Here is a 57,032-nt window from a genome sequence, read left to right as displayed (position 1 = left end):
GTCAAGCAGACCACCGAAGTCGGCCTGGGCCAGTCCACCTGCATCGGCATCGGCGGTGACCCGATCAACGGCCTGAACTTCGTCGACTGCCTGAAGCTGTTCAACGAAGACCCGCAGACCGAAGGCATCATCATGGTGGGCGAAATCGGCGGTGACGCTGAAGAAGCCGGCGCCGAGTACATCAAGAACCACGTGAAGAAGCCGGTCGTCGGTTTCATCGCCGGTGCGTCGGCTCCGGCCGGCAAGCGCATGGGCCACGCCGGTGCGATCGCCTCGGGTGGCAAGGGCACGGCGGAAGGCAAGTTCGCCGCCATGGAAGCCGCTGGCGTCGTCACCGTGCGTTCGCCGGGCGACCTGGGCGCTGCCATCGCCAAGCTGGTGAAATAAGATCGACTGCCTCCGGCAGACGATTCTGTAGAGCCGGCCGCTGGCCGGCTGCTTGAAACAGAAAGGCCGCCTCCGGGCGGCCTTTCTGCGTCGGGTGTCCAGGCCATCCGGGCAACCCCATCCACCCATGGCGTGGATCTGCTGGGCAGGGTGCGTACACGGTGCGGCGCTACAATGGGCGCATTGCAACCACAGGCTGGATTCCCATGGCTTCGATCCGCATCGCGATGGCGCAGTTCGACTTCCCGGTCGGCGATGTCGCCGGCAACACCGAGCGCATCATCGAGATGATCGGCCAGGCGCGCGACGAGTACGGCGCCGAGCTGGTGATGTTCCCCGAGCTGGCCGTGAGCGGTTACCCGCCGGAGGACCTGCTGCTGCGCCCGGGCTTCCTGTACGAGTGCGAGCAGGCGATGGGGCGCATCGCCGCCGCCTGCCGCGGCATCACCGCCGTGGTCGGTTGGCCGCAGGCTGCCGGCGCGGTGGTCTACAACGCCGCCAGCGTGCTGCGCGATGGCCTGGTCGAGCAGACCTACCGCAAGCGCGAGCTGCCCAACTACGCGGTATTCGACGAGCGTCGCTACTTCGATGTGGACCCGGACGGCGGCAGCTGCGTGTTCGAGGTCAATGGCGTTCCGGTGGGACTGCTGATCTGCGAGGACCTGTGGTTCGCCGAACCGCTGGCCGATACCGTGCGCGCCGGTGCGCAGCTGGTGGTGGTACCCAACGCGTCGCCGTACGAGCGTGGCAAGCACGCCCAGCGCGACGCGGTGCTGGCCGCGCGCACCCGCGAGAGCGGGGCAGCGATCGCCTACCTCAACGTGGTGGGGGGGCAGGATGCGCTGGTGTTCGATGGCGCCTCGGTGGTGGCCGATGGCGACGGCACCGTGCACCCGGCGGCCGCTGCCTTCGTCGACCAGTGGCTGGTGGTGGACTACGACGGCCAGAGCCGCCGGTTCCTGCCGCACGTATGGATGGACGACGGCGACGAAAGCATGGACGCGCTGGCCTGGCGTGCGGTGACCCGCGGCATCCAGGACTACTGCCGCAAGAACGGCTTCAAGAAGGTGTGGCTGGGCCTGTCCGGCGGCATCGACTCGGCCCTGGTGCTGGCGCTGGCGGTGGACGCGATGGGCGCGGAGAACGTAACCGCCGTGCGCCTGCCGTCGCGCTATACCGCTGGCCTGTCCAACGACCTGGCCGCCGAGCAGTGCCAGGCGCTGGGGGTGAAGCTGGAAGCGGTGTCGATCGAGCCGGCATTCAAGGGCCTGATGGAATCGCTGGCGCCGATGTTCGACGGCACCACGCCGGACGTGACCGAGGAGAACCTGCAGTCGCGCAGCCGCGGCGTGATCCTGATGGCGCTGGCCAACAAGTTCGGCGGACTGCTGCTGACCACCGGCAACAAGAGCGAGTACGCGGTGGGCTACGCCACCATCTACGGCGACATGTGCGGGGGCTATGCGCCGCTGAAGGACCTGTACAAGACCGAAGTGTTCGGCCTGTCCAAGTGGCGCAATACCGTGGGTGGCGCGCCGGTGATCCCGCCGGCGGTGATCAGCCGCCCGCCGTCGGCCGAGCTGCGCGAGAACCAGCTGGACCAGGATTCGCTGCCGGCCTACGACGTGCTGGACGGCATCCTCTACCGCTACATCGACCAGGAGCAGTCGCGCGGGGAGATCGTGGCCGCCGGCTACGATGCGGCCGTGGTCGACCGCGTGCTGCGCCTGGTGCGCATCAGCGAGTGGAAGCGGCACCAGGCCGCACCAGGCCCGAAGGTATCGCGGCGTGCGTTCGGGCGCGAGCGTCGCTACCCGATCAGCAACGGCTACAAGGGCTGAGGCAGGGGCGCCGGGCGTGGCCCGGCCGATGGCTGGAGCCGGCCACTGGCCGGCTGTTGCATGACCCTCAGACAGGCCATCGGGTTGCCGGCCAGCGGCCGGCACTACCGCTACAAAAGAAGAGGGCCCCTTGCGGGGCCCTTTCTTATTTCTTTTCCAGTCGCGCGTTGCGCTGGCCGGTGCTGGCGGACTTCTCGCCGGCGAACGGGTTCAGCTTGCGGATCATCCACGGGTACTTCGGCCACTTGCCTTCCAGCCACGGGTGGTCCGGCTGGTTCAGCTGCAGGACGCGGCGGGCGTCGTCGGCCAAGGTCTTGTTGCCCAGGTGGGTGTAGGAGTCGGCCAGGACAGCGACGGCATCGTACTGGAACGCGCTCTGCGGGTAGGTTTCCAGCAGGTAGTTGGCGCGGCCGGCCGCCGAGACCCAGGCGCCGCGGCGCATGTAGTACAGGGCGTTGTCCAGCTCGTGCTGGGCAAACACGTCACGCAGTTCCAGCATGCGGCTGCGCGCATCGGCGGCGTAGCGGCTGTTCGGGTAGCGGTCGACCACGATGTTGAAGTCCGAATACGCCTGGTGCGGCGTGGACAGGTCGCGGCGGCTGGCGTCCAGCGACCATACGCGGCGCAGGAAAACCGTACTGCGGTTGGAGTTGGCAAGACCGCGCAGGTAGTACAGGTACGCGATGTTGCGGTGGGTCGGGTAGGTACGGATGAAGCGGTCGATGCTGGACACCGCATCGTCGTGCTTGCCGGCCTTGTACTGGGCGTAGGCGGTTTCGATCATCGCCTGCTCGGTATAGGGACCGTACGGATACTGGGCCACCAGGCGGCGGAAGCTGGTCTCAGCCCCGCTCCAGTTGCCACCCTGCATCAGCTTGTGGCTCTTCTCGTACAACTGTTCGACCGGCGTCCCTTCATCGGGGCGATCGCCCTTCTCGGCGCCACGGTGGCAGCCGGTGGCGGCGATGACCAGCACCAGCAGCAGGGCGGTGAGGCGGACGGGCGCAGAGAGCATGGCGGAGCGTCGGATCATGGGGTCGAGGCGGGACGCGGCTGGAATACGAAGGGTCGATGATAGCCTAGTGTCCTGTCCAGCGACTGAAACCGGCCGCCGGGACCCCAAAATTTCAAAGAATGCCCCCTGCCATGTCTGAACAACCCTCTGAATCGGCCCGCCAGGCCATCGTCCCCGACACCGCGGCCGGCCGTCGTTTCGACGCCGTCGTGGCCGAACTGTTCCCCGAATACTCGCGTTCGCGCCTGACCGAGTGGATCAAGGCGGGCGACGTCCTGCTGGATGGCGCCCAGGTGCGCCCGCGCGACCCGCTGCGCGGCGGCGAGGTGGTCACCCTCACGGTGGTGCTCGAGACCCAGACCGACGCCCAGCCGGAGGACATCCCGCTGGACGTGCTGTTCGAGGACGAGCACCTGCTGGTGATCAACAAGCCGGTCGGGCTGGTGGTCCACCCCGGCGCGGGCAACCACAGCGGCACCCTGGTCAATGCCCTGCTGTTCCGCGACCCGTCGGTGGCGGTGCTGCCGCGCGCCGGCATCGTGCACCGCCTGGACAAGGACACCAGCGGCGTGATGGTGGTGGCCAAGACCCTGGAGGCGCAGACCGCGCTGGTCGAGCAGCTGGCCGCACGCGACGTGCACCGCCAGTACCTGGCCATCGTGATGGGCGCACTGGTGGCCGGCGGTACTGCCGATGCGCCGATCGACCGCCACCCGCGCGACCGCCTGAAGATGGCCGTGCGCGAGGACGGCAAGGAAGCGATCACCCACTACCGCCTGCGCGAGCGCTTCCGTGCGCACACCGCGCTGGAGTGCCGCCTGGAAACCGGCCGTACCCACCAGATCCGCGTGCACATGGCGCATGTGCGCCACCCGATCATCGGTGATCCGCTGTACGGCGGCGCGCTGAAGCTGCCCAAGGGTGCCAGCGACGAGCTGGTGGCCGCGCTGCGCGGCTTCAAGCGCCAGGCCCTGCACGCCGAGACCCTGGAGTTCACCCATCCGATCACCGGCGAGCCGGTGCGCAACACCGCGCCGGTGCCGGAAGACATGCTGCACCTGATGAAGGTGCTGCGCGAAGACAGCGAAGCCTTCGCCGCACGCGAGCGGGACCGCTGGTGATGGCGGCCGCGCTGCCGTTGCTGCAGGCCGACTGGCCAGCGCCAGCAGGCGTCCATGCGCTGACCACGCGCCGGCATGGCGCGGGCATCTCGCCGGCGCCGTTCGCACAGTTCAACCTGGGCAACCGGCACGCGGCCGATGGCGATACCCCGGCCAATGTCGAGCACAACCGGCAGCTGCTGCAGCAGGGGTTGGCGCTGCCGTCCGCGCCGCATTGGCTGCGCCAGGTGCACAGCAGTACCGTGCTGCGCTTCAACGCACCACCGGTGCCGGGTGCCAGTGAGCCGGTGGCCGACGCGGCGGTGACCTCGGTGCCGGGCGTGGTGCTGGCGATCCTGACCGCCGACTGCCTGCCGGTGGTCTTCGCGGCCACCGACGGCAGCGAGATCGGCGCGGCCCATGCCGGTTGGCGGGGCCTGGCCGACGGCATGCTGGAGGCCACCGTGGCCGCCATGCGGACCCCGCCGACGCAGCTGCGGGCCTGGCTGGGCCCGGCCGCCGGGCCGGCAGACTACGAGATCGGCGAAGAGGTCTTCCACGCCTTTGTCGGGCATGACCCGGCTGCGGAGGCGGCTTTCGTGGCGACCCGGCCCGGGCACTGGAAGGTGGACCTGTTCGCCCTGGCCCGCCAGCGGCTGCAGGCCGCCGGCATGGACCCGGCGCAGGTGCATGGCGGCACGGTGTCGACCATGGCCGACCCGGACCTGTACTCGCACCGGCGCGACCGTCGCACCGGGCGCATGGCGACGCTGGCCTGGATCGCGCGCTGAGCACGCCGCTGTTCGCGCGCGTGTTGGGGCCGGCCTTCGCCACCCTGGCGGCGCCGGTGCAGGCGCTGCACGCCGCTGCGTTGCCGTGCCGCTACGTGGGGCAGTCGCGGATCGAGCGCGGACGGCACTGGCTGGTGCCGCTGCTGGCCGCCCTGGCGCAGTTGCCGAGGGAGGGCGAGGCGCTGCCGACCGAAGTGGCGTTCAGCGCACACGGGCAGGGCGAACGCTGGGCACGCCGGTTCGGCCGCTGGCCGATGGTGTCGCGGCTGTGGGCGCACGAAGGCCATCTGCGTGAGCAGCTGGGCGCGGTGCGTTTCGAGTTCGATTTGCAGGCCCGCGAGGGCGGTATCGATTGGTCGGTGCGCCGGGTGTGGGCGTTCGGGCTGCTGCCGCTGCCCAGGCGCTGGTTTGGCGGCGTGCGCTGCCGCGAAGCGGGACAGGGGCAGCGTTACACTTTCCGGGTTGATGTGACCTTGCCCTGGGCAGGAGCCCTGATCCGCTATGAAGGCTGGCTCGAACCGCAGTGAAGCCGGCGCCGCCGACGGCGCGGTGATCGTGTTCGACGGTGTCTGCGCGCTGTGCAACCGCTGGGTGCGCTTCCTGCTGCGTTTCGACCGCAAGGGGCGCTATCGCTTCGCGGCCATGCAGGGTGCCCAGGGCAGTGCGCTGCTGCGCGCGCATGGACTGGATCCGCAGGACCCACGGTCATTCCTGCTGCTGGATGCGCAGGGCGCATGGACCGACACCGACGCGATCCTGCGCGTGCTGGCCGGGTTGGGCGGCGCCTGGCGCCTGAGCGGTGTGCTGCGTGCGCTACCGCGAAGCTGGCGTGATGCGGCGTACGGGGTGCTGGCGCGCAATCGTTACCGCTGGTTCGGGCGCCACGACGCCTGCCTTCTGCCGCCGCCAGAACAGGCCGCGCGCTTCCTGGATTGAACAAAAAGGGGACGGAGGGAATTAAGTCGTTTATGCATAAACGACTTAATTCCCTCCGTCCCCTTTTTTCAGTCGAGCAGCTGATAGGCGATGCGACGGTTCTGCGCGCGTCCGATGTCGCTGCGATTGTCGGCGACCGGCCGGTCCTGGCCGTAGCCCACCGCGACCAGCGAGGTGGCGGGGACGCCCAGCGCCTGCAGCGCGTGTGATACCGCCTCGGCGCGCTGCTGGCTGAGCTGCAGGTTGGCTTGGGCGTGGCCGCGACCATCGGTGTGCGCGCCGATCTCAACACGCTTGCCGTCGGGCGCTCTGCGCAGCGCATCCGCGACGGCCTCCAGGGTCTGCCGCGAGTCGCCGGTCAACTCGGACGAACCAGCGTGGAACTTCAGCGTGGTCTGGTTCAGCGCTTCAATCCGCTGCGCGGCATCGGCGTGCGTCGGCAGCTGCGACAGCGCCGCCAGTCCCGGGCCCCACAGGCCGCTCATGTCCAGTGCCGGGAAGTCCTGGCGCAACCTGTGCGAGATGGCCAGCCGCTGCGCGTCCTCCATCAGCGATGTGTCGATGCGCAGCTGCGATCCGGCGAATTCCAGCCGCAGCCCGTCGCCCTGCAGCTGCGGAAGATCGGCAATCAGGCGATCCAGCCAGCGCGGCGCGCGTGCGCGTGGGTCCAGCGTTATCCCGCCCTGCACGTTCTGCCGGCCGTGTACCGCCAGCAGCGTGCTCCAGATACGGCGACGATCCCCCTCGGTGGGCAGGTTGCCGTGCACCTGCATCTGTGTGCCGTGTTGCTGCAGGGACAGGTAGGCGTCGTGTTCGAGTGGAATGTCCGGCACCGTCCACAGGGGCGTGCGGGCCTTCAGCTGCAGCCAGGTGGTGAGGCCAAGGACAACGACGATGGCCAGCAGCCACAACAGGCTGCGCACGGCCCTCCCATACATCGCGCGCGATGGCACCGTGCCGGTCATGCGCCGGGGCGATGGGCCCGCGATGCTGCGATGGACATGGGGGGAAGGTACCAGGCCGCCGGGCGCATCCATCAGCGTGACCACCCCGGGCAGAAGATGGCAGGCGACCACCCTGAAAGCACCGGGTGACATGCCACAGCGATGCGCGATCATGGCCAGCGTGTGTGCGCCCAGCGCGCGTTCGAGCTCACTGGCGACGATGGGCAGCCGCAACGCTGCCGGTTGCCGCCAGGAATGAAAACGGGAGGCCAGACCTGCCTGTTCAAACCGCTGCTGCAGACCGTCCAGGCCCCGGTGATGGGAGGTTATCCAGACGCTGATGACCTCCACCACCCAGCGGGCGCGATGGCCCAGCTCGAGGCGTGTTGCGGCATCTTCGATGAAACGGTCGTACGCAGACATGCAGTGACTCCCTGGAATGTGATGTGCGTCGCGCCGCGCAGCAGGCGCGACGGATTGCGATGGCTCCGGGGGCGCCACTCTGGGGAGCGCGCGTCAATGCATGGTGAAATGCTGGGGGTGATGCCTCTTTCGTTTCGGCGGGCCCTGCGGCAGGGCCCGCCGCTGGATGCGGCGAGGCCTAGTGCACAGCGGGATCTGCACGGTGGCCCCGGACCGCTGGCGCGCCGTGGGACGCCCTTCTCCTGGTCGCCGGAATGGTTTCAGGTGCACCTACTTTCGGGCTTAAAACGACAATCTGCGAGCGCTCTTGGCGCCCTTCTGTCGCTTAATGCTGGTCTGGTTGCGCAATCCCTCAGTTCTCCAGCGCGTCCAGGTAACTGCGCCGCCAGTGGTTGATGTCGTAGGTGCGCAGGTGGTCCATCATCGCGTGCCAACGCTCCTTGCGCCTGCGCAGCGACATCGTCGCAGCGGTGGCGATCGCATCGGCCACGCCGTCCAGGTCGTGTGGATTCACCAGCAGCGCCTGTTTCAGTTCATCGGCGGCACCGGCCAGCAGCGACAGCACCAGCACCCCGGGATCCTCCGGGTCCTGCGAGGCCACGTACTCCTTGGCCACCAGGTTCATGCCGTCGCGCAGCGGTGTCACCAGGCCCACCGCCGCCGCCCGGTAGAAGCCGGTGAGGGTGGCATGGGTGAAGTTCTGGTTGACGTAGCGCAGCGGTGTCCAGTCCGGCTCGGCGTGGCCGCCGTTGATGTGGCCGGCGATCTGTTCCAGCTGGCTGCGCAGTTGCCGGTACTCGGTCACGTCGCCACGCGAGACCGGGGCGATCTGCAGGTAGGTCAGCGAGCCGCGCTGGTCGGGATGACGCTCCAGGTAGCGCTCGAAGCCGAGGAAGCGTTCGGGCAGGCCCTTGGAATAGTCCAGGCGGTCGACACCGATCGCCAGCTGGCGGTCTCGCAGGCTGTTGCGCAGATTCTTCACTGCGGCCTTGGTGGCGGCGGTGCCGGCCTGGCGTGCGATCAGGTCGGTGTCGATGCCGATCGGGAAGGCGGCCGCGCGGAAACGGCGCCCACCGGGGGCTTCCAGTTCACCGTTGTCGAGCACGCGGCCACCGCCGAACAGGCGCAGGTAGGTCTGGAAGCGATCGGCATCGCGCTGGGTCTGGAAGCCGACCAGGTCGTAGGCATACAGCGCGGAGAACAGGCGCAGGTGATCGGGCATCGCCTGCAGCAGGTCGGCCGAGGGCATCGGGATGTGCAGGAAGAATCCGATGCGGCAGCCTATGCCGCGTTCGCGCAGCAACGCACCGAGCGGGATCAGGTGGTAGTCGTGGATCCAGACGATGTCGTCCTCGCGCAGCAGCGGGGCGAGCTTGTCGGCGAACAATGCGTTGACCTTGTGGTAGGTCTCGCGGGTGCCACGGTCGTAGTCGACCAGGTCCAGGCGGAAGTGCAGCAGCGGCCACAACGTGCGGTTGGCGAAGCCGTTGTAGTAACCGTCAACTTCGCGCTTGCTCAGGTCCAGGGTGACGAACTCGATGTCGCCGTCCTTCTGCGTGTGCAGCGTGCCACTGCCCTCGCGCACGCTCTTGCCGCTCCATCCGAACCACATGCCGCCGCGTTCCTTCAACGCGGCCAGCAGGCCGACCGCCAGGCCGCCGGCGCGGTTCTCGCCAGGCACTGCCACGCGGTTTGAAACCACTACAAGACGACTCACGATGCCTCCTGCCAGGACCGCGACAGGCGCATCGCGGCCGTGATCAGGCCGACGTGCGAATAGGTCTGCGGGAAATTGCCCCACGCCTCGCCACTGTCGAAGGCCAGGTCCTCCGACAGCAGGCCCAGATGATTGCGCTGTTTCAGCAGCGTTTCGAACATCGCGCGCGCCTCGTCCAGGCGCCCGATCGCGGCCAGCGCGTCGATGTACCAGAACGTGCAGATGGTGAAGCTGGTTTCCGGCTCGCCGAAGTCATCCGGGGCGACGTAGCGATACAGCGAATTGCCATGCTTGAGGTCGCGGCCGATGGCATCGACGGTGGCGATGAAGCGGGCGTCCAGCGCATCGATGAAACCGATGTCGGCCAGCAGCAGCAGCGAGGCATCCAGGCGATGGCCACCGAAGGTATCGGTGAAGTGGCCCAGCTCCTCGCTCCAGGATTCGGCCATGATGCGCGCGTGGATGGTGTCTGCACGTTCGCGCCAGTAGCGGGCGCGGTCGTCGCGCTTCAGGCGCACGGCGATCTTGCACAGGCGGTCGCACGCCGCCCAGCACATCGCGCTGGTGTAGGTGTGCACCTCGGTGCGGCCGCGGAACTCCCACAGGCCCGCATCGGGTACGTCATGCAGGGCAAAGGCCTGTTCACCCAGGGGTTCCAGGCGGGCGAAGGTGTGCGCGTCGCCCGGGTCCTGCAGGCGGCGGTCGAAGAACAGCTGCGTGGAGGCCAGCACCACGCTGCCGTAGACATCGTGCTGGCGCTGCACCCAGGCCAGGTTGCCACGGCGCACCGGGCCCATGCCGCGATAGCCGGACAGGCTGGGCACTTCGTCCTCATCAAGTTTGGCCTCGAATCCGATGCCGTACAGCGGCTGCAGCGTGCCGTCGGTGGTGGCCAGGTTGAAGATGTAGCCGAGGAACTGTTCCATCGTGCGCGTCGCGCCCAGGCGGTTCAGCGCACGCACCACGAACGCGGCATCGCGCAGCCAGCAGTAGCGGTAGTCCCAGTTGCGCACGCTGCCTGGTGCCTCTGGAATGGAGGTGGTCATCGCCGCGATGATCGCGCCGCTGTCCTCGTACTGGCAGAGCTTCAGGGTGATCGCGCTGCGGATCACCGCGTCCTGCCATTCCAGCGGAATGGACAGGTAGCGCACCCACTCGCGCCAGTAATCGCGGGTGCGCTGGAAGGCTTCCTGCACATAGCCGCTGATCGAGCGGTTGAGTGATTCATCGACACCCAGGATCAGGTGGATGGGATGGTTGAGCACGAACGGCAGGCCCTCGCGCACGAAGCGCACCGGCACATCGGTGGTCAGCCGCAGCACGTGCTCGGGCAGGATCCAGCGCACGTGGTTGCTGCCCCAGGTGGACTCGGGCACGCGCGCGCCCCAGTCCGCCAGGGGCCGCGCACGCACCGTGATGCGTGGGCTGCCGGCCAGGGGGCGCACCTGCCGGATCAGGCTGACCGGGCGGTAGAAGCGGTCGTTCTGGCGCCAGCGCGGGGCGAAATCGAGGATTTCCAGTTCGCCACCGTGCGCGTCGCGCAGCACGGTGCGCAGGATCGCGGTGTTGGTCAGGTATTCCTGCTCGCTGCTGGCGAAGTCTTCCAGCTCGATGGCGAAGTCGCCACCGGTCTGCTGGTTGGGGCCCAGCAAGGCGCAGAAGGTGGGGTCGCCGTCGAAGGTGGGCAGGCAGCTCCAGACAACGCGGGCATGTTTGTCGACCAGGGCGCCGAAGCTGCCGTTGCCGACCACGCCCAGATCAAGATCGGGTTGGGTCATCACGCGGTACATCTCGTCGGTTGCGGCCGTGGGGGATGGCCGGGTCAATAGGCATTCTCACGCAGCCAGGCGTGCACGCTGCGTATGTCGGGCAGCGCGAACACAGCCGCGCTGGGTTCACGTTCACCCACCAGCACGCTCCAGCCATGCTGGCCGTTGGCAGCGTCGAAGCCGAATTCGTCGGTGAGGTCATCGCCGAGGAACACCGGCAGGCGGCCGCGGAACGGCAGGTACTGCATCATCCGGCGCACCGCGCGGCCCTTGTCGGTACCCACCGGGACGAACTCGACCACATGGTCGCCCGGTTGCAGGCGATAGCTGGTACGGCCGCGCACGTGGCGGTCGGCGAAGGCACGCACCTCGCTGGCCGCGTGCGGAGCGCCGCGCCAATGCAGGGCCAGGCCGACGCCCTTGTCTTCCACCAGCACGCCGGGATGGCCATGGGCGAAGCGCATCGCCTGCTGGTGCAGGGCGTGCAGCCACTCGGCGGTATCGTCGTCGTGCGCGTCGCGCAGCACGCGACCATCCTCGCCGCGCAACTCGTGGCCATGCAGGCCGGCGGCAGGCAGTTGCAACGGTGCAAACAGCTGGTCCAGCTGTTCAAGGGGGCGACCACTGACCAGTGCCACGGCACCTTCCAGGCGGTCGCTGATGCGGCCGATGGCTTCACGCACATCCGGCAGCAACTGCACGGCATCCGGGCGTGCAGCGAATTCGATCAGGGTGCCGTCGACATCGAGGAACAACGCGCAGGCGTCGTCCAGCAATGGCGGTGGCGGACGCAGGGGGAGCGGTTCAGCCATGACGCCCAGCTTGCCAGCGTGGGCGTGTACGTGGGGTCGAGGTCAGGCTACGGCCTTGCTTCGGTGGGTGCCGACCGTTGGTCGGCACTGCAGGTCGGCCTGCATGGAACCCAGGCAGTGCGGACCAACGGTCCGCACCCACCCAAGGCAATGACACCCAGGGCAGTCAGAACGTATAGCGGACCCGGCCGTAGTAGTACGCGCCGTTGCTGCCGATCGGCGACAACACGTCATACGGCAGGTTGCCGAAGTAGTGGATATCGCTGTTGGATCGATCCGGGTAGTTGTCGGTCAGGTTCTGGCCGCCGATGGCCACGCTCCAGCGCGGGGTGATGCGGTACTCCACTTCCGCATCCAGCTGCCATTCGGCCTGGTAGGTCTGGCGCGGGATGTAGCCATCACCGAAGTTGAACACGCGGGTGGCGCTGCCGTAGCGGTTCACGCGGGTGCTCAGCGACCAGTGATCATTGCTCCATGCGGCCGAGAAACTGCCGCGCGTACGCGGGGTGGCGTCGGTGAGGGTGTTGGTCTCTTCAATGCCGAACAGCACGTAGTCCGGGTTCAGTGCGCGCAGCTGTGCCGGCGTGGCCAGCACGTTCTTCAGCGTGGTCTTGGTGTACGCATAGGTGCCGGTCAACAGCAGCTGGCCGTTGCCCAGCGATTGGCGCCAGTTGCTCACCAGTTCGGCGCCGCGGGTGCGGGTGTCGGCGGCGTTGACGAAGAAGCTGGCGCTCTGCAGACCGCTGACGCCGTAGTTGGCCGCCACGTAGTCGGTCAGCGCATCGCCGGTGATGCTCTCCGACAGTGCGATGCGGTCATCGATGTCGATCTGGAAGAAGTCCAGCGACAGGTCGAAGTGCTCGCCGATGCGGCTGGTGAAGCCCAGCGAGGTGTTGAGCGACTTTTCCGGCTTCAGGTTCTGCGCACCCAGGCCGCGCGCGATCGGATTGTTGACCGACAGCAGGCGGCCCTGCACCAGCTGGCCGCCGGCGTTGTAGCCGGTGGAGGTGGATTCGTAGCCGATCTGCGCCAGCGACGGTGCACGGAAGTTGTTGGAGATCGCGCCGCGCAGCGCGAAGGCCGGGGTGAATTCGTAGCGCAGGCCGAGCTTGCCGGTCAGTTCGCCACCGAAGTCATCGTTGTGCTCGTAGCGCGCGGCCAGGTCGGTGGAGAACTTCTCGCCGAACTGGCTGGACAGGCTGGCATAGGCGCTGGCCACGTCGCGCGACAGGTTTGCCGCATCCTGCGGGGTCAGGCCGCCACCGGCCTGCGAACCGGTCGGGCGGTCGGTGTACGGGCCGGCGGCGTAGCTGGCCGGGTCACCCGGACGGGTCTGGTAGCGCTCGTGGCGTGCTTCCACGCCAAGGCCCAGCGTGTGGCTGATGCTGTCGCTCTGGGTGAACACACGGCTCAGGTCGAGGTTGCCCACGGTCTGCGCATACTCGTAATCAGCGGTCTTGAAGCGGGTCGGGCTGGTCGGGCCCAGCGAGGCGTTGAGCGAATCACGCAGGCGGTAAGTGAAGTCGTTCTGGCCGTAATCCAGGCTGCCGTCGTAGCTCCATTCGCCCCACTGGCCGCGCACCCCGGCCACGGCCTGCACGTCGCGGTTCTCGCCTTCGGAGATCGGCCGGTAGCCGTTCGGATAGACCTGCTTCCAGTTGGCATCGCCGTCGGGATAGCGGAAGTAGTTCGCGCCTTCGGTGTCACGCTGGTTGAAGGTGCCGAAGGCGTAGAACGTCGAGGTCTGGCCCACCGGGATCTCGGTGTTCAGCCACAGGTTGATGTCCTTGCTCTTGCCATCGCCCAGCACGTAGTTGCGCTTGCCCTGCAACGCGAGGTTGTCCGGGGTCTGGTCCCACGGCGGAATCTGGTCGAAGCCGGCGCGGTTGGTGCCGTTGCGGTGCTTGTACTCCAGGCCGACGCGCAGGAAGCCGCCATCCTCGCCCAGCGCGGTACCGACCTTGGCGCTGATGTTGCCGGTCTGGCCGTCGGTGAGGGTGCGGCCGATCGGCTTGAGGTCGGTGTTGTTGGCGCCGTAACTGGCTTCGATCTCGCCACCGTCGCCGCCGTTGTCGAGGATCACGTTGATCACCCCGGCCACGGCATCCGAGCCGTACAGCGCTCCGGCGCCATCGCGCAGCACTTCGATGCGCTTGATCGCGCTGACCGGAATCGAGTTGAAGTCGACCGGGGTGGTGCCCTTGCCGATCTTGCTGTCGGTGTTGACCAGGGCGGTGTGGTGGCGGCGCTTGCCGTTGACCAGGACCAGCACCTGGTCCGGCGACAGGCCGCGCAGCTGCGCGGCGCGCACGTGATCGGCACCGCCGGAGTTGGACTGGCGCGGGAAATTGAACGACGGCAGCAGCGCCTGCAACGCGCTGCCCAGTTCACCGTTGACCACGCCGGCCTTGCGGATGTCCTCGGCGGTGAGCACATCCACCGGCGAGGTGGATTCGAGCACGGTGCGGTCGGCGGCACGGGTGCCGGTGACGATCACCGTATCGAGGTTGGTGGCGTCCTGGGCCAGGGCGGGGACGGCGGCGGCGGAGAGCGCGATGGCGATGGCGAGGCCGAGCGGCGACGCGGGCAGGCGGGCGGACATGGGGGCTCCAGCAACAACGACGACGGGGAAGGGGGAGATAGTTTCACTTACATCCATCCGGATGAAGCGATATATTATCTTCGCGTGATGACCGCTGCCGATGCAAGCCCCTGCCGGTCCGGCATGAGCTGATGCCCTGCCGGCATCAGCACGCCGGGCCGGTGGCGCTGTACGCTGCCGGCTCGCCCTGTCCCCCCATTTGCCCGGAGCTGTACCGATGAAACACCTTGGCCTCGTCTTTGCCGTGCTGCTGGCTACCAGCGGCTGCGCCAGCCTCTCTTCGCAGGCGCCCAGTGCGTATGCCACGGCCACCACCGCCGAACTGAAGGGCGATGCGGCACGCCCGTCCGACGGCCACGGCTGGGTGCGCAGCGAGCTGTATTTCGGCGTGGGCGAAGAGCAGGGCGCAGGCAGCCGTCCGCAGGCCGACACCATCAGCGAGGCGCAGTGGCGCGCGTTCCTGGACAAGGAAGTGACCCCGCGCTTCCCGGATGGCCTGACCGTGTTCGATGCCTACGGCCAGTGGCTGTTCCGCGGCGATGCTTCGCCCAACCGCCTGCGCACCAAGGTGCTGGTGGTGCTGCACGAGGACACCCCGCAGCGCCGGGCCGACATCGAGGCGATCCGCCTGGCGTGGAAGCAGCAGACCAGGCATCAGTCGGTGCTGTGGTCGCGGCAGCCGGTCGAGGTATCGTTCTGAGTTGAAGGTGCCGCCGCGGTGCCGCAGGGAGCGATGATGGATTACAGGGAATGGGTGCTGGGCGTGGTGCTGGCTGGCGTGCTGGCACCGTCGGCGCAGGCGGGCGGGGACGGCGGCGAAACCCTGCGGTTCCAGGTGGCCGCTCACGTGCAGGCGCACGCCGATCCGCAGCAGGACGGCAACATCGCGGTTCAGCTTTCGCCGTCGGGCAAGCGCCAGACGCTGGCCGGCGCGGCGGATGCGGACGGCAACTCGCGGTGGGGTCTGGAGGACGTCGACTTCGATGGCTATCCGGAACTGATCGCACGCGCATCGGTGGGCATGGTCAATGAAGCGGTGGCGGTGTACCGCTTTGATCCGGCCAGTGGCGGGTTCCGTGCGCTGCGGGCTGAAACCCATGGCAAGGAAAGCTGCGGTGACCTGATGGGGCTGACGGTCGATCGTGCGAGTCGCACCCTGACCAGCAGTTGCCGCAGTGGCCCGATGTGGTACGCCGACCAGTACCGGTTTGCAGGTTCGAAGCTCTATCTGTACCGCGCCGAGAGCGTATTGATGCTGGGCGACACGCTGAACGCCGCGCTGCATTGGGAACAAAGCGACGAGCAAGGGCCACTGGCGGTCTGGCGGACCTATGACCCCGCTGGAAAAGTACGTGAGAGCGCCATCGCCGATGGCCTGGGCGCACCGCCCGACGGGCCGCTGCGCGGTCAGCAGGCAACGGTGGTGCCAGCGCGCCTGTTCCTGTTCGACAGGCCCGGCGCGTCCAGCACCCCGCGTTACCTGGTGCAGGGCGACCGTGTGGAAATGCTGGATGAACAGGACGGCTGGATGAAGCTGCGCTACCAGAATCCGAAACGCGGTGCGGTGCTGGGCTGGATCAACGTCAACGATTGACCGGACATCCGTCCGCAGTTTGCACATCGAGGTGATGCGCAATTTGCCCACGGAGGCATCACTTCGCCGGGTCTAGCCTCGGACGTTCCCCCGTTCGAGGATGTATCCGATGAGCAAGCGCGTGGCCGAGATTGTGGTGGACACCCTGCAGCAGGCAGGCGTCCGCCGCTGTTATGGCATCGTGGGCGATACGCTCAACCATGTGACCGATGCGATGCATGGCAGCGACATTGCCTGGGTGCACGTACGCCATGAGGAAGTGGCCGCGTTCGCCGCCGGTGCCGATTCGCTGGTGAGTGGCGAACTGACCGCCTGTGCCGGTTCCTGTGGCCCCGGCGGCCTGCATTTCATCAATGGCATCTTCGAAAGCAACCGCAATCGTGCGCCGATGGTGCTGATTGCCAGCCAGATCGTCACCAGCGAGCTGGGCATGGAGTTCCCGCAGGAAGTGGATTTCAAGGCGGTGTATGGCAGCTGCACGGTGTTCTGCGAACAGGTGCACAGCCCCGCGCAGGCGCGGCGTGTGGTGGCGCTGGCCTGCCAGGCCGCGATCAGCCGCCGCGGCGTGGCGGTGGTGATCCTGCCGGCCGACATCAGCGAGGCCGACGTGAAGCACGATGTGCCGTTCTCGGTGCACTACACCCAACCGGTGCTGCGCCCCTCTGATGCCGAGCTGCAGCGCATCGCCGAGCTGCTGGGGCAGGGCAAGCGCATCGGCATCTATGCCGGTGCCGGTTGCCAGGGCGCGCACGCGCAGCTGCTGGAACTGGCGCGGCGCCTGCAGGCGCCGGTCGCGCACACCTCGCGCGCCAAGGATTTCGTCGAGCCCGACAACCCTTTCAACATGGGCATGACCGGGATCTTCGGCATCGAGTCGGGCTTCCACACGCTGATGGAGTGCGACACGTTGCTGCTGCTCGGTGCCGATTTCGCGTGGGGCCAGTTCTATCCGGACAAGGCCACGATCATCCAGATCGACCGCGACGGCAGCCATCTGGGCCGCCGCCATCCGGTGAACCTGGGCGTGGTCGGTGACATCGCGCCGACGCTGGACGCCTTGTTGCCGATGCTGCCGCCGCGCGAGGACAGCAGTTTCCTGGACGAATGCATCGAGCGCCGCGACAAGGCGCTGAAGAAGCGCGAACAGGAAGAGCAGCCGGGCGAGGGCGAGCTGATCCATCCACAGCACCTGACGGCGTTGTTGTCGAAATACGCGACGGACGACGCGCTGTTCACCGCCGACGGTGGCTCACCGATGGTGTGGGTGCTGCGGCATATCCGGGTCAACGGCCGCCGCCGTACGCTGACCAGCCTGTTGCACGGCACGATGGCCAACGCGATGCCACAGGCGCTGGGCCTGCAGAAGGCGTTCCCGGGGCGGCAGGTGATCTCGTTGTCCGGCGACGGCGGCCTGGCGATGCTGCTCGGCGACCTGCTGACCGCCGTGCAGGAAAACCTGCCGATCAAGGTGGTGGTGTACAACAACGGCTCGCTGAATTTCGTCGAGCTGGAGCAGAAGGTGGAAGGCCTGCTGGACAACTACACCGACCTGAAGAACCCGGACTTCGGCCGCCTGGCCGAGGTGATCGGCTTCCATGGCCGCACCGTCACCCGCAGCGAGGATCTGGAAGAAGCGGTGCAGGACTTCCTGTCCCAGCGCGGCCCGGCGTTGCTGGATGTGCATACCAGCCGCGCAGAGCTGGTGATGCCGCCGCAGATCGAGGCGAAGCAGGTCGCGGGTACCGCGCTGTATGCGGCCAAAGCGGTGTTGAACGGCCGCTTCGACGATGTGAAGCATCTGCTGGTGGACAACTTCCTGAAGAAGTAACGGGGTGGGTTTGATGCAGGGCTGCGCCCTGCACCCGCCGAATCAACATCAACGGCAACCGCAACGTCAAAAGCGGGCAATCCGTGGGATGGCGGGGTGGGTCCGGTTGCGGGGGACGCTGCAAGTCCCCCTCCGGGGCCCGGCCCAGCCGCTGGCGGCTGTGCGTTCGGGCGCTTGCGAAGCGGTGCTTCGCAAGCAAAGCGCCCTCACCCATGTAAGCTCGGTCGCCGCATCCATGCGGCTCACGCCCCCGCAACCGGACCCACCCCGCCTTCGACAGATTTCCGCGATCTGTCGATAGGTCCACGCCATGTATGGATGAGCGAAAGAGTGTTCGGAATGATCTTCTGTAGAGCCGAGCCATGCTCGGCTCAGAGCGAAGCGACCCGCTTTTGCTTTTGATCTTTTGATTCTCTTCCGTGGCTGGCACGCGCAGGAAACTGTCAGGGGCCGGGCGGATAGGTGGCGCGGGGGTGTCCGCGGCATGGATGCCGCGGCCAAGCCCCCATGGATGGGTTTACGGCGTCCCCCGCGCCACCTATCCGCCCGGCCCAGCCGAGGAAAGCGCTGTTCGTGCCCCAGCCACGAGGGGCCCCGCCGTTGGCTGGAACCCATCATTCCATGACGGAATTGGCGCGCCGGCCCCGCTGGGCCTACCATCGGCGGTCCCCACCCCCACCGCCCCTTCCATGTCCGCTCCCGCTTCCGCCGCACCGCGTCGCTGGTTCGTTGCCGGCGACTTCAACGGCTTCTTCGGCCTGGTCGTCGACAACCTCTCCATCCTCGGCTTCATCGCCATGGCCCTGGTCGGGATCTTCCAGTTCCCCGCCGACGTGGTGTTCGGCCGCATGTTCCCCGGCACCGCCTTCGGCGTGCTGGTCGGCAACCTGCTGTACACCCTGATGGCGCGGCGGCTGGCCGCGCGCACCGGCCGCGACGATGTCACCGCCATGCCGCTGGGCCTGGACGCGCCGACCAGCATCGGCATGGCCCTGCTGGTGCTCGGCCCGGCCTTCATCGCCTTCAAGCAGCAGGGCCTGGACCCGCATGCCGCCGGCATCGCCACCTGGCAGCTGGGCATGGCCGCGCTGGTCATCATGGGCGTGCTGAAGTTCGTGCTGTCGTTCTTCGGCGAAGCGGTCACCCGCGCACTGCCACGTGCTGCGCTGCTGGGATCCATCGCCGGCATCGCGCTGGTGCTGATGGGCCTGCTGCCGCTGCTGGAAACGCTGCGCTCGCCGCTGGTCGGCTTCACCACACTGGGCCTGCTGCTGTACGTGCTGATTGCCAAGGGCAAGCTGCCGGTGCGAGGCCCGGGCGTGCTGCTGGCCTTCGTGTTCGGCACCGTGCTGTATTACGGCCTGGGCCTGGCCGGGCTGGGCGCGCCGGGCTTCCATGTGCCGGCGTGGGTGCCGCCGCAGGTGGTGCTGCCGCTGCCGACGCTGGGTTTCCTCGAGGGCCTGCCCACCGCGATGACCTACCTGCCGCTGCTGCTGCCGTTCGGCCTGCTGATGGTGGTAGGCGGCATCAACGTGTCCGAAAGCGCACGCGCGGCCGGTGATGACTACCGCACCCGCGACATCCTGCTGGTGGAAGCGGTGGCCACGCTGGTGGCCGGTGTCTGCGGCGGCGTTGCGCAGACCACGCCGTACATCGGCCAGCCGGCCTACAAGCACATGGGCGCGCGCAGCGGCTATACGCTGCTGACCGGCCTGTTCGTCGGCATCGGCGGCATGCTCGGCATCATCTCCGGGCTGGTGCAGTGGCTGCCGCTGGCGGTGCTGGCACCGATCATCGTGTATGTGGCGATCGACATCACCACCCAGGCCTTCCAGGCCACGCCGCGCCACCACGCCGGTGCGATGGTGTTCGGTTTCCTGCCGTCGGTGGCGTACCTGCTGGCGATCAAGGCGCCGGGCTGGATCGCGCCGGACCAGCTGCCGCAACTGTTGACCAAGCTCGACGGCCATGGCCTGCCGGAACTGGCGGTGATCTTCACCCTCGGCAACGGCTTCATCATCACCTCGATGCTGTGGATCTCGGCAGTGGCGGCGATGGTCGATGGTCGCCTGCGCCGCGCCTGCGGTTTCCTGCTGGTGGCTGCGCTGTTGACCCTGTTCGGCCTGATCCACTCGGTGGACCCGCGCGGTGGCATCTACCTGCCATGGGACCTGGACGGGCTGGCGCGCATCATCAGCTGGCAGTTCGCGGGCGCCTATGTGGCGCTGGCGCTGTTGCTGGGGCTGTTGTCGTTGCAGAAGCAGGCGGTGAAGCCGCTGGACGGGGTCAGCTGAGCGCACGGTGGTGCCGGCCAGCGGCCGGCACTACCGCTCTGCATCGAGTTCCGGGTAATGGCGGAAGATGCCGTTGGTATTGAACGCCAGCCGCCGTTCCGAAGCCAGGTAGGCGGCGATGTTCGGGCGCTTGGCCACGCGCTCCTGCAGCGCACGCAGCAGGGGCAGGGTGGGGGCCAGTGCCCGCATCCGGCGTGGGAACATGTAGTCCAGCCCGCTCAGCAGCTGGAACAGCGACAGATCCACATAGGAATGCTCGCGCAGGGCATGGCGGCCGCCGTTGGCGGCCAGCACCTGTTCGAAATGGCCGAGGAACTTCGGCAGTCGTTCACCACGCAGTGAAGCCGCACGCGCCTTGGCCTCGGTCTTCTGCTCTTCGTAGTATTTCGACGCGGCGATCGGATGGTGGGTGTCATGCACTTCGGCCACCAGGTCGGCGATGGTCAGTTGCAACTGCAGCGCCTGCATCCGCCGCGACGCGGACTGCGGTACCAGGTCCAGGGTCGGACCGAGAAAATCCAGGATTGCCGCCACCTGCGCGATCACCTGCCGGCCCGCCTTCAGGAACGGCGGTGCGAAGGGCAGTGCACCCTCGCTGTTTCCATCGAGGAACGGCTGCATTACCGCATCGCCATGCACCCGCGCCATGTCGATGTAGTCGGCGCCGGCATCCTCCAGCGCCAGCCGCACGAATTCACCCCGGCCCTGGATGCCGGTCCAGTAGTACAGCGCGAACTGCATGACAGCGTCTCCGCACGACAAGACCCACAGCCTCGCGCAGGGTGTGCAAAGCAGGCGTGAGCGTGGCGCATGCGCAGCCCCCAACCCCAACGGCAGCGGAACAGGCAGGGAACCCATGGAAATCAACCGGGTCACACCTTGTCCATGCAGGTGAACAACGAGGGACTGCATCATGCAGAGTGGAAAGGCGGTATGGCCCTGGGTGCTGGGCGTGGTGGTGATCGGTGGCGCGGGGGGCTGGTTGTTCCGCGATCAGCTGAAGGGCCTGGCAGACGGTGTGTCGGTGCCGGTGCAGTCCCCTCCCGCCAGCAGCGGTGCACCCCCACAACCGAAGGCAGCCACAGCGCCTGCGCCAGCACCCCCGCCGATCAAGCATCCGCTCGATACCGAGGCCGCCGCCGACCCGGCGCTGCCGAAGCTGGCTGACAGCGATGCCGCGGCCTGGGGCGCGCTGAGCCAGCTGTTCCAGGGCGAGGGGCCGTTGACCCTGCTGCTGCGCGACCACCTGATCCAGCGCCTGGTCACCCAGGTCGACAACCTGGACAAGCCCAGCGTGCCGCCGACCGCACTGGCCGCGCGCCCGCTGCCCGGCAGCCTGCAGGTCGAGCCCGATGAAGGCGGCGAGCGGATTGCCGCGGCCAATGCGGCGCGCTATGCGCCCTACGTGCAGGCGTTCACTGCGCTGGACCCGGCGGCAACGGCGGCTGCGTACAAGCGCTTCTATCCGCTGATCCAACAGGCCTATGTCGACCTGGGCCGGCCCGAAGGGTATTTCAACGACCGCCTGGTCGCGGTGATCGACCACCTGCTGGAGACCCCGGAACTGGCCCAGGCGCCGCGGGTGGAACGCGATGAACGTGGCCGCTACCGCTTCGTTGATTCGACCCTGCAGTCGAGGTCGATCGGCCAGAAGGCGCTGCTGCGCATGGACCCCGCACAGGCGCGGGCGGTCAAGCAGCAACTGCAGGCGATCCGCAGTGCCGTCGCTCGCGGCTGAAGGCTGAAGACTGCAGGGGCAGGTGTCATCGCCAGCGTGATACGGTTGGGGTCAGGTAGACAGGAGTGACCTCGATGCATCGAATGTGGTTGGGCGTGAGTGCGTTGTTCGCCACGACAGTGGCCTCGGCGGCGGCCGTTGACACGCGCGATGGCGAACTGGGCGATCCCTACGGCTACACCCGCAGCGTGCGCCTTGCCGAACTGTCTCGGCTGCAGACGCTGGGCAAGTCACCCGGTGTGAAGGGCAAGCTGGGCCAGGCGGGTTTCTACCGCGTGCGCGGCGAGCTGGACCGCTCCAGCCAGGCGGCTCATGAGTGCCTGAAGGCCGTGGCCAGCGAGGCGGCCGACAGTGTGAAGGGGGTCGAGTACCTGTGTTCGGCCACCCTGGCCGGCAATCTGCTCCTGCAGGGCGATATCGCGGGTTGGGCGGCGCAGATGCTCCAGGTCCGCACGCTGATGGAGCGCGATATCCGCCCGATGCTGAGCCCCAAGCTGCGCGACATCCATCTTGCCGGTATCAGCGAGCCGCATTTCGAGCGGTTTACCGCATGGCCGCGTAATGCCATGGCAGCGCAGGCGCCAGCCAGCGACATCAGTGTCCCCCTGCAGTTGGACAACGAACTGCCGACGCTCCGCCTGAAGCTGCGCACCGCAGCCGGTGAGCGCGAGCTGCGCGTGCATCTGGACAGCGGCGCCGCACACTCGCGCATCGGCCGAGCGCTGGCGACCGAGCTGGGCTTGACGCTGACCGAGGGCTTCATGGCGGTCGATGGCAGTCCTGGCAAGTTGTATGCGCTGGCGGCACCGGTCGAGTTGGACATCGGTGGTGTCGCCGTGCGCGATGTGTCCTTTGCGGTACTGGGCCAGGACGACCTGCCACGCATCGGCCTGGACGTACTGCGCGCGCTGGGCCGGGTGCGGGTCAACAAGGATGCGCTGGTGATCCAGGCCACGGCCAGTCCGGTGCCGTGCACGCGGCGGATGGCCACGCTGTCCTCGTTATGGGCGGATGCGTACGACGTCCGCTATCCGATCCGCGCTGGCAAGCAGAACGTGCTGGTCAAGGTGGATACCGGCTTCAACGGCGCCTTCCAGGCCCGCGGAACGTTGCCGGCCACGCCACCCGCGTCGGCGATCCGGCGCAAGAACGTGATCACCACCGAAGGCAGCGAAGACATCCAGTTCGTGGAGGCGACCACGCCGGTCATGATCGGGGAGGAAGTGCTGAACCTGCCGATGGACCTGGGGCTGTCGCCCGGGCCCAACCCGCTGTTCAACCCGGACTGGCGCGTGGGCTTTGCCGCGACCCAGCGCTACAGCCTGTACATGGATGTTGAAGGCACCTATGGCTGCCCGGTGGCCGTTGCGGTGGCGCCACCGCTGTTGCCGCCGAAGCCGGCTCCCACGCTGCCTGCAGGCGGCTGATCCGCGGCTACAGGCTCTGCAGGAACGCCTCGATGTCCTGCAGATCCTGGCGGCCCAGCCCGCGCGGCCGCAGCAGTGGATCCGGCTCTGGGAACGGCGCCGCATCAGCCGGCAGCGCGGCCGGGGCGCGCGGGCGCGCGCCGCCCACGTTGTAGAACGCCAGCACGCCGGACAGGCGCGGGATCAGGCCGTTGTGCATGTAAGGCGCAGTGCTGGCAACACCGCGCAGCGAGGGCGTGCGGAAGCGCCCGCTGTCGGCGGGATCGCCGGTCACTTCGTAGCGGCCCAGATCCTGCCGCGCGCGGCCGTGGAAATGCAGGCCCAGGTTGTGGAAGCCGTTGTCGGTCAGCGCGGCTCCATGGTGGCAGTTCATGCAGCCCGCCTGCGTGCGGAACAGGTGCAGGCCGCGCAGCTGGGCATCGTCCAGTGCACGCGTATCGCCACGCAGGAAGCGATCGAAGCGACTGTTGCGCGGCGACAGGCTGCGCTCGAAGGCGGCGATGGCCTGGCCGAGCTGGCTGGCATCGATGCGCGGTTGCGCGAAAACCTCGGCGAAGTCTGCGCGATAGGACGGATCGCGGCGCAGGCGACGCACGGCGCCCTGCGTGGTGAACCCCATCTCGATGGGATCGGCGATGGGATGCAGCGCCTGCGCTTCCAGCGTGGCCGCGCGTCCATCCCAGAACAGCGGTGCCACGTGTGCGCTGGTGGCAACGCTGGGTGCATTGCGGCGGCCGGGCTGGCGTCCGTGCCCGAAGGACACGCGACGACCGTCGGCCCAGCCCAGGTCCGGATCGTGGCAGCTGGCGCAGGCCAGCTGCCGCGACTTCGAAAGAACCGGATCGAAGAACAGCCGCCGCCCCAGCGCCACCTTGGCTGGTGTTGATGGATTGTCCGGTGGACCTACGGGCGACGGCAGTGGGGCCAGTTCCTTCCACGCCACGCCGGGTTCGACCTCCGGCGCGGGCCAGCGCGTACTGGGGCTGCTGTAGAGCGCACGCAGGCAGGCGCCATCCCAGCGTTCCGCCTTGCCCGGAGCAGGCGCGCAGACCGGCTGGGAAGGACGTGGCTGTGCAGCGCTGGCCAGCACGGCGCTGACCAGCACTGCACTCCAGCCAAGCCTGCGGCGGCGCGCGGGCCTCAGAACCGGTAGCCCACTTCGAGCCAGAACGAGCGTCCCATTTCGTAGTACGGCGCGCGGCTGACGCTGCTGGATACGCCATTCACCGCGCGCCGATCCAGCACGTTGAACACATCCACGTTGGCGAACACCGTGCCCATCGTCGACAACGGCTGCTCCCAGCCAATGCGCATGTCCCAGATCAACGAAGGGGCAAACCGCCGTCTTTCCCAGACCGCAACACTCTGGCCGTCATGGACATCCTTCAGTCCGGTGTCCCGTATCGCGCGATAGCCGGCCCGGTAGCGCAGCGTATTGCCCCAGGTCAGCCGAGCTGCCGGGATATGCGTGGTGGTGGCCAGTCGCGCGGTCCATGGGCGAGTGAAGTTGTCTGCCGGGCGATCGCGGTAGCGGATGTAGCTGCCGTCGTAGCGGATGATCGGATTCTCGTAGTACGCGGTGCTGAAGTCGTCCTCGTAGTCGGGCGCAGAAGAGCGGCTGTCGGTCCAGTCCAGCGCCAGCAGGCCCGTGGTGCTGGTTCCGCCGAACTGCAGGCGGCGCAGGGGGCGCACGGTAAGGCTGATGATCTGCGTCTCGCTGCGGCCGTCGTTGCTCCAGGTTTCGTAGTGGGTGGCCAGCGAAGGATCATCCGCGCGTTCGTCCTGTACCCGGCTGCTGGAACGCACGACCTGGTCACGCCCCTTGCGGTTGACGACCTTGCCGAAGAACTCCCAGCCCTTCCATTGCTGCTTGACGCCCAGCATCAGCTCATCGTCGTAGGCGATTCTCAGGCGATCGAAATGCAGCCCGTTGGCGGTCTGCGTGCCTGCGGTCCACTCGCTGTCGAGCGTGGGGCGGCGCTGGTTCCTGTATTGCAGCCGATCAAGGCCATCGCGCAGCCGCCACGTGGCCGCGTTGCGGCCGTAATAGCGGTTGGCACCCGCGATCAGCTGGGTGTCGCCGGCGGCGTCGAGATCCAGTGACATCGCCAGGCGCGGTGCGACCGTGGTGTGCTGCATGTAGCTGTCATGGTCGATGCGCAGGCCGGGGCGCAACGACAGGCGCCCCGCGCGGATGCTGTCTTCGGCGTAGGCGCTCCAGCTGTCGATCTGGAAGTCCAGCCGGCCGCGCGTGTAATAGGTGCGGCTGGTGAAGAACTGTCCGGGCCAGTTGCTGGTGTTGGCGCGGCCGGTGCGGGTCAGGCCCATCCAGCAGGTCTGCGTGTCGGTGATGCCGGCCTTGTTGGTACAGCTGGTGGTGCGCGCCGGCGAGACATAGATGTAGGTGTCGTCCAGGCGCTCGTAGTCGACATCCTGGTGCTGGTACTGGACGCCTGCCGCGAAACGATGCTCCATGCCCAGCCAGCGCCGCGGTGCCAGTATCAGATCGGCACGGTACTGGAGCGTCTTCTGCGCCTGGTCAATATCGCCGAATTCACCTTCCAGCGAGCTGCCTGAGGCTCCCCAGTCCTTGCCCTCGGCCCAGTGCCAGCTCATGTAGTCCGCAGACTGCGGATGGCGGGACTGCTCGGTAGAACTCCAGCCCACCTGCTGGGTCAGAGTGCCCCATTGCGGCGACCACGTCGCCTTGAGCATCGCCTGGCGGCCGCCGCCAATGATGTCGATGCCGGCACCGGGGACGTTGGAGCGGAAGTAGTGGGATTCCTCCGGCGCACGGGTAAAGCTCGCCTCGATGTCGAGCGTGTCGCTCGCTTCCCAGACCGCCTTGACGAACAGATTGTCGATGCTGCGCCGCTGGATCTGTTTCTCCGGATGCGCGTCGTCGACCAGGTGCGACTGCAGGTTGTAGGTGGGAATGGTCGAGCGTTTGCGGGTGAAACTGGCCAGGACGCCGATGCGGTCGGTCAGATAGCCCTCCAGATCGGCGCGCGTGGTGGTCTTCTTGAATTCCGGCTGCCCGTCATTCGCGCCGGACGCCTTCTGGTAGCTGTCTGCGACGGTGGAGTCCAGGTGGTAGCGTGTCCACGAAGATCGCGAGGACTGGGTGGACAGGCGGCCGCTGAAGGTGCGTGATGGTCGCCGGGTGCTCGCTTCGACAACGCCGCCGTTGAATCCACCATAGGCGGCCGAAACGTTGCTGTCATGCACGGTGATGTCTTCCAGCAGGCTGCTGTCCAGTGCCAGCGCCTGCGAGCCGCCTGGAACGGAGAACAGCCGGTATACCTCCGGATCCGCACCCGGGTCGATGTCGTTGTTGAAGTTCATGCCATCGACGATGAACGCGTTCTGATAGAACTTCGCACCATTGATGCTGATTTCCGCAGGGCGGATCTCGCCGGGGCTGAAGCTGCCCTGGTCGGCATTGTCGAACTGCACGGCGGGATGGATGCGCAGCAGCCGGGTGATGTCACCGTTGCCGGCGGCCTGCGCCGCGACGTAGCTGCGGTCCAGTTGCAGGCTGCCCCCGAAGGTCGAGCCGGCGTCCTGCCCCGGCACGTGCAGGGTACTGGTGCGTCGTGCGCCTGCCGACACCTGCGCACGCTGCAAGGTGTAGCTGCCATCGGCGCGGCGCACCGCGCGCAGCCCGCTGCCGTGGAGCAGTGCGTCGAACCCTGCGTCCACGTCCAGGCCTGTGGCAATCGATGGAGCCTGGCGGCCACGGGTCAGCGCGGGGTCGAAGGACAGGGCCACGCCATGCTCGGCGGCGAACGCGCCCAGTGCACTGCCCAGCGAGAGAATGCTGCGCTGGACGTGCAGGGATTCATCGGGCGGTGATTGAGCCAGCGCGGGTGTGGCGGCGAGCGCGGTGGCGAGGAGGCTCAGTCGAAGCCGGGGCAGGTTCACGGTCATGGGGAGAAAAATGAGGGGTTCATACCCTCTGCCACGCGACGCTCGGAAAAGTGTCAGCCGCGATATCCCGCAGCCGACACGTGGATCCACAGCCCCTGTTCGATCCGCAGCGCGTGGGTGGCGGCAAGCATCGACAGGCTGCGTTGCAGGTCGTCCAGCGGGAATGCGCCGGACACCGGCAGGCCGGCGACGCGCGGATCCACGCGCAGCCAGCGGTGCTGGTAGCGCCCCAGCTCCTGCAGAACCTGCTGCAGCGGCATTGCATCGGCGACCAGCATGCCCCGGACCCACGCGTCAGCGCCGGGTGGTGCAGGCTTGGGAGTTGGCAGCCGGGTCAGGTTCCAGCGCAGCTGCTGTCCGGCGTCGACCTGGCGCTGTTGACCCGGTGTGGAGATCCGCACCGCGCCGTGCTGGACGACCAGCAGGGCGTCGTCCCCGAACAGGCGCACGCTGAAACGGGTGCCAAGTGCCTGCAGCGTGCCGTAGGGGGTCGTGACCCGGAACGGCCTCGCCGGGCGTTGTGGATCCGCGGCTGTCTCCACCAGCATCTGCCCATGGCGCAGCCGCAGAAGGCGCGCATGCGCATCGAATGCGACGTCGACCGCAGTGCCGGTATCCAGGTGCAGCACGCTGCCATCGTCCAGCACCTGCTGGGAGCGCTCGCCCACCGCCGTGCGCGCACTGGCATCCCACGCCGCGTCGTCCCACAACCGCCAGGCCAGCCATCCACCGAGTGGCGCCACCAGCAGAGCGGCGACGCTGCGCAGTACGGCGCGGCGCCCAGCAGACGCGGGCGGCTGCAGGGTGCGCTGGGCCAGCGCCGTAGGCACCTGAGCGGTCAGCGCCAACAGACGCTCCGCGCGCTGCCAGGCGCGGGCGTGTGCCGGATCGGCATCGTGCCAGTGTTGCCATTGCGCGCGTCGCGCCGCGCTGTCGTCCTCGTGCAGGCGCATCATCCAGTCGGCCGCCTGCTCCAGTACGCGCGGCGGAAGGGCCGATGCGGCGGCGGTCTCAGCCGGCATGCGCCAGGCAGCCCATCAGCGCTCGCTTCATGTGCCGCTTCACCGTCGACAACGACAGCCCCAGCTGCTCGCTGATGGCCTCATAGCGCAGCCCATCGAACTGCGCCAGCAGGAAGACGCGACGTGCCATCGCGGGCAGACCATCGAGCATCGCGTCGATCTGTTGCAGGGCCTCACGCACCAGCGCCTGTTCCTCCAGCGAGGGCAGCACCGGCTCTGGAAACTGCGCCAGGTACTCCAGGTAGGCGCGCTCCAGTGCCTGGCGCCGGAACCAGTTGGCGGCCAGCCCGCGCGCAACGGTGGTCAGGAAGGCACGCGGCTCGCGCAGCGCGGCCAGGTCGCGGCCCTGCAGCAGGCGGGCGAAGGTGTCCTGGGTGAGGTCATCGGCCACATCGCGATTACCTACGCGACCGCTCAGCCAGCCCTGCAGCCAGGCCCGGTGATCGCGGTACAGCACGCCCAGTTGTTCGTGGTGGGGAGGCATGGACGGGGTGCGCGGCCTTGATCGAAATGAGAATGATTCGCAAGTATCGCATCCGCGATGTGGGGATTCCAGTGCCCGACGCGCACTGGCTTGCGCAGGATCAACGCGGCGGCAACATGCGGTGCGGCATGCTGGCCGCGGGCTGACTGGCCTCCGGATGCAGTCGCAGTCACCCTTGAAACGGGGTGGGGCAGCCGCATCTTTCCAGCATCGCCGGCAGCGGCCGGCCCTGATCACCGATGAGGTTTCGCAATGCGGATGGACAAGCTCACCTCGCGTTTCCAGCAGGCGCTGGCAGACGCACAGTCGCTGGCCGTGGGCCGCGACAACAGCATCATCGAACCGGTTCACCTGTTCAGCGCGCTGCTGGACCAGCAGGGCGGCAGCACGCGCCCGCTGCTGGCCCAGGCCGGGGTGAACGTACCGGTGCTGCGCGAGCGCCTGACCGAGGCGCTGGATGCACTGCCCAAGGTGTCCGGCCAGGCCGGCAACGTCTCGATGGGCAACGACCTGGGGCGCCTGCTGAACCAGACCGACAAGCTGGCCCAGCAGCACGGTGATGCCTTCATTGCCAGCGAGTGGTTCGTGCTGGCCGCGCTGGAGGATGGCGGCACGCTGGGCATGGCGCTGCGCGCCGCCGGTGCCGACAAGACGCGCCTGCAGACTGCCATCGACAAGCTGCGTGGCGGCGAGAACGTTCAGTCGGAGAATGCCGAAGAGCAGCGGCAGGCGCTGGAAAAGTACACCATCGACCTGACCGCGCGCGCCGAGAGCGGCAAGCTGGATCCGGTGATCGGCCGTGACGAGGAAATCCGCCGCACCATCCAGGTGCTGCAGCGCCGGACCAAGAACAACCCGGTGCTGATCGGCGAACCCGGCGTAGGCAAGACTGCCATTGTCGAAGGCCTGGCCCAGCGCATCATCAATGACGAGGTGCCCGAGGGCCTGCGCGGCAAGCGCGTGCTGTCGCTGGATATGGGCGCGCTGATTGCCGGTGCCAAGTTCCGCGGTGAATTCGAGGAGCGCCTGAAGGGCGTGCTCAACGACCTGGCCAAGAGCGAAGGGCAGATCATCCTGTTCATCGATGAGCTGCACACCATGGTCGGCGCCGGCAAGGCCGATGGCGCGATGGACGCTGGCAACATGCTGAAGCCGGCGCTGGCACGCGGCGAACTGCATTGCGTCGGTGCCACCACGCTGGATGAGTACCGCAAGTACATCGAAAAGGACGCCGCGCTGGAGCGCCGCTTCCAGAAGGTATTCGTGGGCGAGCCGTCGGTGGAAGACACCATCGCCATCCTGCGCGGGCTGAAGGAGAAGTACGCCGTTCACCACGGCGTGGAAATCACCGATCCGGCCATTGTGGCGGCGGCCACGCTGTCCAACCGCTACATCACTGACCGCCAGCTGCCGGACAAGGCCATCGATCTGATGGACGAGGCGGCCTCGCGCCTGCGCATGGAGATCGACTCCAAGCCGGAGGAACTGGATCGCCTGGAACGTCGTGTGATCCAGCTGAAGATCCAGCGCGAGATGCTGAAGAAGGAAAAGGACGAGGCTTCGCGCCAGCGCCTGGCCGATCTGGAAAACGACATCGAGGCGCTGGAGCGCGAGTTCTCCGACCTCAATGAAATCTGGAAGTCGGAGAAGGCCGCGCTGCAGGGTGCAACCAAGATCAAGGAGCAGGTCGAGCAGGCCAAGCTGGAGCTGGAATCGGCGCAGCGCCGCCAGGATTTCGCCAGGATGAGCGAGATCCAGTACGGCCTGCTGCCGCAGCTGGAAAAGCAGCTGGCCGCTGCGCAGGAGGCCGAGCACAAGGACTTCAAGCTGGTGCAGGACCGGGTTACCGACGAGGAGATCGCCGAGGTCGTGTCGCGCTGGACCGGCATTCCGGTCAACAAGATGCTCGAAGGTGAGCGCGACAAGCTGCTGCGCATGGAAGAGGTGCTGCACAACCGCGTGGTCGGCCAGGAGGAAGCGATCAAGGTCGTCTCCGACGCCGTGCGCCGTTCGCGTGCGGGCCTGTCCGATCCGAACCGCCCGGCCGGCTCATTCCTGTTCCTCGGCCCGACCGGCGTGGGCAAGACCGAGCTGTGCAAGTCGCTGGCCGAGTTCCTGTTCGACAGCGCCGACGCGATGATCCGCATCGACATGAGCGAGTTCATGGAGAAGCACAGCGTCGCCCGCCTGATCGGTGCCCCTCCGGGCTACGTGGGTTACGAAGAGGGTGGTTACCTGACCGAAGCGGTGCGCCGCCGTCCGTATTCGCTGATCCTGCTGGACGAAGTGGAGAAGGCGCATCCGGATGTGTTCAACATCCTGCTGCAGGTGCTGGACGACGGTCGCCTGACCGATGGCCAGGGCCGCACCGTGGACTTCCGCAACACCGTCATCGTGATGACCTCGAACCTTGGCTCGCACCAGATCCAGGACATGAGCGCTGATGACAGCCCGGAGGCCTACACGCAGATGAAGGCGGCAGTGATGGGCGTGGTGCAGGCGCACTTCCGCCCGGAGTTCATCAACCGCCTGGACGACATCGTGGTGTTCCACCCGCTGGACAAGCAGCAGATCAAGCAGATCGCGCGCATCCAGATGCGTGGCCTGGAAAAGCGCCTGGCCGAGCGCGGCTTGAAGCTGGTGGTGTCCGATGCTGCGTTCGACCTGCTGGGCAACGTCGGCTTCGATCCGGTGTATGGCGCGCGTCCGCTGAAGCGCGCGATCCAGGCACAGCTGGAAAATCCGCTGGCGCAGAAGATCCTTTCCGGCGCCTTCGTCAACGGTGACACCATTGAAGTCGGCAACGACGGCGGCCACCTGGTGTTCGCCAAGGCGTGAGTCCATCGGGGCGCTGCCTGAGCGCAGCGCCCCGTTTCCCGTGAGCAACGCCGGGCCGGGCCCGGCCCGCCCTCAGAAGCGGTGCGTGTACCCGCTCATCAGGCCGAACTGGTTCGGCTTCTGCACGATCGGGCTGTCGGCGGCGTCGCCGAGCAGGCGCGTGCCTTCGGCCGAGATGTACCAGTTGCCGTTGCGGCCCACGCGATGGCTCCACTTCAGGCCGAGGCCGGCGCTCACCAGCCCGGCCTTCGGCGTGTGCTGGGCAAAACCGGTACGCGCGGCCTGCTCCGGGCTGACGCCGTACCAGGTCTGCATGTAGCCACGATTGCCATACTCGGTGGAGACGCTGCCGCTGACCACGCCACCGGCCAGGTCGAACAGCGGCAGGTCCAGGCTCAGGTGCATCTGCTGGGTGGCCAGGCCGTTGTCGCCACGGTCTTCGTCCTTGCGGGTGAATTGCCAGGTGCCGCTCAGCACGGCCTCTCCCAGCGTATAACCAGCCGAAAGGCCGACCAGGGGACGGCTACGGATATCACCCATGCCGCGCAGGAAGTCGGAACCGCCGAGGGCGGAGTCCTTGTCGCGGCGGCTGCCGCTGGCGCCGATGTAGGCGCGCACATGGGTATACTCGCCGATCGCCGTGCCCCAGCCGATGCCACTGGTGCCGAGAAACCAGCCACCGGGTGACAGGGCGTCGAAGGACACCATCGGTGACGCCTGGAAGTCCTTGCTGCCGCTGTAGCGCGGGGTCACGCCGGCACCGGCGGCGACTTCGAAGGTCCAGTGGTCATCCTTGGCATGGGCGATCGGCGCGGCGAACAGCGGCAGCAGGGCCAGGCAGAGCAGGGACGGGGTACGGTGACGCTGGGACATGGGTTCTCTCGACAATGGGAGGAATGCAGCACGCGCATCCGGCGCGCGCTGCAGGGTCGACAGCGTGGCGATTCGCCGGCGACTGATCCGTCCGCAGTTGTGCGGGAGTTGTAATCAAATGTAATCGTGCCCGTTGGCGTTCAGCTTCCAGCCAGCGGCCAGTGCATTTCCAGGCGTGCACCGCCCAGCGTGGCGTGGCTGACATGCAGTTCGCCGCCGTGGCGCGCCGCGATGCGGTTGACGATGGCCAGGCCCAGCCCGAAACCACCGGTATCGCGGCTGCGACTGTCATCCAGCCGGGTGAATGGCCGCATCACTTTTTCGCGGTCGGCCTCGGCGATACCGGGGCCGTCGTCATCCACGCGCAGGCAGGCGCGGCCGCCAACGCCCACCAGTGAGACTTCCACCTGCGAATGCGCATGGCGCAGGGCGTTGCCCACGAGGTTGCTGAGTGCCAGCTGCAGCAGGCGCGGCTCGGCATCCACCCGCGGCAGCGCGCTGGGCTGCACACGCAGTGACAGACCGGCACGTTCGGCGTCGCGGCGCGCATCGGCCAGGCAGGCCTGCAGCCAGTCGTTGGCCTCGATGCGTTGCAGCGGCTCTCCTTCATTGGGGTGTTCCAGGCGTTCATAGGCCAGCAGTTCGCTCACCAGCCGGTTGAGTTCGGCCAGGTCGCCGTGCAGCCCCTGCGCCAGACTTGCGCGACGTGCGCGATCGTCGCTGTCCTGCATCAGGTCCAGCCCGAACGCCACGCGCGCAATCGGCGTGCGCAGTTCATGCGAGATCGCGTGGGTCAGGTCGCGCTGGCGCTGCACCAGCTCGGCCACGCGCGCGGCCATGCGATTGGAATGGTCGACGATGACCCGGATCTGTGAGCGCGGCGACACCTGCGCCCGCGCCTGCAGGTCGCCGGCGCCGATGCGGTCGGCATGCAGGCGCAACGCTTCCAGGTCGCGCCACAGCAGGCGGACCCAGGCATACAGGCTGGCCCCGACCAGCAGCAGGATGCTGAGGTAGGCGGCGATGGACATGTAGGTGGTCATCAGCACCTCGCCGGGCAGGCGCAGGTGCAGCCAGCGGCCGCCGGCATCTTCGATGGGCAACAGGATCTGCTGGTAATGATCGCGGACGATGAAGCCCTGTGCCTGCAGATGGGCCTGCTCCTGCGCGTCGAGCACGGGAGGCGTCTCCAGCAGGGTCAGCGCGATGCCATAGTGTGGTTGCCACTGTTGCACGCGCGCTCGCTGCTGTGCAGCGTCCAGGCCGGCCAGCCCGGTGCGCAGGGCATACACCTGCCCGCGCACCTGCTCGGCGAACACACGATCCTGTACCGGCAGGTAGATGCCGTCCAGGATGTGGTTGAGGACGAACACCGACACCAGGAAACAGGCACCGGTGACGAACCACAACCACAGGAACAGGCGCTTCATGCTGACCAGGCCGAGGGATTGAACTGGTAGCCGCGGCCCCACACGGTCTTGATCCGCCGGGGTTCGCGTGCGTCGTCGCCAAGCTTGCGGCGCAGCTTGCCGATGCTGACGTCGACGCTGCGGTCCAGCCCATCGAAACCGATGCCGCGCACCGCCTGCAGGATCTGGTCACGCGACAGGATCTGCCCCGGCTGGCTGGCCAGCAGCCACAGGATCTCGAATTCACTCGTTCCCAGCTCCACCGGCAGCCCGTGCAGGTGTACTTCGCGCTGCATCCGGTCGATCAGCAGTTCGCCATGCATCAACCGGCACGGCGTGCCGGAGTTGCTGCTGCCATGACGGCGGCGCAGCAGGGCGCGCAGGCGGGCCAGCAGCAGGCGCGGCTCGACCGGCTTGTGCACGTAGTCGTCGGCGCCCGATTCCAGGCCCAGTACCTGCTCGATATCGTCTTCGCAGGCGGTCAGCATCAGGATCGGCACATCGGAAAAGCTGCGGATCTGCCGGCACACATCGATGCCACCCAGGCCCGGCAGCATCAGGTCCAGCACCACCAGTTCCGGTGCATGCTGGCGGCACGCCGCGCCGGCCAGGTCGCCGCGGGCCACGTGCTGCACGGCGAAGCCATGTTCGTGCAGATAGTCGCTGACCAGCTCGGCCAGGCGGCGATCGTCTTCCACCAGCAGGACCGGGGTCGGCGCGCCGCTGGCGGCGGGTGTCCAGGGAGAGGGCTGCATGCGTATTGGGCCTCCGTGCCCGGGCAGGATCGCCCGGCGGCGAAGCCTAGCAACGGGCCATGACGGCTGCCTGAATCGCGGCCAACCTGATAACCGGCGGTATGGACGTCATCGCCAGCGGCTTTCAGCAGCAGGCTCCGCTTGGCCTATGTTGGCGGTTTCCCCGGATGGAGCCTGGTGCAATGAGCGACCTGCAGTGGCAACTGGAAACCCTGGCCGTGCATGGCGGCTACCGTCCCGACCCGACCACCCGCGCGGTAGCGGTGCCGATCTACCAGACCGTGGCCTATGCCTTCGATGACACCCAGCACGGTGCCGACCTGTTCGACCTGAAGGTGTCCGGCAACATCTACACGCGCATCATGAACCCCACCACCGACGTGCTGGAGCAGCGCCTGGCCGCGCTGGAAGGCGGTATCGGCGCACTGGCACTGGCCTCGGGGCAGGCGGCGATCACCTACGCGATCCAGACCATCGCCGAGGCCGGTGACAACATCGTTGCGTCCAGTGCGCTGTATGGTGGCAGCCTCAACCTGCTTGCGCACACGCTGCCGCAGTACGGCATCCAGGCGCGCTTCGCCGATCCGGCCGATCCTGCTGCGTTTGCAGGGCTGATCGACGAGCGCACCAAGGCGGTGTTCGTCGAGTCGATCGGCAACCCGCGTGGCAACGTCACCGACATCGCGGCGATCGCCGAAGTCGCTCACGCGGCAGGCGTGCCGCTGATCGTCGACAACACCGTGGCCACCCCGTTCCTGCTGCGCCCGTTCGAGCACGGTGCCGACATCGTGGTGCACTCGCTGACCAAGTACCTGGGCGGCCATGGCAACAGCCTCGGCGGCGCGATCATCGACTCCGGCCGCTTCGACTGGGCGGCGCAGCCAAAACGCTTCGCCCGCCTCAACCAGCCCGACCCGAGCTACCACGGCGTGGTCTACACCGAAGCGCTGGGGCCGGCCGCCTATATCGGCCGCGCGCGGGTGGTGCCGCTGCGCAACACCGGCGCGGCGCTGTCGCCGTTCAATGCATTCCTGATCCTGCAGGGTATCGAGACGCTCGCCCTGCGCATGGAGCGCATCAATGCCAACGCACTGGCCGTCGCGCAGTTCCTGAAGTCGCACGCCAAGGTGGCCTGGGTGCGCTATGCCGGGTTGGTCGACGACCCCGAGCACACTGCCGCGCAGCGCTATCTGCGCGGACACGGCTCGGGCGTGCTGACCTTCGGCCTGCCGGGCGGGCGCGAAGCTGGCGCGCGCTTCCTCGATGCGCTGAAGCTGTTCACCCGCCTGGTCAACCTGGGCGATGCGAAATCACTGGCCACCCATCCGGCCTCGACCACCCATCGCCAGCTGGACGCGGCCGAACTGGCCAAGGCCGGCGTCAGCGAAGACACCGTGCGGCTGTCGATCGGCATCGAGCACATCGGCGACCTGCGCGCGGACCTGGAGCAGGCCCTGGCCAACGCCTGATAGCCACGGGCTTGGTCGTCATCGCCACAGGCGATCACCACGGGCGCTGCGATGCGCTACGGTGGAACTGCCTCTCCAAGGCGTGGCAACGTGGCGATCCAGATCCCCGGTCGATGCGGGTCGACCGGGGATTTTTTTTGTGCCGCCGTGTCGACCAAGGTCGACACCCACCAACAGCAACCGGACCCACCCCGCCATCCCACGGAATGTCAGCTTCTGCTTTTGTCGTTGCCGTTGCTGTTGCCGTTGCTTCGGCAGGTGCAGGGCTGCAAGCCCTGCACACGCTGCCCCTCACACCACCGGAATACTGTGCTGCCCCAGGTTCCGGTACGGCGGCGTCGACATGATCATCTCCGCCAGCGAATAGGCCAGCTCGCGCTCGGCCATCACCGTGCCATCGGCACCGTGTTCCAGCAGATGCTTCACCTCGGCATCGCTGTGCGCACGCGCCAGCAGGGTCAGGTCCGGATTGATCGCGCGCAGCTTGGCCAGCGCCTCGCCGGCTTCCAGCGGCTGCGGAATCGCCAACACCGCGATCTTCGCGCGCTCCGGGTGGGCCTCGGCCAGCACCCGGTCGGCGGCGGCGCTGCCACGGATCGCCGCCAGGCCCTTGGCGTGGGCCTGCTCGACGTGCTCCTTGTTGTCATCGATCACCAGCACCGGCACGCCACGGTCACGCAGCACCTGCGCCAGTTCGCTGCCGACCCGGCCGTAACCGATCACGATGGCGTGGTCATGCAGGTCCCGGGACGGGCCAGTGGCTTCTTCCGGCTCGGGCGGCTGTGGCAACTGCTCCTGCTTGGCCTGCCAGCGGTCGAGCAGGCCGAACACCAGCGGGTTGAGCATGATCGAGACCAGCGCACCGGCCAGTACCAGCGACTGGCCTTCCTTCGGCAGAATCTGCAGGGCCACGCCGAGGCCGGCGATGATGAAGGCGAATTCGCCGATCTGCGCCAGGCTGGCCGAGATGGTCAGCGCGGTGCTGGTCGGGTGGCCGAAGGCGCGCACGATGAAGAATGCCGCCGCTGACTTGCCGAACATGATGATCAGCACCGTGGCCAGTACCTGCCACGGGTGTTGGATGAGGATGTTCGGGTCGAACAGCATGCCGACCGAGACGAAGAACAGCACCGCGAACGCATCACGCAGCGGCAGCGAATCATGCGCGGCCTTGTGGCTCAGTTCCGATTCGTTGAGCAGCATGCCGGCGAAGAACGCGCCCAGCGCGAACGAAACGCCGAACAGCATCGCCGAGCCGAACGCCACGCCCAGCGCGATCGCCAGCACCGACAACGTGAACAGTTCGCGCGAACCGGTGCCGGCAATGCGTTCCAGGATCCACGGAATGACCCGGCGGCCGACCACCAGCATCACCGCCACGAACAGGCCCAGCTGCACGAAGGTCCAGCCGATGTCGGCCAGCACGCTGCCCAGCGAGTGCGATTCCTTGGCCGCGTCGGGGCCGAACACACCGGCCATCACCGGCATCATCACCAGCGCCAGCACACAGGCCAGGTCTTCCACGATCAGCCAGCCGACCGCGATCTTGCCGCGCATGGTTTCCAGCAGGCGGCGTTCCTCCATGGCCCGAAGCAGCACCACGGTACTGGCGGTGGCCAGCGAGAATCCGAAGATGACGCCGTGGATGGCGGGCCAGCCCATCAGCGAGGCCACGCCCCAGCCGAGCAGGGTGGCCACCGCGATCTGGCCGATGGCGCCGGGAATGGCGATGGCCTTGACCGCCATCAGGTCCTTCAGCGAGAAGTGCAGGCCAACGCCGAACATCAGCAGCATCACGCCCAGTTCGGCCAGCTGGTTGGCCAGCGCCTGGTCGGCGACGAAGCCGGGGGTGAACGGGCCTACACAGATGCCAGCAACCAGATAACCGACCAGCGGAGACAAGCGCAGCTTGTTGGCCAGCGCGCCGAAAATGAAGGCGAGCCCCAGGCCAACGGCCACGATGTTGATCAGGTCGGTGTCATGGTGCATCGGCTCTCGCAGAAATCGGGGGGATGTCCCGATTTTCACCGATGAGGCCAGATACGGCAAACCCGCCGGTCACACGCCGTGGCCGGCGGGTTTGCCCATGCATTTCTCCTCTACCCCCGCCTTCGGCGCGCCCCTTCAACACGAAGGGGCTTTGCTCCAGATATGGCGAGGGGTTGCCGGCCAGCGGCCGGCACTACCGCTTACCAGGTGTACTTGATGCGGCCGTAGACATACGCGCCGTTGAAGCCGAACGGCGAGTAGTTGCTGTAGGGCAGCATGCCGAAGGTGGAGTTCTGCAGGTCTTCGGTGCGGTCCGGGTACTTGTCCAGCAGGTTGTCCGCGCCCACGGTCAGGGTCCAGTTGCTGCTCGGCTTGTAGCTGGCCGAGGCATCCACCACCCAGGCGTCGCCGTAGGTCTGGTCGCGCAGCGCGGTGGCCGAGTTGCGCACGGTGAATTTGCCGTAGCGGGTGGCGGCCAGGCCCAGTTCCCAGTGGTCCGAACGCCAGGTGCCGCTCAGGATCGCCTTGTCGCGCGGGTAGCTGTCTTCGATGCGGCCGATTTCATCGCGGCCGATCAGCGACTGGGTCAGGCCCAGCGTGCCGAATACTGCCGGGGTGCCGCCGACGCGACGCACTTCGGTGTCGTTGTAGCTGTAGGCCGCGGTCAGTTCCAGGCTGCTGGCTGCGAAGGGCACGGTGTAGCTGGACACGAAGTCGACACCCCGGGTGCGCGTATCCAGGCCGTTGGTGAAGTACGAGAACGCGGTCACCTGCGGCAGGCCGAGGCTGGTCAGCAGCGCGCTGCTGGCGGCATTGGTGGTGATGCTGGACGACAGCGCGATGCGGTCATCGATGTCGATCTGGTACGCGTCGACGGTGATGTACAGGCGGTCGACCGGCTGCAGCACCAGGCCCAGGCTGTAGGAGGTGGAGGTCTCGGCCTTCAGCGGCGAGGCGCCCAGTGCCTGCGCAGCCGCGCTGGTGGTCGGGAAGGTGCCGCGTTCGACGAACACGCCGTTGGTGAACTGGCTGGTGACTGCCTGGTAGCCCTGCTGCGCCAGCGACGGTGCACGGAAGCCGCTGGAGGCGGTTGCCCGCAGCGCGACCTTGTCGGTGAACGCATAGCGCGCCGACAGCTTGCCGGAGAAACGGTCGCCGAAGTCCGAGTAGTCCTCGTAGCGGCCGGTGATGCCGGCCGAGAACTTCTCGGTCAGGTCCGCTTCCAGGCCGGCGTAGACCGCGTAGTTGTGGCGGTCGGCATGCACCTCGTTGGTCGGGGTGAAGCCGCCGAAGCCCTGCGCGCCACTGCCGGTGTACGAGTTCAGCTCACCGGGGTTCTGGTCCCACTTCTCCTTGCGATACTCACCGCCGAAGGACAGCGTGACCGGATAGGCCAGGCCCCAGTCCAGCGACTTGGTCAGGTCGGCGTTGAAGATGTCCTGCTGGTACTTCAGCGTGCCGTCGTAGAACGAGCGCGGGCTGGTCGCACCCAGGCTGTAGTTGATGCTGTTGCGGGTGTGGAAGTCCAGGGTGTTCTCGCCATGGTTCAGGCTCAGGTCCCAGGTCCAGCCGTTGTCGGTGTTGCCCTTGACCCCGGCCACCAGCGAGCGGTCCTTGGAGTACTGGTTGATTTCCGGCACGAAGCCGTCCGGGTAGGTCTGCGCCAGCAGCGCGCTCTGCCCGTTGTGGTTGCGCGAGCGGTAGAACGCGAACGAGGTGATGTCGCGGTTGCTCAGCAGCGCGCTGGCGTAGCCGGTCACGTGGTCGCTGAAGTCGAAGCTGGCGTTGGCCGAGGCGGCGGTGGCATCCACGCGCGGGTCGCCGACGATGAAGGTGGTCTGGCCGATGCTGGGGAAATTTCCGGTGTTCGGCGTGGTGCCCTGGTACGGCCCGGCGCGATTGCTCTCGTCCTGCTGGCTGATCTGGCCGGCCACGTGCACGCGGCCACGGCCATTGCCGAACTCGACGCCGGTGTCGCCGGACAGCTGGTACTTGTTGCCGTCACCGGCCGAGTACTGGCCGTAGTCCACCGCCAGGCTGCCGCCGCGGCCGCTGCCCTTGAGCACGATGTTGATGACGCCGGCGATGGCATCCGAGCCGTACTGCGCCGAAGCGCCGTCACGCAGCACTTCCACGCGCTCGATGGCGGCGATCGGGATCGCGTTGATGTCCACCGCCGACGAACCACGGCCGATGCTGCCGTTGACGTTGATCATCGCCGAGGTATGGCGGCGCTTGCCGTTGACCAGCACCAGCACCTGGTCCGGCGACAGGCCGCGCAGCTGCGCCGGGCGCACGCCGCTGGTGCCGTCGGTCAGGGCCGGGCGCGGGAAGTTCAACGAGGGCAGGGCGCGCGACAGCGCGGTGGCCAGTTCACCGGTGCCGGTGGACTGCAGGATTTCCGGGGTGATGATGTCGATCGGCGACTGTGATTCGGCGACCGTGCGATCGGCCACGCGGGTGCCGGTGACGATCACCGTGTCCAGGGTGTTGGCGGCGGTGCCGGCCTGCTGGGCAGCGGCGACGAACGGAGAGCCACCGAGTGCGACAGCGACGGCGGCGGCGATCAGGCTGGTCTTGCGGGTCATCGGGATGGGGCTCCGGTTGGCGGGGGTGGCACCGGAATCGACATCACGGGGGTGAGGCGGACGGCGGTTGTTGCGGTGCGCAAGGCAGGAATTAACGGGATATTCAGTGGCTGTCAAATGCCGGTCATCGAAAAAAACGTTGCAGCAGCAACCATTTAGCTCGCGCAGGCACAGGCGGGGAGGGGAGCCCGGGAGGCGCGCGGCGAGGACGTGGGAGAGAGGAACGTCGGCCGCCGCGCATCCCGGGACGCGTCAAGTATTCGTTAACGCTAGAATTGCGTCGCAGGAACAGTGCTCACCAGCACATTCCATCCGGTTATATGGACCCCTCCCCCGATGATTTCCCTTCGTAATTTCGCCTTGCGCCGCGGCGAGCGGCTGCTGTTGTCCAATGTCGACCTGACCCTGCACGCCGGTTACCGGGTGGGTGTGGTCGGCCGCAACGGTGCTGGCAAGTCCAGCCTGTTCGCGGCGGTGAAGGGCGAGCTGGAGGCGGACAAGGGCGACGTCGACCTGCCCGGCAAGGTGCGCATCGCCAGCGTGGCCCAGGAAACCCCGTCGCTGCCCGATCCGGCGCTGAGCTTCGTGCTGGGCGGCGATATCGAGGTGGCCGCGGTGCTGGCCGCCGAAGCCGACGCCACCGCCCGCGAGGACTGGGAAGCGGTCGCTGAGGCGCATACGAAGATGGCCGAGCTCAACGCCTACGACGCCGAAGCGCGCGCCGGCAAGCTGCTGCACGGCCTCGGCTTCCCGGCCGAGACCCACCACCGCGCGGTGTCCTCGTTCTCCGGCGGCTGGCGCGTGCGCCTGAACCTGGCCCGCGCGCTGATGATGCCCAGCGACCTGCTGCTGCTGGACGAACCGACCAACCATCTGGATCTGGACGCGGTGTACTGGCTGGAACAGTGGCTGCTGAAGTACCCGGGTACGCTGCTGCTGATCTCGCATGACCGCGAGTTCCTCGACAACGTGGCCACCCACACCCTGCACCTGCACGGTGGCGGCGCCAAGCTCTACCCGGGCGGCTACACCGATTTCGAGCGCCAGCGCGCCGAACAGTTGCGCCAGCAGCAGATCGCGCACGAGAAGGAACAGGCCGAACGCGCCCACCTGCAGAGCTTCATCGACCGCTTCAAGGCGCAGGCCAGCAAGGCCGCGCAGGCACAGAGCCGCATGAAGCGCCTGGCCAAGCTGGCCGGTACCGAAGCGGTGCGTGCCGAGCGCGAGTTCCGCATCGAGTTCGCGCCTCCGGCCAAGCTGCCGTTCTCGCTGATCCGCCTGAATCACGTCGAGGCCGGCTATGGCAAGGACGCGGTGATCCTGCACAATGTTGGCTTCGGCCTGGAAGCAGGCCAGCGCATCGGCCTGCTTGGCCCGAACGGCGCCGGCAAGACCACGCTGGTGAAGACCCTGGTAGGCGAACTGGCACCGATCGTCGGCGAGCGCATGGCGCACCCGGACCTGAAGATCGGCTACTTCGCCCAGCACACGGTGGAGTCGCTGCACGAAGGCCAGTCGCCGATGGAGCACTTCCGCGAGATCGCGCCGGATGCACCGAACCAGTCGTTCCGCGACTTCCTCGGCAAGTGGAACTTCCCCGGCGACCGCGCGTTCGAGCCGGTCGATGGCTTCTCCGGTGGCGAGCGCGCGCGCCTGGCACTGGCACTGATCGCCTGGCAGCAGCCGAACGTGCTGCTGCTGGACGAACCGACCAACCACCTTGACCTGGAAATGCGCGAAGCGCTGGCCGAAGCACTGGCGACCTTCGAGGGCGCGATCGTGATGGTCTCGCATGACCGCCACCTGATCGGCCTGGTCTGCGATACCTATTGGCGCGTGGCCGATGGCGTGGTCGAGCCGTTCGACGGCGACCTCGATGCGTATGCCGCGTGGCTGCGCACCCGCCCGCAGGCGCAGGGCACCAAGGCACGCATGGAGCAGGTGGAAGAGCCGGTGGTGGTCAAGACCGCACCGGTGGCGCAGGTGGTGCAGAAGAAGCCGGTGAACCCGCACAAGCTGGCCGCTGCCGAAGCCAAGGTGGCCGAACTGGAAGGTGCGCTGGCCGAACTGGACCGCCAGCTGGCCGACCCGGCCAACTACGCCGATGCCACGCGCATGGCGGTGATTGGTCGTGACCGCGAATCCGCAGCGGCGCAGCTGGAAAAGGCCGAAGCGGCGTGGATGGAGCTGCTGGAGTCGTAAATCCGCAAAAAAGGGGACGGAGGGGATTAAGTCGTTTGTGCCACAAACGACTTAATCCCCTCCGTCCCCTTTTTGTTATGCGCCCTGCGCCTGCAACCATTCGCGGAAGCGCCTGGCCGGCTCACGCTCGGCACGCGAGCGCAGTCGGGTCAGCCAGTAGCGGCCCAGCTCCAGCGTGGTGGCGAACGGCTGCAGCAGCCGGCCTTCGGCCAGTTCCTGCTCGAACATGCGCAGCGGCAGCAGGGCCACGCCCGCGCCCCCGGCGGCAGCCATCGCCACGGTCAGTGACGAATCGAACACCGGCCCGCGCGCTTCCACGCCACTGACCCCGGCCGCCTGCAGCCAGCGCGGCCACTCGTCGCTGCGGTAAGAGCGCAGCAACGGCAGCGTGGCGAGGTCGCGCGGTTGCTTCAGCCGTCGTGCCAGGGCAGGCGCACACAGCGGCGCGAAGGGTGCATCGATAATCGCCGTGCAGGCCTGGCCCTGCCAGTCGCCATCGCCGAAGCGGATCGCCAGGTCCAGGCCTTCGCCGGCCAGGTCGATGCGGTTGTTGTGGGTCTGCAGGCGCAGCTCGATGTCCGGATGCGCAGCCTCGAATGCGGCCAGCCGTGGCAGCAGCCAGCCGGTGGCGAAGGTGCCGACCACGCCCAACGTCAGCACCTCACGCGCGGGTCCGCCGGTGTAGCGCGCAATGCTGGCCGAGATGCGTTCGAAGGATTCGTTGAGCACCGGATACAGCGCCGCGCCCTCGTCGGTCAGCGCGACACCACGCGGCAGGCGATGAAACAGGCGGATGCCGAGCCGATCCTCCAGGCCACGGATCTGATGGCTCAGCGCCGCCTGGCTGACGCACAGCTCCAGTGCGGCACGGGTGAAGTTCTGGTGGCGGGCGGCGGCTTCGAAGGCGCGCAGCGCATTCAGCGGCAGGGTGGGGTGCAGCATTGCGAAGTCGTGAGCTGGAGTGATGGCTGATCCTAACGCCTCACCGGCTTATTCCGTAAAATTAATGAGTTGAATGAAGTTGGCATGAATTCATCTCATGCCAGGCGCTGATTTTTTGCGTTGGTCGCACCTCTGCGTGGCGTCAATAATCGTGTGGTCCCCAGGAGAACTCCGCATGCTCGCCCGCCGCCGATTCCTGCAGTTCAGTGGTATTGCCGTTGCTTCCTCGCTTGCCCTGCCGTTGCTGGCACGTGCGGCAGGAGCGCCGACCCGCGTCGCCCCGACCGAGGCTGCGATCACCGCGGCCACCGATTTCGCCGCACTTGAGAAGGCCTGTGCCGGCCGCCTTGGCGTGAGCCTGCTCGATACTGCCAGCGGGCGCCGCGTCGGCCATCGCCAGGACGAGCGCTTCCCGATGTGCAGCACCTTCAAGAGCATGCTGGCCGCCACCGTGCTCAGCCAGGCCGGGCGCGCGCCCGCGCTGCTCGACCGGCGCGTGCCGGTACGCGACGCCGACCTGCTTTCGCATGCGCCGGTCACCCGCCGCCACGCAGGTAAGGACATGACGGTGCGCGATCTGTGCCGTGCCACGATCATCACCAGCGACAACACCGCCGCCAACCTGCTGTTCGGCGTAGTGGGCGGGCCACCTGCGGTCACCGCCTTCCTGCGCGCCAGTGGCGATACGGTCAGCCGCAGCGATCGGCTGGAGCCGGAATTGAACAGCTTCGCCGAAGGCGATCCGCGCGACACCACCACGCCCGCGGCGATGGCCGCGACGTTGCAGCGGGTGGTGCTGGGCGAGGTGCTGCAGCCGGCTTCGCGGCAGCAGCTGGCCGATTGGCTGATCGACAACGAAACCGGCGACGAATGCCTGCGCGCGGGCCTTGGCAAGCGCTGGCGGGTGGGCGACAAGACCGGCAGCAATGGCGAGGACGCGCGCAATGACATCGCCGTGCTGTGGCCGGTGGCGGGCGGCGCGCCCTGGGTGCTCACCGCCTATCTGCAGGCCGGTGCGATCAGCTACGAACAGCGGGCCATGGTGCTGGCACAGGTCGGGCGGATCGCCGATCGGCTGATCGGTTGAGGTAACCGGGATCATTCGAAAATGGCTTGCCGGATCGGTCCGGCACGCGCATCCTGCGCGCGTTCGAACCCCCACGGAAGACCCTGATGAGCCATGAGTTGATCTACCTGCTGCTGATCTTCGCGCTGCTGGTGATCCCCCGCGCGCTGCAGCGATTCAGCCTGCCGGCGCCGCTGACCTGCCTGCTGTTCGGCATCATCGGCATGCTGTGGCTGGGTGACCAGGCGCACGATGCGGTGATCGGCCTGCTGGCCACGCTGGGCATTTCCTCGCTGTTCCTGTTTGCCGGCCTGGAAGTGGATCTGCAGGCGCTGCGCCGTGGCATGTGGCCGCTGCTGGCGCACCTGGTGATCCGCACCGGCACGCTGTTCGGCGTGGGCTGGCTGGCTTGGCGCTACGCGGGGCTGCCGTGGCAGGCCGCGGGCCTGCTGGCGCTGGCGCTGCTGACGCCCTCCACCGGCTTCATCATGGATTCGCTGTCGCGGCTGGGCCTGAGCGAAGACGAACGTTTCTGGGTGACCAGCAAGGCCATTGCCGGCGAACTGCTGGCGCTGGCGGCGTTGTTCATCGTGCTGCAGGCCGGGGATCCGGGCCATATGGCGCTGTCCAGCCTGGCCCTGCTGGCAATGATGATCGGCCTGCCGCTGCTGTTCATCGCGCTGGGACGCTGGGTGGCACCGCACGCGCCAGGCTCGGAGTTCTCGCTGCTGGTGATGGTCGGCATGGTCGCGGCCTATATCACCTATCTGCTGGGCGTGTACTACCTGGTGGGCGCGTTCATCGCCGGCCTGGTCGCGCGCCTGCTGCACCAGCGGATGCCGCTGCTGGCCTCGCACGAGAACCTGCACGCGCTGCGCCTGTTCGCCTCGTTCTTCGTGCCGTTCTATTTCTTCAACGCCGGCACCAAGGTGCCCAGCGAAGCGCTCAGCTTCGAGGCGCTGGGGCTGGGCATCGTGATCACCCTGGTGGTGTTGCCGCTGCGCATCGGCGTGGTCTGGCTGCAGCGGCGGGTGATGTTCGGCGAGAGTTTCCGCAGCAGCCTGCGCGTCTCGCTGGCGCTGGCGCCGACCCTGATCTTCACCCTGGTGCTGGCGGCGATCATGCGCGAGCGCTTCCAGATTCCGGCGGTGCTGTTCGGCGCGCTGCTGCTGTACGCGGCACTGACCACGCTGCTGCCGTCGCTGGTGTTCCGCACGCCGTTCGATGTCGATCCGGTGGAACAGGAGCCGGCAGGCGAGGGCGAGGCCTCGCCGGTGGCAGCCACCGAGACGCTGCCGGAGGCGCAGCCCGCGCCACGCTGAGCGGGCACCTGCACGGTTTGCGCCCATCGGCGCAGGTCGTTAGGGTTGGGGCATGAAACTGCCTGCCGTTATTACCGCTTCCGCCCTCCTGCTCGGCCTCGCGGCCTGTTCGCAGCGCTCCGATACGGTCGCCCATGATCTGGCGACCGCACCGGCCGATGCCTTCATGGCGGCCATTGCCGCGCACTGCGGCCAGGCCTACGCCGGCAAGGTGGTGGAGGACACGCCGGCACCTGCCGGCAAGGACCCGTTCGCGGGCCAGCGCCTGGTCATGCACGTGCGTGGCTGTGCCGACCCGGCGCACGAGCTGCGCATCCCGTTCCATGTCGGCGATGACCATTCGCGCACCTGGGTGCTGACCCGTACGCCGAACGGCCTGCGCCTGAAGCACGATCATCGCCACCAGGACGGCAGCCCGGATGCGATCACCCTGTACGGCGGCGACAGCACGCCGCCGGGAACCGCCGAGCGCCAGCAGTTCCCGGCCGATGCCGATTCAGTGGCGATGTTCCGTCGGGCCGACATGCTGGCCTCGACGTTCAATACCTGGGCGATGGAGATCGACCCCGACCAGGCGTTCGTCTACGAACTGACCCGTCCCGACGGGCGCCGTTTCCGCGTGCAGTTCGACCTGAGCAAGCCGGTCGACCTGCCGCCAGCGCCGTGGGGTGACGACAAACTGCCCGCGCCGTGATCCCGGGGGCGGATTTCTGAAAGATCCCGGGTAGATCCGCGCCATGCGCGGATGCGGGATGCCGGGCCGGGGCCAGAGCCCTGGCCATCGGCCAGGGATCCGACCCCATGCTCAGCGCGTACCAAAGCGCGCGCGGCAGCCGTTGCTCACCCACACCTGCCCGCGCGCATAGCCCCAGCTGCGGCCTTCCTGGCAGGCACTGCCGGACAGCTGCTGCTGCAGCACCGGCCGGCCCTGGCGGTCATCCCAGTCGCAGGTCTGCGAGCGGTTGTTGTTGCTGCTGCAGGTGACCGAGTAGTTGCTGTTGCCACCGCCCCAGCCGCCGCCGCCCCAGCCGCGGGCTTCGGCGAATTCGGCGCGGCAGCCGTTGCTGACCCAGACCGCGCCATTGCGCACGCCCCAGGTGCGGCCCTCGTCGCAGGGGCTGCCGGACAGCTGGCGCACCAGGCGGGCATTGCGCCAGCCGACCGGGCAGCTGCGCTCGCGGTTGTTCTGGCTTTCGCAGCGGATGGTGTCGCCCGGGCGGCCGTTGTTGCCGCCCCAGCCACCGCCGTTGCCGCCGCCCCAGCCGCCACGGGACTCGACGAATTCGGCGCGGCAGCCGCTGGTGACCCAGATGCTGCCGTTGCGGCTGCCCCAGGTGCGGCCTTCCTCGCACGGGCTGCCGGACAACTGGCGGACCAGCTGCGCGTTGCGCCAGCCGGTGTTGCAGACCCGTTCGCGGTTGCTCTGGCTTTCGCAGCGGATCACCCCGTTCTGCGCAGTGGCGGAAGGGACGGGCAGGGCGAGGGTGCCCAGGGCACCCAGGCTGAGGGTCACGGCCAGGCTGGCCAGGGACAGCGGTTTCATGGCGGCATCCCATACGGTGGCAGGTGCCCGACTATAGGGAGGGGGGCGATCAAGCCGGTGTGACTGGCCGGATTTGCCCCGGCCGGGGCCTCGGCCGCAGAATACGAGGCTTTCCGGCCCCCATCCGGTGCCGGCGTTCTCCAGCGGAGCTTCCCCCCATGCGTACCCACTTCTGCGGCCTGGTCGACGAGACCCTGATTGGCCAGACTGTCACCCTCGCCGGCTGGACCGACGTGGCCCGTAACCAGGGCGGCGTCTGCTTCATCGATCTTCGAGATCATGAAGGCATCGTGCAGGTGACGGTGGAGGTGGACAACGCCGAAGTGTTCGCCGTGGCCGCGTCGCTGGGCTACGAGGACGTGCTGCAGGTGGAAGGCGTGGTGCGTGCCCGCCATGCAGTGAATGACAAGATGCGCACCGGCAAGGTGGAAGTGATCGCCACTGCCATCACCGTGCTGAACAAGGCCGCGCCGCTGCCGTTCCACGCCCACGAGAACCCGGGCGAGGAAACCCGCCTGAAGTACCGCTACCTGGACCTGCGCCGTCCGGAAATGCAGCGCATGCAGCGCACCCGCATCAAGCTGGTGCAGGCACTGCGCCGCCACCTAGACGAAAAGGGCTTCCAGGACATCGAGACCCCGATCCTGACCAAGGCCACCCCGGAAGGCGCGCGCGACTTCCTGGTGCCGGCGCGCATGCACCCGGGCGAGTTCTACGCCCTGCCGCAGAGCCCGCAGCTGTTCAAGCAGATCCTGATGGTGGCCGGCTTCGACCGCTACTACCAGATCGCGCGCTGCTTCCGCGACGAGGCCCTGCGTGCCGACCGCCAGCTGGAATTCACCCAGCTGGACATGGAGTTCGCCTTCGTCCGCGAACGCGACGTGCAGGACTTCGTCGAGAACATGATCCGCGCCATCTTCAAGGAAGTGGTCGAGGTCGAACTGGACGCCAGCTTCCCGCGCATGACCTGGGCCGAAGCCATGCGCCGCTACGGCTCGGACAAGCCGGACCTGCGCATCGCGCTGGAACTGGTCGATGTGGCCGAACTGGTCAAGGACAGCGAGTTCCCGGTGTTCACCGGCCCGGCCAATGATGCCGAAGGCCGCGTCGCCGCGCTGCGCATCCCGGGCGGCGCCTCGCTGTCGCGCAAGCAGATCGACGAGTACGCCGCGCACGCCGCCAAGTACGGGGCCAAGGGCCTGGCCTACATCAAGATCGCCGACAACGGCGAAGTCAGCTCGCCGATCCAGAAGTTCTTCAGCGAGGCATCCTTCGCTGCCCTGGTCGCCCACGTCGGCGCCGGCAACGGCGACATCGTGTTCTTCGGCGCCGGTGGCTACAACAAGGTCTCCGACTTCATGGGCGCGCTGCGCCTGAAGGCCGGCAAGGACTTCGGCCTGGTCGCCGACGGCTGGGCACCGCTGTGGGTCACCGACTTCCCGATGTTCGAGTGGGACGAGGAAGAACAGCGTTACGTCGCCCTGCATCACCCCTTCACCGCACCGGCCGTGGACGACATCGCCGACCTGCGCGCCAACGCCCGTGCCGCCGTCTCGCGCGGCTACGACATGGTGCTCAACGGCAATGAAATCGGCGGCGGTTCGATCCGTATCCACCGTCCGGATATGCAGAGCGCAGTGTTCGAACTGCTCGGCATCGGCGCCGAAGAAGCCCGCGCCAAGTTCGGCTTCCTGCTCGACGCGCTGAACTACGGCGCGCCGCCGCACGGTGGCATCGCCTTCGGCATCGACCGCATCGCCGCGCTGATGGCCGGCACCGAGTCGATCCGCGACGTGATCCCGTTTCCGAAGACCACCGGTGCACAGGATCTGATGACCGACGCGCCGTCGCCGATCGTCGACGCGCAGCTGGCCGAAGTGCACATCCAGGTTCGCCCCAAGACCAACTGATCAGGAGATCCAGGCAATGACCGAGTTTGCGTTTTCGCTGGAGTGGGAAAAGCTGGGCAATGAAGGCTCCGAGGCCAACCTGGTCACCGAGCGTGCGCGCGTGTTCGGTGGTTGGCTGGTCCGCGTCGGTACCAACCCGGCGGCGATGGCCCTGACCTTCGTCGCCGACGGCGAAGGCCGTTGGGATGGTGAAGACTTCGGCGTCGAGGATTACGAGGACGACGAAGAGGAAGAGTACGACGAGGACGAGGAAGGCGAGGAAGAAGAGGACGAGGACGAAGAGGAATACGAGGAAGAGGACGAGGAAGACGAAGCCGCGGAAGCGCCGGAAAAGGCTTGACCCGCGCTTCGCCCTGACGTCAACTTCCTGCATGTATTCCATCCGCCGCGCCACCGTGGACGACGCGCCGACCCTGTCGGCGCTGGCCGCCCGCACGTTCACCGAAACCTTCGGCCATCTGTACCCGCCGCAGGACCTGCAGGCCTTCCTCGACGAGGCCTATGCGGTCGAACGCCAGCGCGTGATCCTGGCCCACCCGGATTACGCGGTGTGGCTGCTGGAGCTGGACGGGGAGGCGGTCGGCCATGCCGCCGCCGGCCCCTGTGGGCTGCCGCACCCGGAGGTGAAGCCCGGGGATGGCGAGCTCAAGCGCCTGTACCTGATCAAGACCCAGCAGAGCTGTGGCTGGGGCAGCCGCCTGTTGGAAACCGCGCTGGCCTGGCTGGAACACGATGGCCCACGCACGCTGTGGCTGGGCGTGTGGTCGGAAAACTTCGGCGCGCAGCGCTTTTATGCCCGCTACGGTTTCGAGAAGGCTGGCGAGTACCTGTTCCCGGTCGGCGATACCCACGATCTCGAATTCATCCTGCGTCGCGCACCGCGCGTGGCCTGACGTTCACCGTCGCTTGCTGCGCGCGCGTGTTCAATTGCAGTACGTTCCTGCCCCGCTGACCGCCAGGCTGTTTGCATGACTCCCCCCGTATTGCTGCTGCATGGCATCTGGAATGCCCGTGCCTGGGTCGGGCCGCTGGCCTGGCGCCTGCGCGCGCGTGGTTTCCAGGTGCACGCCTTCGGTTATTCCTCGGTGTTCGGTGGCCCCGACGTGGCCGTGCCGCAGCTGTTGGAGCGCCTGACCGACGCCGGGCCGTTGTCGCTGGTCGGCCACAGCCTGGGTGGGTTGCTGGCGCTGGAGGCCCTGCGCCGCCAGCCGCAGCTGGATGTTCAGCGCGTGGTCTGCCTGGGCTCGCCGCTGCGTGGCAGCGGCACCGCGCGGTCGCTGTCCGACCATGGCTGGGGCCTGGCGCTGGGGCGCAGCAGCGAGCTGCTGCTGGATGGCCTGCCGGACTGGCAGGGCAAGGCCGAGGTCGGGCTGATCGCCGGCTCGGTGCCGCATGGGCTGGGCAGCCTGCTGGGCGCGATGGACGACGCCTCCGATGGCACGGTGGCGCTGGCCGAGACCCGCCTGCCGGGTCTTTCCGACCATTGCGTGGTGCGCACCAGCCACAGCGGCCTGGTGGTATCGCCCGATGCCGCACGGCAGACCGCGTATTTCCTGCGCCACGGCCAGTTCGACCACAGCCGCGACGCCGCTGCCGCATGATTGAGTGGGTGCGAACCGTTGGTTCGCACGCTCTTCGGCCTGCTTTGGTGGGTGCGAACCGTTGGTTCGCACGCTCTCCGCCGGGCATGACCTGCCGGCATCCCTCCGCCCTAGACACGGTTGCAGCGCGCGATCAGGTAGAATCCGCGCCTTGATCCTGAAGCAGCCAGACGGTAGCACCCATGGGTAGAGGCCCCTCCATCGAAGCCCGCAAGAACGCGTCCGACGCGAAGCGCGGCAAGATTTTCACCAAGATCATCCGCGAGATCGGCGTGGCCGCGCGCGGCGGTGGAGGCGACCCCAACAACAACCCGCGCCTGCGCGTGGCGATGGACAAGGGCCTGGCCGTGAACATGTCCAAGGACGTGATCGAACGCGCCATCAAGAAGGCCACCGGTGAGCTGGAAGGCGTCGACTACGAGGAAATCCGCTATGAGGGCTATGCCCCGGGCGGCGTGGCCGTCATCGTGGACTGCTTGACCGACAACCGCGTGCGTACCGTGGCCGATGTCCGCCATGCGTTCAGCAAGTGCGGCGGCAACATGGGCACCGAAGGCTCGGTGGCATTCATGTTCAAGCGCCTGGGCGTCATCAGCTTCGCCCCGGGCGCCGACGAGGACGCCATCACCGAAGCCGCCATTGAGGCCGGCGCCGATGACATCGTGGTCTACCCGGACGACGGCTCGATCGACGTGGTCACCAGTCCTGACGCGTTCAACGCGGTCAAGGACGCGATGACCGCCGCCGGTCATGTCGCCGGCCACGCCGAGATCACCTTCCGCGCGGACAACGACATCAAGGTCGAGGGCGAGGTCGCCCTGCAGGTCAAGAAGCTGCTGGACATGCTCGAAGACCTGGACGACGTGCAGGACGTGTACTCCAACGCCGAACTCGGCGCCGACGCCTACGCCTGAGCCGTCCCGACGGCCTGGGCGCGGGCCGTTGAACGGTCACCGCGGACAGACATGAGCCCATACGCCTGCCAGCGCTTCCCGTTCCGTCCCGCCAGGAGTGCGGCATGACCCGCATCCTCGGCATCGACCCCGGTTCGCAGCGGACCGGGGTCGGCATCATCGATGTCGACGCCGCCGGCCGCGTCAGCCACGTGCACCACCAGCCGCTGGTGCTGCTGGGCGCCGACGACTTCCCGCAGCGCATGAAGCTGCTGGTGCTGGGCCTGGCCGACCTGTGCCGGGAATACCAGCCCAACGAAGTGGCCATCGAAAAGGTCTTCATGGCCCGCAACCCCGATTCGGCGCTGAAGCTGGGCCAGGCCCGTGGCGCGGCGATTTCCGCCGTGGTACTGCGTGACCTGCCGGTGCACGAATATGCTGCCAGCGAGATCAAGCTGGCGGTGGTCGGCCGCGGTGGCGCCGAAAAGCAACAGGTTCAACACATGGTCGGGCTCATGCTCAACCTGAAAACCAAGCTGCAGGCCGACGCGGCCGACGCGTTGGCGGTGGCGATCACCCATGCCCACGTAAGGGCAACGGCCAACCGCCTGGGGCTCAGCGCCCGCCAGGCGTGGGGCCGCAAATGAGGAGCTGCACGCAATGATCGGTCGACTGCGCGGCATCGTCGCCTACAAGGCGCCGCCGTGGCTGGTGGTGGACGTGAACGGGGTGGGCTACGAGCTGGAGGCGCCGATGAGCACCTTCTACGACCTGCCCGAGCTCGGCCGCGAGGTCACCCTGTATACCCATTATTCGCAGAAGGAAGACAGCGTCTCGCTGTACGGCTTCCTGCGCGAGGGCGAGCGGCGCCTGTTCCGCGACGTGCAGAAGGTCAGTGGCATCGGCGCGAAGATCGCGCTGGCCGTGCTGTCCGGGGTGACCGTCGAGGAGTTCGCGCGCATGGTCCAGGCCGGTGACATCACCGCGTTGACCCGCATTCCGGGCATCGGCAAGAAGACCGCCGAGCGCATGGTGCTGGAACTGCGCGACCGCGCTGCCCAGTTCGGCGCGGGCGGGGCATTGCCCACCGGCAGTGGCCCGGCCCCGGCCGACCCGCTGTCCGACGCCACCGTGGCGCTGCAGCAGCTGGGCTACAAGCCGGCCGAAGCGGCGCGCATGGCGCGTGACGCCTTCAACGAGGGCGACGAAGTGGCCACCGTGATCCGCAAGGCGCTGCAGTCGGCACTGCGCTGAGCCGTCCTTCTTTTCCCCAACGAACCGCCTGAGCCCCGCCAGGAGTCCCATGTCCAGCAGTCAAACCCCGCACGCAGCCGCCCCCGGTGGCCACGGTCACGCCCCTCCCGCGGGAGGCATGGCGCTGATCATCGGTGCGATCGGCGTGGTCTTCGGCGATATCGGTACCAGCCCGCTGTACACCCTGAAGGAGGCGTTCTCGCCGCACTACGGGCTCAACAGCGACCATGACACCGTGCTGGGCGTGCTGTCGCTGGCGTTCTGGGCGCTGAACATCGTGGTCACGCTGAAGTACGTGACCATCATCATGCGCGCCGACAACGACGGCGAAGGCGGCATCATGGCGCTGATGGCGTTGACCCAGCGCACATTGCGCAACGGGTCGCGCTCGGCCTATGTGGTCGGCATCCTCGGCATTTTCGGCGCCTCGCTGTTCTTCGGCGACGGTGTGATCACCCCGGCGATCTCGGTGCTGGGTGCGGTTGAAGGCCTGGAGGTGGCCGCGCCCGGACTGCATGCCTTCATCGTGCCGATCACGGTGGTGGTACTGCTGATGGTGTTCGCCGCGCAGCGCTTCGGCACCGAGAAGATCGGCAAGGCGTTCGGCCCGATCACCTCGGTCTGGTTCATTTCGCTGGCCGCGATCGGCATCTACAACATCGTAGACGCGCCGGAAGTGCTCAAGGCCTTCAACCCGTGGTGGGCGATCCGCTTCTTCATGGAGCACAGCTGGCACGGCATCTTCATCCTGGGCGCGGTGGTGCTGGCGGTGACCGGTGGCGAGGCGCTGTACGCCGACATGGGCCACTTCGGCGCCAAGCCCATTCGCCACGCCTGGTATTTCTTCGTGCTGCCGTGCCTGGTGCTGAACTACCTGGGGCAGGGCGCACTGGTGCTCAACCACCCCGAGGCGCTGAAGAACCCGTTCTTCGAGGCGGTGCCGCCGTGGGCGCTGTACCCGATGATCATCCTGGCCACGATGGCGGCGGTGATCGCCTCGCAGTCGGTCATCACCGGTGCGTTCTCGGTCTCGCGCCAGGCCATGCAGCTGGGTTACATCCCGCGCATGCGCATCAAGCACACCTCGCACGACACCATCGGCCAGATCTACATCCCGGGCATCAACTGGGGCATCGCGGTGATGGTGATCGGCCTGGTGCTGGCCTTCCGCAGCTCGTCGAACCTGGCCGTGGCCTACGGCATCTCGGTATCGGCCACCATGCTGATCGATACCCTGCTGTTGGCGCTGGTGGCGCGTTCGCTGTGGCCGAAGGCGCGCAACTGGATCCTGCCGCTGTGCGTGGTGTTCTTCATCATCGACCTCGGCTTCGTCATCGCCAACGGCGCCAAGCTGCTGCAGGGCGCCTGGTTCCCGGTGGTGCTGGGCATCTTCCTGTTCACCATGATGCGCACCTGGCGCCGTGGCCGCGAGCTGCTGCGCGATGAAATACGCAAGGACGGCATCCGCCTGGATACCTTCCTGCCCGGCCTGATGCTGGCGCCGCCGGTGCGCGTGCCGGGCACCGCGGTGTTCCTCACCGCCGACCCGACCGTGGCTCCGCACGCGCTGATGCACAACCTCAAGCACAACAAGGTGCTGCACGAGCGCAACGTGTTCCTGCACGTGGAAACCCTGCCGATCCCGTATGCGATGGAAGGGCAGCGGCTGAAGATCGAATCGGTGGGCGATGAGTTCTACCGGGTCTACGTGCGCTTCGGCTTCATGGAGACCCCGGACGTGCCGCTGGCGCTGATGCGCTCGTGCGACCACGGTGGCATCTACTTCGACCCGATGGACACCACCTTCTTCGCCAGCCGCGAGACCATCGTCGCCACCGCCAACCGCGGCATGCCGATCTGGCGCGACAAGCTGTTCGCGCTGATGCATCGCAACGCCGCGCCGGCGACGGGGTTCTTCCGGATTCCGGGCAACAGATTGGTGGAACTGGGCGCCCAGGTGGAGATCTAGGGCCGCTTCCTTCCTCGATACCGCCATGCTTCCATCCACGCATGGCGTGGATCTACCGTGTCGACCAAGGTCGACACCCACCAAGAGCAGCCATGTCATTCCGACAGATCGCAGGAATCTGTCGAAGGCGGGGTGGGTCCGGTTGCGGGGGTGTGAGCGGCATGGATGCCGCGACCAAGCCCCCATGGATGGGTTTACGGCGTCCCCCGCAACCGGACCCACCCCGCCATCCCGCAGGAAACCGGCTTTTGAAGTTGACGTTGCCGTTAGCGGGTGCCGGGCGCAGCCCGGCCGAAACCCGTACTTTTGCCGCATAATCAGCACATGACCGACGACCGCATCATCGGCGCCGGCGCCACCCGCGAGGATGACGCCGCCGACGCCAGCATCCGCCCCAAGCGGCTAGCCGACTACCTCGGCCAGGTGCCGGTGCGCGAGCAGATGGAAATCTACATCCAGGCGGCCAAGGGTCGTGGCGACGCGCTGGACCACGTGCTGATCTTCGGGCCGCCCGGCCTGGGCAAGACTACCCTCAGCCACGTCATCGCCAACGAGCTGGGCGTGGCCCTGCGGGTCACCTCCGGCCCGGTGATCGAGAAGGCCGGTGACCTGGCCGCGCTGCTGACCAACCTGCAGCCGCACGATGTGCTGTTCATCGACGAGATCCATCGCCTGTCGCCGGTGGTGGAAGAAGTGCTGTACCCGGCCATGGAAGATTTCCAGATCGACATCATGATCGGCGAGGGCCCTGCGGCCCGTTCGATCAAGATCGACCTGCCGCCGTTCACCCTGATTGGCGCCACCACCCGCGCCGGCCTGCTGACCGCGCCGCTGCGCGACCGCTTCGGCATCGTCCAGCGCCTGGAGTTCTACAGCGTCGAAGAACTGACCCGGATCGTGCGCCGCTCGGCCAGCATCCTCGGCATCGATTGCACCGCCGATGGCGCTGGCGAGATCGCGCGCCGCGCGCGTGGCACGCCGCGTATCGCCAATCGCCTGCTGCGCCGCGTGCGCGACTATGCCCAGGTCAAGGCCGGCGGCCACATCGACGAGGCTGTCGCGCAGGCCGCGATGCAGATGCTGAAGGTCGATCCGGAGGGCTTCGACGAGCTCGATCGGCGGCTGCTGAAGACCATGGTCGATTACTTCGATGGTGGCCCTGTGGGCATCGAATCGCTGGCGGCGGCGCTGTCCGAGGAACGTGGCACGCTGGAAGACGTGGTCGAGCCGTACCTGATCCAGCAGGGCTTCCTGGTGCGCACCGCGCGCGGCCGCATGGCCACCCACAAGGCTTACCGGCACATGGGCCTGAAGCCGAAGAACCCGCCGCAGGACCTGTTCGCGGAGGTTCCCGATGTCGGTTGAGCCGCGATTCAGTTGGCCGACACGCATTTACTGGGAAGATACGGACGCTGGCGGGGTGGTCTACCACGCCCGCTACGTGGCCTTCATGGAACGGGCCCGGACCGAATGGATGCGTGCGCTGGGCTACGGCCAGGAGCGCATGCGCGCCGAGCACGGCATGGTCTTCGCGGTGCGCTCGATGCAGATGGATTTCATCAGGCCGGCACGGCTGGATGACACCCTGCAGGTGAGCGCCACGCTGGTCCAGCTGAAGAAGGCCAGCATGGTCTTCGACCAGCAGATCCTGCGCGATGGCGAGCTGCTGCTGTCGGCCCAGGTCCGCATTGCCGCACTGGAAGCGGCCAGTTTCCGCCCGCGCGGCATGGACGAATCCGTCCTTGCGGTGCTGCA

Annotated in this window: 46 protein-coding genes (2 of these 46 running past the window's edge); 28 read left to right on the top strand and 18 right to left on the bottom strand. The window is 67.5% G+C overall.

Features of this window, described 5'->3' with window-relative positions:
* Both sucD and K5L94_RS17500 read left to right on the top strand, forming a co-directional pair.
* Nucleotides 1-387: the 3' end of a succinate--CoA ligase subunit alpha gene (gene sucD, locus K5L94_RS17505; RefSeq protein ID WP_005410793.1), read on the top strand. It extends 489 nt beyond the left edge of the window; only the last 387 of its 876 coding nucleotides appear in the window; the start codon falls outside the window, past its left edge; its stop codon occupies nt 385-387.
* 206 nt (nt 388-593) lie between these two features.
* Nucleotides 594-2,228 carry an NAD+ synthase gene (locus tag K5L94_RS17500; protein ID WP_274510970.1) on the top strand — a complete coding sequence of 545 codons (1,635 nt, stop codon included), beginning with the start codon at nt 594-596 and terminating at the stop codon, nt 2,226-2,228.
* A 145-nt stretch (nt 2,229-2,373) separates the two neighbouring features.
* On the opposite strand, the gene K5L94_RS17495 is transcribed toward K5L94_RS17500, so the two are convergent.
* Nucleotides 2,374-3,261 (bottom strand): outer membrane protein assembly factor BamD, encoded by an 888-nt coding sequence (locus K5L94_RS17495; protein WP_274510969.1) that lies wholly within the window; start codon nt 3,259-3,261, stop codon nt 2,374-2,376.
* A 113-nt stretch (nt 3,262-3,374) separates the two neighbouring features.
* Here K5L94_RS17495 and rluD point away from each other — a divergent pair, with 113 nt between their 5' ends.
* The 4 genes from rluD to K5L94_RS17475 are packed head-to-tail and all read left to right on the top strand — an operon-like array spanning nt 3,375 to nt 6,070.
* Nucleotides 3,375-4,364: a 23S rRNA pseudouridine(1911/1915/1917) synthase RluD gene (gene rluD, locus K5L94_RS17490; protein ID WP_080357259.1), complete on the top strand. Its 990-nt coding sequence runs from the start codon at nt 3,375-3,377 to the stop codon at nt 4,362-4,364.
* Nucleotides 4,364-5,134: a peptidoglycan editing factor PgeF gene (pgeF, locus tag K5L94_RS17485; protein ID WP_274510968.1), complete on the top strand. Its 771-nt coding sequence runs from the start codon at nt 4,364-4,366 to the stop codon at nt 5,132-5,134. Before rluD ends, pgeF begins: the two co-directional genes overlap by 1 nt.
* Before the next feature lie 20 nt (nt 5,135-5,154).
* Nucleotides 5,155-5,661 (top strand): DUF4166 domain-containing protein, encoded by a 507-nt coding sequence (locus K5L94_RS17480; RefSeq protein WP_164086939.1) that lies wholly within the window; start codon nt 5,155-5,157, stop codon nt 5,659-5,661.
* A complete protein-coding gene (locus K5L94_RS17475; protein WP_274510967.1) occupies nt 5,636-6,070 on the top strand; it encodes a thiol-disulfide oxidoreductase DCC family protein in 435 nt (144 codons plus the stop codon). Before K5L94_RS17480 ends, K5L94_RS17475 begins: the two co-directional genes overlap by 26 nt.
* Before the next feature lie 68 nt (nt 6,071-6,138).
* Here the strand turns inward: K5L94_RS17475 and K5L94_RS17470 are convergent, their stop codons facing one another.
* From K5L94_RS17470 to K5L94_RS17450, 5 genes are all read right to left on the bottom strand, one after another.
* Nucleotides 6,139-7,437: an OmpA family protein gene (locus K5L94_RS17470; RefSeq protein ID WP_274510966.1), complete on the bottom strand. Its 1,299-nt coding sequence runs from the start codon at nt 7,435-7,437 to the stop codon at nt 6,139-6,141.
* Between the two features lie 352 nt (nt 7,438-7,789).
* Nucleotides 7,790-9,154 carry an alpha,alpha-trehalose-phosphate synthase (UDP-forming) gene (otsA, locus tag K5L94_RS17465; RefSeq protein ID WP_040007228.1) on the bottom strand — a complete coding sequence of 455 codons (1,365 nt, stop codon included), beginning with the start codon at nt 9,152-9,154 and terminating at the stop codon, nt 7,790-7,792.
* The gene (locus tag K5L94_RS17460; protein WP_274510965.1) at nt 9,151-10,932 is read right to left on the bottom strand and encodes a glycoside hydrolase family 15 protein; all 1,782 of its coding nucleotides are present in this window, start codon (nt 10,930-10,932) and stop codon (nt 9,151-9,153) included. Before K5L94_RS17460 ends, otsA begins: the two co-directional genes overlap by 4 nt.
* 44 nt (nt 10,933-10,976) lie before the next feature.
* Entirely contained in the window at nt 10,977-11,735 is a 759-nt protein-coding gene (otsB, locus tag K5L94_RS17455) for a trehalose-phosphatase (RefSeq protein WP_004154453.1), read from the bottom strand.
* Between the two features lie 166 nt (nt 11,736-11,901).
* Nucleotides 11,902-14,337, bottom strand: a complete 2,436-nt coding sequence (locus tag K5L94_RS17450; RefSeq protein ID WP_274510964.1) for a TonB-dependent receptor plug domain-containing protein — start codon at nt 14,335-14,337, stop codon at nt 11,902-11,904.
* A gap of 217 nt (nt 14,338-14,554) precedes the next feature.
* Here K5L94_RS17450 and K5L94_RS17445 point away from each other — a divergent pair, with 217 nt between their 5' ends.
* The 4 genes from K5L94_RS17445 to K5L94_RS17430 all read left to right on the top strand — a co-directional run bounded on the left by K5L94_RS17445 (nt 14,555) and on the right by K5L94_RS17430 (nt 20,053).
* A complete protein-coding gene (locus tag K5L94_RS17445) occupies nt 14,555-15,037 on the top strand; it encodes a DUF3574 domain-containing protein (protein WP_008265564.1) in 483 nt (160 codons plus the stop codon).
* A 36-nt stretch (nt 15,038-15,073) separates the two neighbouring features.
* The gene (locus K5L94_RS17440; RefSeq protein ID WP_274510963.1) at nt 15,074-15,931 is read left to right on the top strand and encodes an XAC2610-related protein; all 858 of its coding nucleotides are present in this window, start codon (nt 15,074-15,076) and stop codon (nt 15,929-15,931) included.
* A gap of 109 nt (nt 15,932-16,040) precedes the next feature.
* A complete protein-coding gene (locus K5L94_RS17435; RefSeq protein ID WP_274510962.1) occupies nt 16,041-17,759 on the top strand; it encodes a thiamine pyrophosphate-dependent enzyme in 1,719 nt (572 codons plus the stop codon).
* A 689-nt stretch (nt 17,760-18,448) separates the two neighbouring features.
* A complete protein-coding gene (locus K5L94_RS17430; protein ID WP_274510961.1) occupies nt 18,449-20,053 on the top strand; it encodes a SulP family inorganic anion transporter in 1,605 nt (534 codons plus the stop codon).
* A gap of 30 nt (nt 20,054-20,083) precedes the next feature.
* Here the strand turns inward: K5L94_RS17430 and K5L94_RS17425 are convergent, their stop codons facing one another.
* Nucleotides 20,084-20,794, bottom strand: coding sequence for a glutathione S-transferase (locus tag K5L94_RS17425; RefSeq protein ID WP_274510960.1), 711 nt, complete (start codon nt 20,792-20,794; stop codon nt 20,084-20,086).
* 172 nt (nt 20,795-20,966) lie between these two features.
* Here K5L94_RS17425 and K5L94_RS17420 point away from each other — a divergent pair, with 172 nt between their 5' ends.
* A complete protein-coding gene (locus K5L94_RS17420) occupies nt 20,967-21,791 on the top strand; it encodes a DUF3014 domain-containing protein (protein WP_274510959.1) in 825 nt (274 codons plus the stop codon).
* A gap of 74 nt (nt 21,792-21,865) precedes the next feature.
* Nucleotides 21,866-23,218, top strand: coding sequence for an aspartyl protease family protein (locus K5L94_RS17415; protein ID WP_274510958.1), 1,353 nt, complete (start codon nt 21,866-21,868; stop codon nt 23,216-23,218).
* A gap of 7 nt (nt 23,219-23,225) precedes the next feature.
* On the opposite strand, the gene K5L94_RS17410 is transcribed toward K5L94_RS17415, so the two are convergent.
* The 4 genes from K5L94_RS17410 to K5L94_RS17395 are packed head-to-tail and all read right to left on the bottom strand — an operon-like array spanning nt 23,226 to nt 28,654.
* Complete coding sequence (locus K5L94_RS17410; protein ID WP_274510957.1) at nt 23,226-24,323, bottom strand: cytochrome-c peroxidase; 1,098 nt, start codon at nt 24,321-24,323, stop codon at nt 23,226-23,228.
* Between the two features lie 35 nt (nt 24,324-24,358).
* Complete coding sequence (locus tag K5L94_RS17405; protein ID WP_274510956.1) at nt 24,359-27,148, bottom strand: secretin and TonB N-terminal domain-containing protein; 2,790 nt, start codon at nt 27,146-27,148, stop codon at nt 24,359-24,361.
* A 53-nt stretch (nt 27,149-27,201) separates the two neighbouring features.
* Nucleotides 27,202-28,170 (bottom strand): FecR domain-containing protein, encoded by a 969-nt coding sequence (locus K5L94_RS17400; protein WP_274510955.1) that lies wholly within the window; start codon nt 28,168-28,170, stop codon nt 27,202-27,204.
* The gene (locus K5L94_RS17395) at nt 28,160-28,654 is read right to left on the bottom strand and encodes a sigma-70 family RNA polymerase sigma factor (protein ID WP_049456800.1); all 495 of its coding nucleotides are present in this window, start codon (nt 28,652-28,654) and stop codon (nt 28,160-28,162) included. Before K5L94_RS17395 ends, K5L94_RS17400 begins: the two co-directional genes overlap by 11 nt.
* A 252-nt stretch (nt 28,655-28,906) precedes the next feature.
* On the opposite strand from K5L94_RS17395, the gene clpB reads away from it, so the two are divergent.
* Nucleotides 28,907-31,492 (top strand): ATP-dependent chaperone ClpB, encoded by a 2,586-nt coding sequence (gene clpB, locus K5L94_RS17390; protein ID WP_274510954.1) that lies wholly within the window; start codon nt 28,907-28,909, stop codon nt 31,490-31,492.
* Nucleotides 31,493-31,564: 72 nt separating this feature from the next.
* Here clpB and K5L94_RS17385 read toward each other — a convergent pair whose 3' ends face one another.
* The 3 genes from K5L94_RS17385 to K5L94_RS17375 all read right to left on the bottom strand — a co-directional run bounded on the left by K5L94_RS17385 (nt 31,565) and on the right by K5L94_RS17375 (nt 34,529).
* Complete coding sequence (locus K5L94_RS17385; RefSeq protein ID WP_274510952.1) at nt 31,565-32,365, bottom strand: MipA/OmpV family protein; 801 nt, start codon at nt 32,363-32,365, stop codon at nt 31,565-31,567.
* Between the two features lie 140 nt (nt 32,366-32,505).
* Entirely contained in the window at nt 32,506-33,795 is a 1,290-nt protein-coding gene (locus K5L94_RS17380) for an ATP-binding protein (RefSeq protein WP_053450590.1), read from the bottom strand.
* On the bottom strand, nt 33,792-34,529 hold the full coding sequence (locus K5L94_RS17375; RefSeq protein ID WP_053450589.1) for a winged helix-turn-helix domain-containing protein: 738 nt from the start codon (nt 34,527-34,529) through the stop codon (nt 33,792-33,794). The genes K5L94_RS17380 and K5L94_RS17375 overlap by 4 nt, the downstream gene beginning before the upstream one ends.
* A gap of 182 nt (nt 34,530-34,711) precedes the next feature.
* Here K5L94_RS17375 and K5L94_RS17370 point away from each other — a divergent pair, with 182 nt between their 5' ends.
* Entirely contained in the window at nt 34,712-35,998 is a 1,287-nt protein-coding gene (locus K5L94_RS17370; protein ID WP_053450588.1) for an O-acetylhomoserine aminocarboxypropyltransferase/cysteine synthase family protein, read from the top strand.
* Nucleotides 35,999-36,289: 291 nt separating this feature from the next.
* On the opposite strand, the gene ybaL is transcribed toward K5L94_RS17370, so the two are convergent.
* Both ybaL and K5L94_RS17360 read right to left on the bottom strand, forming a co-directional pair.
* Complete coding sequence (gene ybaL / locus K5L94_RS17365; protein ID WP_049456805.1) at nt 36,290-37,987, bottom strand: YbaL family putative K(+) efflux transporter; 1,698 nt, start codon at nt 37,985-37,987, stop codon at nt 36,290-36,292.
* Between the two features lie 200 nt (nt 37,988-38,187).
* Nucleotides 38,188-40,575, bottom strand: a complete 2,388-nt coding sequence (locus K5L94_RS17360) for a TonB-dependent receptor plug domain-containing protein (protein ID WP_197586622.1) — start codon at nt 40,573-40,575, stop codon at nt 38,188-38,190.
* Nucleotides 40,576-40,911: 336 nt separating this feature from the next.
* Here K5L94_RS17360 and K5L94_RS17355 point away from each other — a divergent pair, with 336 nt between their 5' ends.
* Nucleotides 40,912-42,777, top strand: coding sequence for an ABC-F family ATP-binding cassette domain-containing protein (locus K5L94_RS17355; RefSeq protein WP_053450586.1), 1,866 nt, complete (start codon nt 40,912-40,914; stop codon nt 42,775-42,777).
* A 75-nt stretch (nt 42,778-42,852) separates the two neighbouring features.
* On the opposite strand, the gene ampR is transcribed toward K5L94_RS17355, so the two are convergent.
* Nucleotides 42,853-43,719 (bottom strand): LysR family transcriptional regulator AmpR, encoded by an 867-nt coding sequence (ampR, locus tag K5L94_RS17350; protein ID WP_053450585.1) that lies wholly within the window; start codon nt 43,717-43,719, stop codon nt 42,853-42,855.
* Nucleotides 43,720-43,894: 175 nt separating this feature from the next.
* Between ampR and blaL2 the strand changes: the two genes are divergently transcribed.
* The 3 genes from blaL2 (at nt 43,895) to K5L94_RS17335 (ending at nt 46,801) form a co-directional block, all read left to right on the top strand.
* Nucleotides 43,895-44,806, top strand: coding sequence for a L2 family extended-spectrum class A beta-lactamase (gene blaL2, locus K5L94_RS17345; protein WP_274510947.1), 912 nt, complete (start codon nt 43,895-43,897; stop codon nt 44,804-44,806).
* 86 nt (nt 44,807-44,892) lie between these two features.
* Complete coding sequence (locus tag K5L94_RS17340; RefSeq protein ID WP_274510946.1) at nt 44,893-46,107, top strand: cation:proton antiporter; 1,215 nt, start codon at nt 44,893-44,895, stop codon at nt 46,105-46,107.
* Between the two features lie 52 nt (nt 46,108-46,159).
* On the top strand, nt 46,160-46,801 hold the full coding sequence (locus K5L94_RS17335) for a hypothetical protein (protein WP_180879157.1): 642 nt from the start codon (nt 46,160-46,162) through the stop codon (nt 46,799-46,801).
* Between the two features lie 111 nt (nt 46,802-46,912).
* Here K5L94_RS17335 and K5L94_RS17330 read toward each other — a convergent pair whose 3' ends face one another.
* Complete coding sequence (locus K5L94_RS17330) at nt 46,913-47,650, bottom strand: DUF3011 domain-containing protein (protein ID WP_053450581.1); 738 nt, start codon at nt 47,648-47,650, stop codon at nt 46,913-46,915.
* Nucleotides 47,651-47,808: 158 nt separating this feature from the next.
* Here K5L94_RS17330 and aspS point away from each other — a divergent pair, with 158 nt between their 5' ends.
* The 10 genes from aspS to ybgC all read left to right on the top strand — a co-directional run.
* Nucleotides 47,809-49,560 carry an aspartate--tRNA ligase gene (gene aspS, locus K5L94_RS17325; RefSeq protein WP_274510944.1) on the top strand — a complete coding sequence of 584 codons (1,752 nt, stop codon included), beginning with the start codon at nt 47,809-47,811 and terminating at the stop codon, nt 49,558-49,560.
* Nucleotides 49,561-49,576: 16 nt separating this feature from the next.
* On the top strand, nt 49,577-49,900 hold the full coding sequence (locus K5L94_RS17320; RefSeq protein ID WP_006438575.1) for a hypothetical protein: 324 nt from the start codon (nt 49,577-49,579) through the stop codon (nt 49,898-49,900).
* A gap of 31 nt (nt 49,901-49,931) precedes the next feature.
* A complete protein-coding gene (locus tag K5L94_RS17315) occupies nt 49,932-50,453 on the top strand; it encodes a GNAT family N-acetyltransferase (RefSeq protein WP_274510943.1) in 522 nt (173 codons plus the stop codon).
* A gap of 75 nt (nt 50,454-50,528) precedes the next feature.
* Nucleotides 50,529-51,161 carry an esterase/lipase family protein gene (locus K5L94_RS17310; RefSeq protein ID WP_053450578.1) on the top strand — a complete coding sequence of 211 codons (633 nt, stop codon included), beginning with the start codon at nt 50,529-50,531 and terminating at the stop codon, nt 51,159-51,161.
* A gap of 182 nt (nt 51,162-51,343) precedes the next feature.
* On the top strand, nt 51,344-52,075 hold the full coding sequence (locus K5L94_RS17305; RefSeq protein ID WP_053450577.1) for a YebC/PmpR family DNA-binding transcriptional regulator: 732 nt from the start codon (nt 51,344-51,346) through the stop codon (nt 52,073-52,075).
* A gap of 104 nt (nt 52,076-52,179) precedes the next feature.
* Nucleotides 52,180-52,701, top strand: a complete 522-nt coding sequence (ruvC, locus tag K5L94_RS17300; RefSeq protein WP_008268142.1) for a crossover junction endodeoxyribonuclease RuvC — start codon at nt 52,180-52,182, stop codon at nt 52,699-52,701.
* Between the two features lie 13 nt (nt 52,702-52,714).
* On the top strand, nt 52,715-53,308 hold the full coding sequence (gene ruvA, locus K5L94_RS17295; protein WP_005410756.1) for a Holliday junction branch migration protein RuvA: 594 nt from the start codon (nt 52,715-52,717) through the stop codon (nt 53,306-53,308).
* Between the two features lie 49 nt (nt 53,309-53,357).
* On the top strand, nt 53,358-55,277 hold the full coding sequence (locus K5L94_RS17290; protein WP_006438676.1) for a potassium transporter Kup: 1,920 nt from the start codon (nt 53,358-53,360) through the stop codon (nt 55,275-55,277).
* A gap of 324 nt (nt 55,278-55,601) precedes the next feature.
* Entirely contained in the window at nt 55,602-56,642 is a 1,041-nt protein-coding gene (gene ruvB, locus K5L94_RS17285) for a Holliday junction branch migration DNA helicase RuvB (protein ID WP_008264609.1), read from the top strand.
* A protein-coding gene (gene ybgC, locus K5L94_RS17280) for a tol-pal system-associated acyl-CoA thioesterase (protein WP_006438800.1) crosses the window boundary here: on the top strand, nt 56,632-57,032 show its 5' portion. 31 nt of this gene lie beyond the right edge of the window; the window shows 401 of its 432 coding nt (coding positions 1-401); its start codon is at nt 56,632-56,634; the stop codon falls past the right edge of the window. The genes ruvB and ybgC overlap by 11 nt, the downstream gene beginning before the upstream one ends.

It is taken from the genome of Stenotrophomonas forensis (assembly GCF_028752115.1).
Classification (GTDB): domain Bacteria; phylum Pseudomonadota; class Gammaproteobacteria; order Xanthomonadales; family Xanthomonadaceae; genus Stenotrophomonas; species Stenotrophomonas forensis.
Note: the sequence above shows the minus strand (reverse complement) of the source record. Positions and strands in the feature narration are given on the sequence as shown.

Coding starts and splice junctions, on each gene's coding strand:
- K5L94_RS17500 (WP_274510970.1), top strand. CDS start 594: ATGGCTTCGATCCGCATCGCGATGGCGCAGTTCGACTTCCCGGTCGGC.
- K5L94_RS17495 (WP_274510969.1), bottom strand. CDS start 3,261: ATGATCCGACGCTCCGCCATGCTCTCTGCGCCCGTCCGCCTCACCGCC.
- rluD (WP_080357259.1), top strand. CDS start 3,375: ATGTCTGAACAACCCTCTGAATCGGCCCGCCAGGCCATCGTCCCCGAC.
- pgeF (WP_274510968.1), top strand. CDS start 4,364: ATGGCGGCCGCGCTGCCGTTGCTGCAGGCCGACTGGCCAGCGCCAGCA.
- K5L94_RS17475 (WP_274510967.1), top strand. CDS start 5,636: ATGAAGGCTGGCTCGAACCGCAGTGAAGCCGGCGCCGCCGACGGCGCG.
- K5L94_RS17470 (WP_274510966.1), bottom strand. CDS start 7,437: ATGTCTGCGTACGACCGTTTCATCGAAGATGCCGCAACACGCCTCGAG.
- K5L94_RS17460 (WP_274510965.1), bottom strand. CDS start 10,932: ATGACCCAACCCGATCTTGATCTGGGCGTGGTCGGCAACGGCAGCTTC.
- otsB (WP_004154453.1), bottom strand. CDS start 11,735: ATGGCTGAACCGCTCCCCCTGCGTCCGCCACCGCCATTGCTGGACGAC.
- K5L94_RS17450 (WP_274510964.1), bottom strand. CDS start 14,337: ATGTCCGCCCGCCTGCCCGCGTCGCCGCTCGGCCTCGCCATCGCCATC.
- K5L94_RS17445 (WP_008265564.1), top strand. CDS start 14,555: ATGAAACACCTTGGCCTCGTCTTTGCCGTGCTGCTGGCTACCAGCGGC.
- K5L94_RS17440 (WP_274510963.1), top strand. CDS start 15,074: ATGGATTACAGGGAATGGGTGCTGGGCGTGGTGCTGGCTGGCGTGCTG.
- K5L94_RS17435 (WP_274510962.1), top strand. CDS start 16,041: ATGAGCAAGCGCGTGGCCGAGATTGTGGTGGACACCCTGCAGCAGGCA.
- K5L94_RS17430 (WP_274510961.1), top strand. CDS start 18,449: ATGTCCGCTCCCGCTTCCGCCGCACCGCGTCGCTGGTTCGTTGCCGGC.
- K5L94_RS17425 (WP_274510960.1), bottom strand. CDS start 20,794: ATGCAGTTCGCGCTGTACTACTGGACCGGCATCCAGGGCCGGGGTGAA.
- K5L94_RS17420 (WP_274510959.1), top strand. CDS start 20,967: ATGCAGAGTGGAAAGGCGGTATGGCCCTGGGTGCTGGGCGTGGTGGTG.
- K5L94_RS17415 (WP_274510958.1), top strand. CDS start 21,866: ATGCATCGAATGTGGTTGGGCGTGAGTGCGTTGTTCGCCACGACAGTG.
- K5L94_RS17405 (WP_274510956.1), bottom strand. CDS start 27,148: ATGACCGTGAACCTGCCCCGGCTTCGACTGAGCCTCCTCGCCACCGCG.
- K5L94_RS17400 (WP_274510955.1), bottom strand. CDS start 28,170: ATGCCGGCTGAGACCGCCGCCGCATCGGCCCTTCCGCCGCGCGTACTG.
- K5L94_RS17395 (WP_049456800.1), bottom strand. CDS start 28,654: ATGCCTCCCCACCACGAACAACTGGGCGTGCTGTACCGCGATCACCGG.
- clpB (WP_274510954.1), top strand. CDS start 28,907: ATGCGGATGGACAAGCTCACCTCGCGTTTCCAGCAGGCGCTGGCAGAC.
- K5L94_RS17385 (WP_274510952.1), bottom strand. CDS start 32,365: ATGTCCCAGCGTCACCGTACCCCGTCCCTGCTCTGCCTGGCCCTGCTG.
- K5L94_RS17380 (WP_053450590.1), bottom strand. CDS start 33,795: ATGAAGCGCCTGTTCCTGTGGTTGTGGTTCGTCACCGGTGCCTGTTTC.
- K5L94_RS17375 (WP_053450589.1), bottom strand. CDS start 34,529: ATGCAGCCCTCTCCCTGGACACCCGCCGCCAGCGGCGCGCCGACCCCG.
- K5L94_RS17370 (WP_053450588.1), top strand. CDS start 34,712: ATGAGCGACCTGCAGTGGCAACTGGAAACCCTGGCCGTGCATGGCGGC.
- ybaL (WP_049456805.1), bottom strand. CDS start 37,987: ATGCACCATGACACCGACCTGATCAACATCGTGGCCGTTGGCCTGGGG.
- K5L94_RS17360 (WP_197586622.1), bottom strand. CDS start 40,575: ATGACCCGCAAGACCAGCCTGATCGCCGCCGCCGTCGCTGTCGCACTC.
- K5L94_RS17355 (WP_053450586.1), top strand. CDS start 40,912: ATGATTTCCCTTCGTAATTTCGCCTTGCGCCGCGGCGAGCGGCTGCTG.
- ampR (WP_053450585.1), bottom strand. CDS start 43,719: ATGCTGCACCCCACCCTGCCGCTGAATGCGCTGCGCGCCTTCGAAGCC.
- blaL2 (WP_274510947.1), top strand. CDS start 43,895: ATGCTCGCCCGCCGCCGATTCCTGCAGTTCAGTGGTATTGCCGTTGCT.
- K5L94_RS17340 (WP_274510946.1), top strand. CDS start 44,893: ATGAGCCATGAGTTGATCTACCTGCTGCTGATCTTCGCGCTGCTGGTG.
- K5L94_RS17335 (WP_180879157.1), top strand. CDS start 46,160: ATGAAACTGCCTGCCGTTATTACCGCTTCCGCCCTCCTGCTCGGCCTC.
- K5L94_RS17330 (WP_053450581.1), bottom strand. CDS start 47,650: ATGAAACCGCTGTCCCTGGCCAGCCTGGCCGTGACCCTCAGCCTGGGT.
- aspS (WP_274510944.1), top strand. CDS start 47,809: ATGCGTACCCACTTCTGCGGCCTGGTCGACGAGACCCTGATTGGCCAG.
- K5L94_RS17320 (WP_006438575.1), top strand. CDS start 49,577: ATGACCGAGTTTGCGTTTTCGCTGGAGTGGGAAAAGCTGGGCAATGAA.
- K5L94_RS17315 (WP_274510943.1), top strand. CDS start 49,932: ATGTATTCCATCCGCCGCGCCACCGTGGACGACGCGCCGACCCTGTCG.
- K5L94_RS17310 (WP_053450578.1), top strand. CDS start 50,529: ATGACTCCCCCCGTATTGCTGCTGCATGGCATCTGGAATGCCCGTGCC.
- K5L94_RS17305 (WP_053450577.1), top strand. CDS start 51,344: ATGGGTAGAGGCCCCTCCATCGAAGCCCGCAAGAACGCGTCCGACGCG.
- ruvC (WP_008268142.1), top strand. CDS start 52,180: ATGACCCGCATCCTCGGCATCGACCCCGGTTCGCAGCGGACCGGGGTC.
- ruvA (WP_005410756.1), top strand. CDS start 52,715: ATGATCGGTCGACTGCGCGGCATCGTCGCCTACAAGGCGCCGCCGTGG.
- K5L94_RS17290 (WP_006438676.1), top strand. CDS start 53,358: ATGTCCAGCAGTCAAACCCCGCACGCAGCCGCCCCCGGTGGCCACGGT.
- ruvB (WP_008264609.1), top strand. CDS start 55,602: ATGACCGACGACCGCATCATCGGCGCCGGCGCCACCCGCGAGGATGAC.